This window comes from Streptomyces sp. TAA486, assembly GCF_000426165.1.
In genome coordinates, this window is the sequence record NZ_AUEV01000015.1 from 115344 (window position 1) to 173014 (window position 57671).

43 protein-coding genes and 2 pseudogenes (2 of these 45 cut by a window edge) are annotated in these 57671 nt (G+C 71.0%); 20 read left to right on the plus strand and 25 right to left on the minus strand.

The window, feature by feature from the left end; translation table 11 throughout:
• The 5 genes from I004_RS0120655 to I004_RS35105 form a co-directional block, all read right to left on the minus strand.
• Nucleotides 1-96, minus strand: the 5' portion of a protein-coding gene (locus I004_RS0120655) for an HNH endonuclease family protein (RefSeq protein WP_028437065.1). The gene continues 735 nt to the left of window position 1, outside the view; 96 of the gene's 831 nt are visible here — the first part of the coding sequence; it begins with the start codon at nucleotides 94-96; its stop codon lies off the left edge, out of view.
• 192 nt (nucleotides 97-288) lie between these two features.
• Entirely contained in the window at nucleotides 289-3870 is a 3582-nt protein-coding gene (gene mfd, locus I004_RS0120660; RefSeq protein WP_028437066.1) for a transcription-repair coupling factor, read from the minus strand.
• A gap of 277 nt (nucleotides 3871-4147) precedes the next feature.
• Nucleotides 4148-4516 (minus strand): hypothetical protein, encoded by a 369-nt coding sequence (locus I004_RS0120665; RefSeq protein ID WP_028437067.1) that lies wholly within the window; start codon nucleotides 4514-4516, stop codon nucleotides 4148-4150.
• Nucleotides 4517-4736: 220 nt separating this feature from the next.
• Complete coding sequence (locus I004_RS0120670) at nucleotides 4737-7316, minus strand: ABC transporter permease (protein ID WP_028437068.1); 2580 nt, start codon at nucleotides 7314-7316, stop codon at nucleotides 4737-4739.
• Nucleotides 7313-8266 (minus strand): ABC transporter ATP-binding protein, encoded by a 954-nt coding sequence (locus I004_RS35105; protein ID WP_078511523.1) that lies wholly within the window; start codon nucleotides 8264-8266, stop codon nucleotides 7313-7315. Before I004_RS35105 ends, I004_RS0120670 begins: the two co-directional genes overlap by 4 nt.
• Nucleotides 8267-8753: 487 nt before the next feature.
• Here I004_RS35105 and I004_RS0120680 point away from each other — a divergent pair, with 487 nt between their 5' ends.
• Both I004_RS0120680 and I004_RS0120685 read left to right on the plus strand, forming a co-directional pair.
• Nucleotides 8754-9203, plus strand: coding sequence for a DUF485 domain-containing protein (locus I004_RS0120680; protein WP_028437069.1), 450 nt, complete (start codon nucleotides 8754-8756; stop codon nucleotides 9201-9203).
• Nucleotides 9200-10813, plus strand: coding sequence for a sodium/solute symporter (locus tag I004_RS0120685; RefSeq protein WP_028437070.1), 1614 nt, complete (start codon nucleotides 9200-9202; stop codon nucleotides 10811-10813). Before I004_RS0120680 ends, I004_RS0120685 begins: the two co-directional genes overlap by 4 nt.
• Nucleotides 10814-10952: 139 nt before the next feature.
• On the opposite strand, the gene I004_RS0120690 is transcribed toward I004_RS0120685, so the two are convergent.
• The 4 genes from I004_RS0120690 to I004_RS0120705 all read right to left on the minus strand — a co-directional run bounded on the left by I004_RS0120690 (nucleotide 10953) and on the right by I004_RS0120705 (nucleotide 16948).
• Nucleotides 10953-11966: a hypothetical protein gene (locus I004_RS0120690; protein WP_037977111.1), complete on the minus strand. Its 1014-nt coding sequence runs from the start codon at nucleotides 11964-11966 to the stop codon at nucleotides 10953-10955.
• A 370-nt stretch (nucleotides 11967-12336) separates the two neighbouring features.
• Complete coding sequence (locus I004_RS0120695) at nucleotides 12337-14943, minus strand: SUKH-4 family immunity protein (protein WP_028437072.1); 2607 nt, start codon at nucleotides 14941-14943, stop codon at nucleotides 12337-12339.
• A gap of 33 nt (nucleotides 14944-14976) precedes the next feature.
• On the minus strand, nucleotides 14977-15987 hold the full coding sequence (locus I004_RS0120700; RefSeq protein ID WP_028437073.1) for an SMI1/KNR4 family protein: 1011 nt from the start codon (nucleotides 15985-15987) through the stop codon (nucleotides 14977-14979).
• 181 nt (nucleotides 15988-16168) lie between these two features.
• A complete protein-coding gene (locus tag I004_RS0120705) occupies nucleotides 16169-16948 on the minus strand; it encodes a hypothetical protein (protein ID WP_028437074.1) in 780 nt (259 codons plus the stop codon).
• A 300-nt stretch (nucleotides 16949-17248) separates the two neighbouring features.
• Here I004_RS0120705 and I004_RS35110 point away from each other — a divergent pair, with 300 nt between their 5' ends.
• Both I004_RS35110 and I004_RS35115 read left to right on the plus strand, forming a co-directional pair.
• Nucleotides 17249-17884 carry a YwqJ-related putative deaminase gene (locus I004_RS35110; RefSeq protein WP_078511525.1) on the plus strand — a complete coding sequence of 212 codons (636 nt, stop codon included), beginning with the start codon at nucleotides 17249-17251 and terminating at the stop codon, nucleotides 17882-17884.
• Nucleotides 17809-18375 (plus strand): annotated as a pseudogene (locus I004_RS35115) (SUKH-3 domain-containing protein); the annotation flags it as partial. The gene I004_RS35110 and the pseudogene I004_RS35115, both read left to right, overlap by 76 nt.
• 304 nt (nucleotides 18376-18679) lie before the next feature.
• On the opposite strand, the gene I004_RS0120725 reads toward I004_RS35115, so the two are convergent.
• Nucleotides 18680-20167, minus strand: a complete 1488-nt coding sequence (locus I004_RS0120725; RefSeq protein WP_078511526.1) for a histidine kinase — start codon at nucleotides 20165-20167, stop codon at nucleotides 18680-18682.
• 628 nt (nucleotides 20168-20795) lie between these two features.
• On the opposite strand from I004_RS0120725, the gene glmU reads away from it, so the two are divergent.
• From glmU to I004_RS0120755, 6 genes are all read left to right on the plus strand, one after another.
• Nucleotides 20796-22298, plus strand: coding sequence for a bifunctional UDP-N-acetylglucosamine diphosphorylase/glucosamine-1-phosphate N-acetyltransferase GlmU (gene glmU / locus I004_RS35120; RefSeq protein ID WP_078511529.1), 1503 nt, complete (start codon nucleotides 20796-20798; stop codon nucleotides 22296-22298).
• A 96-nt stretch (nucleotides 22299-22394) separates the two neighbouring features.
• Nucleotides 22395-23372, plus strand: coding sequence for a ribose-phosphate diphosphokinase (locus I004_RS0120735; RefSeq protein WP_028437076.1), 978 nt, complete (start codon nucleotides 22395-22397; stop codon nucleotides 23370-23372).
• 297 nt (nucleotides 23373-23669) lie between these two features.
• A complete protein-coding gene (locus I004_RS0120740) occupies nucleotides 23670-24278 on the plus strand; it encodes a 50S ribosomal protein L25/general stress protein Ctc (RefSeq protein ID WP_028437077.1) in 609 nt (202 codons plus the stop codon).
• 140 nt (nucleotides 24279-24418) lie between these two features.
• Nucleotides 24419-25066, plus strand: a complete 648-nt coding sequence (pth, locus tag I004_RS0120745; protein WP_078511531.1) for an aminoacyl-tRNA hydrolase — start codon at nucleotides 24419-24421, stop codon at nucleotides 25064-25066.
• A gap of 65 nt (nucleotides 25067-25131) precedes the next feature.
• Nucleotides 25132-25632: a GNAT family N-acetyltransferase gene (locus I004_RS0120750; protein ID WP_486580148.1), complete on the plus strand. Its 501-nt coding sequence runs from the start codon at nucleotides 25132-25134 to the stop codon at nucleotides 25630-25632.
• 138 nt (nucleotides 25633-25770) lie between these two features.
• The gene (locus I004_RS0120755) at nucleotides 25771-26307 is read left to right on the plus strand and encodes a hypothetical protein (protein WP_037977115.1); all 537 of its coding nucleotides are present in this window, start codon (nucleotides 25771-25773) and stop codon (nucleotides 26305-26307) included.
• 194 nt (nucleotides 26308-26501) lie between these two features.
• On the opposite strand, the gene ppc is transcribed toward I004_RS0120755, so the two are convergent.
• Nucleotides 26502-29306 carry a phosphoenolpyruvate carboxylase gene (gene ppc, locus I004_RS0120760; RefSeq protein WP_028437081.1) on the minus strand — a complete coding sequence of 935 codons (2805 nt, stop codon included), beginning with the start codon at nucleotides 29304-29306 and terminating at the stop codon, nucleotides 26502-26504.
• Between the two features lie 264 nt (nucleotides 29307-29570).
• On the opposite strand from ppc, the gene I004_RS0120765 reads away from it, so the two are divergent.
• Together I004_RS0120765 and I004_RS0120770 are read left to right on the plus strand one after the other, a co-directional pair.
• Complete coding sequence (locus tag I004_RS0120765; RefSeq protein ID WP_028437082.1) at nucleotides 29571-30578, plus strand: fatty acid desaturase; 1008 nt, start codon at nucleotides 29571-29573, stop codon at nucleotides 30576-30578.
• Nucleotides 30575-31270, plus strand: coding sequence for a TetR/AcrR family transcriptional regulator (locus tag I004_RS0120770; protein WP_106965400.1), 696 nt, complete (start codon nucleotides 30575-30577; stop codon nucleotides 31268-31270). The genes I004_RS0120765 and I004_RS0120770 overlap by 4 nt, the downstream gene beginning before the upstream one ends.
• Before the next feature lie 162 nt (nucleotides 31271-31432).
• Here I004_RS0120770 and pip read toward each other — a convergent pair.
• From pip to I004_RS40405, 3 genes and pseudogenes are all read right to left on the minus strand, one after another.
• Nucleotides 31433-32404: pseudogene (pip, locus tag I004_RS35125) on the minus strand (prolyl aminopeptidase).
• A gap of 104 nt (nucleotides 32405-32508) precedes the next feature.
• Complete coding sequence (locus I004_RS0120780; RefSeq protein ID WP_028437084.1) at nucleotides 32509-32877, minus strand: VOC family protein; 369 nt, start codon at nucleotides 32875-32877, stop codon at nucleotides 32509-32511.
• 71 nt (nucleotides 32878-32948) lie between these two features.
• Nucleotides 32949-33968 (minus strand): methyltransferase domain-containing protein, encoded by a 1020-nt coding sequence (locus I004_RS40405; protein WP_486580149.1) that lies wholly within the window; start codon nucleotides 33966-33968, stop codon nucleotides 32949-32951.
• A 71-nt stretch (nucleotides 33969-34039) separates the two neighbouring features.
• On the opposite strand from I004_RS40405, the gene I004_RS0120790 reads away from it, so the two are divergent.
• Together I004_RS0120790 and I004_RS0120795 are read left to right on the plus strand one after the other, a co-directional pair.
• On the plus strand, nucleotides 34040-34537 hold the full coding sequence (locus tag I004_RS0120790) for a MarR family transcriptional regulator (RefSeq protein WP_028437086.1): 498 nt from the start codon (nucleotides 34040-34042) through the stop codon (nucleotides 34535-34537).
• A gap of 331 nt (nucleotides 34538-34868) precedes the next feature.
• Nucleotides 34869-35636: an SDR family oxidoreductase gene (locus tag I004_RS0120795; RefSeq protein ID WP_028437087.1), complete on the plus strand. Its 768-nt coding sequence runs from the start codon at nucleotides 34869-34871 to the stop codon at nucleotides 35634-35636.
• A gap of 53 nt (nucleotides 35637-35689) precedes the next feature.
• On the opposite strand, the gene I004_RS0120800 is transcribed toward I004_RS0120795, so the two are convergent.
• Nucleotides 35690-36604 carry a response regulator transcription factor gene (locus I004_RS0120800; RefSeq protein WP_028437088.1) on the minus strand — a complete coding sequence of 305 codons (915 nt, stop codon included), beginning with the start codon at nucleotides 36602-36604 and terminating at the stop codon, nucleotides 35690-35692.
• Between the two features lie 295 nt (nucleotides 36605-36899).
• On the opposite strand from I004_RS0120800, the gene I004_RS0120805 reads away from it, so the two are divergent.
• Nucleotides 36900-37337: a GNAT family N-acetyltransferase gene (locus I004_RS0120805; protein WP_028437089.1), complete on the plus strand. Its 438-nt coding sequence runs from the start codon at nucleotides 36900-36902 to the stop codon at nucleotides 37335-37337.
• On the opposite strand, the gene galK is transcribed toward I004_RS0120805, so the two are convergent.
• The 9 genes from galK to I004_RS0120850 form a co-directional block, all read right to left on the minus strand.
• Nucleotides 37324-38481 (minus strand): galactokinase, encoded by a 1158-nt coding sequence (gene galK / locus I004_RS0120810; RefSeq protein ID WP_028437090.1) that lies wholly within the window; start codon nucleotides 38479-38481, stop codon nucleotides 37324-37326. The two genes, I004_RS0120805 and galK, sit on opposite strands and share 14 nt — an antisense overlap.
• The gene (gene galE, locus I004_RS0120815) at nucleotides 38478-39530 is read right to left on the minus strand and encodes a UDP-glucose 4-epimerase GalE (RefSeq protein ID WP_051345262.1); all 1053 of its coding nucleotides are present in this window, start codon (nucleotides 39528-39530) and stop codon (nucleotides 38478-38480) included. The genes galK and galE overlap by 4 nt, the downstream gene beginning before the upstream one ends.
• Nucleotides 39484-40674 (minus strand): galactose-1-phosphate uridylyltransferase, encoded by a 1191-nt coding sequence (galT, locus tag I004_RS35130; protein ID WP_051345263.1) that lies wholly within the window; start codon nucleotides 40672-40674, stop codon nucleotides 39484-39486. The genes galE and galT overlap by 47 nt, the downstream gene beginning before the upstream one ends.
• Before the next feature lie 219 nt (nucleotides 40675-40893).
• Nucleotides 40894-41580 carry a LuxR C-terminal-related transcriptional regulator gene (locus I004_RS0120825; protein WP_028437092.1) on the minus strand — a complete coding sequence of 229 codons (687 nt, stop codon included), beginning with the start codon at nucleotides 41578-41580 and terminating at the stop codon, nucleotides 40894-40896.
• Between the two features lie 230 nt (nucleotides 41581-41810).
• Nucleotides 41811-43631 (minus strand): outer membrane protein assembly factor BamB family protein, encoded by a 1821-nt coding sequence (locus tag I004_RS0120830; protein ID WP_028437093.1) that lies wholly within the window; start codon nucleotides 43629-43631, stop codon nucleotides 41811-41813.
• Nucleotides 43632-43934: 303 nt separating this feature from the next.
• Nucleotides 43935-45806, minus strand: a complete 1872-nt coding sequence (locus I004_RS0120835; protein WP_028437094.1) for an ABC-F family ATP-binding cassette domain-containing protein — start codon at nucleotides 45804-45806, stop codon at nucleotides 43935-43937.
• Between the two features lie 219 nt (nucleotides 45807-46025).
• On the minus strand, nucleotides 46026-46928 hold the full coding sequence (locus tag I004_RS0120840) for a DMT family transporter (RefSeq protein ID WP_028437095.1): 903 nt from the start codon (nucleotides 46926-46928) through the stop codon (nucleotides 46026-46028).
• Complete coding sequence (locus I004_RS0120845; RefSeq protein WP_028437096.1) at nucleotides 46925-47422, minus strand: YbaK/EbsC family protein; 498 nt, start codon at nucleotides 47420-47422, stop codon at nucleotides 46925-46927. Before I004_RS0120845 ends, I004_RS0120840 begins: the two co-directional genes overlap by 4 nt.
• A 260-nt stretch (nucleotides 47423-47682) precedes the next feature.
• Nucleotides 47683-49329 carry a penicillin-binding transpeptidase domain-containing protein gene (locus I004_RS0120850; RefSeq protein ID WP_028437097.1) on the minus strand — a complete coding sequence of 549 codons (1647 nt, stop codon included), beginning with the start codon at nucleotides 49327-49329 and terminating at the stop codon, nucleotides 47683-47685.
• Between the two features lie 571 nt (nucleotides 49330-49900).
• Between I004_RS0120850 and I004_RS40410 the strand changes: the two genes are divergently transcribed.
• Nucleotides 49901-51253, plus strand: coding sequence for a hypothetical protein (locus I004_RS40410; RefSeq protein WP_486580150.1), 1353 nt, complete (start codon nucleotides 49901-49903; stop codon nucleotides 51251-51253).
• A gap of 113 nt (nucleotides 51254-51366) precedes the next feature.
• Here the strand turns inward: I004_RS40410 and I004_RS0120860 are convergent, their stop codons facing one another.
• Nucleotides 51367-53166, minus strand: a complete 1800-nt coding sequence (locus tag I004_RS0120860) for a phospholipid carrier-dependent glycosyltransferase (RefSeq protein WP_028437099.1) — start codon at nucleotides 53164-53166, stop codon at nucleotides 51367-51369.
• A gap of 195 nt (nucleotides 53167-53361) precedes the next feature.
• Here I004_RS0120860 and rsmI point away from each other — a divergent pair, with 195 nt between their 5' ends.
• From rsmI to rsmA, 4 genes are all read left to right on the plus strand, one after another.
• Nucleotides 53362-54213 carry a 16S rRNA (cytidine(1402)-2'-O)-methyltransferase gene (rsmI, locus tag I004_RS0120865; RefSeq protein WP_028437100.1) on the plus strand — a complete coding sequence of 284 codons (852 nt, stop codon included), beginning with the start codon at nucleotides 53362-53364 and terminating at the stop codon, nucleotides 54211-54213.
• A gap of 185 nt (nucleotides 54214-54398) precedes the next feature.
• Entirely contained in the window at nucleotides 54399-55238 is an 840-nt protein-coding gene (locus I004_RS0120870; protein WP_028437101.1) for a TatD family hydrolase, read from the plus strand.
• A gap of 245 nt (nucleotides 55239-55483) precedes the next feature.
• Entirely contained in the window at nucleotides 55484-56929 is a 1446-nt protein-coding gene (locus I004_RS35135) for a resuscitation-promoting factor (RefSeq protein WP_486580160.1), read from the plus strand.
• Between the two features lie 83 nt (nucleotides 56930-57012).
• Nucleotides 57013-57671, plus strand: partial view of a 16S rRNA (adenine(1518)-N(6)/adenine(1519)-N(6))-dimethyltransferase RsmA gene (rsmA, locus tag I004_RS0120880; protein ID WP_028437102.1) — the 5' portion only. Its footprint extends 193 nt past the window's final position; the window shows 659 of its 852 coding nt (coding positions 1-659); it begins with the start codon at nucleotides 57013-57015; the stop codon falls past the right edge of the window.

Sequence of the window (57671 nt, forward strand, 5' to 3'; positions counted from 1 at the left end):
GCCCTGCCCCGGGACCTGGCACCCGGCGGCCAACAGGCCGACGGCAAGCGGAAGTGCGGTCAGCAGGGCGGTGCGCGTGGTCGGAACACGTGGCACGGCGAGACTCCCGTCGGGGCCGGTCGGCTGCGGCTGCCGGCGGGAGGGCCGGCCGCGATGCGTTCGAGCTTACGTTCCCCGATCGGGAGCCGATGCGGCGCGGTACGCGCGTCGTTGCCGCTCCGCCCGCGCTGTCCGGAGTCCCCCGTCACACGGACGGGCCGGACGGCACGCCCGGCGAACGGCGCGGCGTCACGACCCCGGAATTGTCGTGAGGAACTCGCCCACCCACGCCAGCAGTTCACGTCCCACGACCGGCTTGCCGCCGATGCCGCCCGGTTTGGGCCGCGGCACCAGCACCTGACGCGTCGCCTTCTTGATGACCGACCCCGGGTAGACGCGCTTGAGGCGCAGCTCCTGCGACTCGCGCAACTCGACGGGAGTGAAGCGCACGTTGTTGCCCTGGAGCGTGATGTCCGTGACGCCGCAGGAGCGTGCCAGCATGCGAAGGCCCGCCACCAGCAGCAGGTTCTCCACGGGCTCCGGCAACGGCCCGTAGCGGTCGGCCAGTTCCTCCCGTACGGCGGTGATGTCCTCCTCGGAGTTGGCGGAGGCGATGGCCCGGTATGCCTGCAGGCGCAGCCGCTCGCCCGGTGCGTAGTCGTGCGGCACGTGGGCGTCGACGGGCAGCTCGATCTTGACCTCGAGCGGGGCCTCCTCCACCTCGCCGCCCTGCTCCAGCGCGTTGCGGTAGTCGGCGACGGCCTCGCCGACCATGCGCACGTACAGATCGAAGCCGACGCCGGCGATGTGGCCGGACTGCTCGCCGCCGAGGAGGTTGCCCGCTCCGCGGATCTCCAGGTCCTTCATCGCCACGTACATGCCCGCGCCCATCTCCGTGTGCTGGGCGATCGTGGCGAGTCGCTCGTGCGCCGTCTCCGTCAGCGGCTTCTCGGGCGGGTACAGGAAGTAGGCGTAGCCGCGCTCACGTCCCCGGCCGACGCGGCCGCGCAGCTGGTGCAGCTGCGAGAGGCCGAAGTTGTCGCCGCGCTCGACGACGAGGGTGTTGGCGTTGGAGATGTCGATGCCGTTCTCGACGATGGTCGTGGCCACCAGCACGTCGGACTTCTTCTCCCAGAAGTCCACGACGACCTGCTCCAGACTCTGCTCCGACATCTGCCCGTGTGCCGTGGCGATCCGCGCCTCCGGCACGATCTGCCGGAGCCGTGCCGCGGCCCGTTCGATGGACTCCACACGGTTGTGGATGTAGAAGACCTGGCCCTCGCGCAGCAGTTCACGGCGGATGGCGGCGCCGATCTGCTTCTCCTCGTACGGCCCGACGAACGTCAGCACCGGATGCCGTTCCTCGGGCGGCGTCGTGATCGTCGACATCTCGCGGATGCCGGTCACGGCCATCTCCAGCGTGCGAGGGATCGGGGTGGCGGACATGCTCAGCACGTCGACGTTCGCCCGCAGCTTCTTCAGCTGCTCCTTGTGCTCGACGCCGAAGCGCTGCTCCTCGTCGACGATGAGCAGGCCCAGGTCCTTGAACTTGGTGTCGGAGGAGAAGAGCCGGTGCGTGCCGATGACGACGTCGACCGTGCCCTCCCGCAGACCCTCGACGACACCACGCGCCTCGGACTCGGACTGGAAGCGCGACAGCGCCCGCACGTTGACGGGGAACTGCCCGTAGCGCTCGCTGAAGGTGGAGAAGTGCTGCTGGACGAGGAGCGTCGTGGGCACGAGCACGGCGACCTGCTTGCCGTCCTGCACCGCCTTGAACGCCGCCCGCACCGCGATCTCCGTCTTGCCGTAGCCGACGTCGCCGCAGATGAGCCGGTCCATCGGGACCGACTTCTCCATGTCCTCCTTGACCTCGCCGATGGTGGTCAGCTGGTCCGGCGTCTCCGCGTACGGGAAGGCGTCCTCCAGCTCACGCTGCCAGGGCGAGTCCGGGCCGAAGGTGTGGCCGGGGGCCGCCATGCGCGCCGAGTACAGCCTGATCAGGTCGGCGGCGATCTCCTTGACGGCCTTCTTCGCCCGCGCCTTCGTCTTCGTCCAGTCGGCGCCCCCGAGACGGTGCAGCGAAGGCTGCTCACCGCCGACGTACTTGGTGACCTGCTCCAGCTGGTCCGTGGGCACGAAGAGGCGGTCGCCGGGCTGGCCCCGCTTGGCCGGCGCGTACTCCACCAGCAGGTATTCGCGGGTGGCGCCCTGCACGGTGCGCTGGACCATCTCGACGTAGCGGCCCACGCCGTGCTGCTCGTGGACGATGTAGTCGCCGGGGACCAGCGTGAGCGGGTCGATCTGCTTGCGGCGCCGCACCGGCATCCTGGCGGCCTCGCGGCCCGCGGCCCGCTGCCCCGACAGGTCGGTCTCGGTGAGCACCGCCAGCTTCAGCTCCGGTGCGACGAAGCCGTTGTCGAGGCTGCCGCGTGCCACGTGCACCACGGACGGGGCGATCTCTCCCAGGTCGCCCTCCTGGCGGGCGGCGATGCCCTCGCCGCTGAGGACCTCGACCGTACGGACGGCGGGGCCGTGCGCCTCGGTGACGTACACGCAGCGCCAGCCCGCCGACAGCCACTCCTTGGTGTCCGCGAGGGCGCGTGCGGTGTCGCCGCGGTAGCTCTCGGGGGCGCGCATGCCCAGCCGCAAGGCGTCGGTGCCGTCGTCCTCCTCCGGCGCGTCATCGGGGACGTCGTCGCCGGAGGCCGCCCCCGGGCTGAAGGGGCTGACCGACCACCACATCATGCCCAGTTCGCGGGCGCGTTCGCGCAGGTCGGCGATGCCCCACAGCGACGCCGCGCCCAGATCGACGGGTGCCTCCCCGCTGTCGGACATCGCGGTGGCGCTCCAAGACGCCTGGAGGAACTCCTGCGAGGTGGCCACCAGGTCCGCCGCCCGCGTGCGCACCCGCTCCGGATCGCACACCAGCGCCATCGTCCCCTTGGGCACGACATCGAGCAGCAGCTCCATGTCGTCGACGAGGACGGGCGCGAGGGACTCCATGCCCTCCACTGCGATGCCCTCGGTGATCTTCCCGAGGAGCTCGCCGAGTTCGGGGTGCTTCTCCGCGAGGGCGGCGGCCCGCTGCCGTACGTCGTCCGTCAGGAGCAGCTCGCGGCAGGGCGGCGCCCACAGGCCGTGCTCGGCGGCCTCCAGCGAACGCTGGTCGGCGACGCGGAAGTAGCGGATCTCCTCGACCTCGTCGCCCCAGAACTCCACGCGCAGCGGGTGCTCCTCGGTGGGCGGGAAGACGTCGAGGATGCCGCCGCGCACGGCGAACTCGCCGCGCTTCTCGACCAGTTCGACCCGCGAGTAGGCAGCCGCGGCCAGCGCGTCCACCACCTCGTCCATGTCGCAGCTGTGACCCTGCCGCAGCGCGACGGGCTCCAGGTCCCCGAGGCCCTTGACCTGCGGCTGGAGCACGGCCCGTACGGGCGCGACGACGACGCTGACCGGGCCCGTGCCCGCGTCGCCCGCCTCGTCGGGGTGCGCCAGCCGCCGCAGCACGGCAAGGCGGCGGCCGACGGTGTCGGAGCGGGGCGAGAGCCGCTCGTGCGGCAGCGTCTCCCACGACGGGTACTCCACGACGCTCTCGGGCGGCAGCAGCGAGCGCAGGGACGCCGTCAGGTCCTCCGCCTCGCGGCCCGTGGCCGTCACGGCCAGCACCGGACGGCCGGCCGACCGCGCGAGCGCCGCCACCGCGAAGGGCCGGGCGGCGGTCGGACCGACGAGGTCGACATGGTGACGGTTGCCGTCGGCGGCGGCCTCGACAGCCTCCTGCATCGCGGGGTCACGCGAGAGAGCGTCGAGCAGTCCGGTGAGACTCATCTGGGGTGGCTTCCCGTCGGGGGGTGGGCAACGCGAACGCCCCGCAACGACGCGGTGCGGACGTTCCGGGGGATTCCAAGCCTACGGCGGCCCGCCGACGGACGTGGCCGCGATCTCCCGCAGGGCTGCCCAGGGCCCGGGCGGGGGCGGCATGCGGTGCTCCCAGCAGCCGGCACCGGCGGCCCGGCGACCTCGTGGGTCCGGCCGGGCGGCCGGTGCCGGCAGGAACGCCCTGTCACGGCGCGGGCACCCGCCGCTCAGCCGTGGCCAGTGGCGGTCAGCGTGGGTACGCGCAGATGGCGAAGACGCTGATCCCGACCCTCGGCCCGTTCGTCTGCCGTCCGAGACCGATCCAGCCCCGGTTGTTGTCGGTGGGGAAGCTGCCGACCAGGATCGCTTCGTTGCCTCGGGCCTCGGCACCGCCGCCGAGCACCTTCTTGCCCTTGGGGCACCACACGGTGCGACGCTGGAAGTTGGGCACATCCTTGTTCGCCAGCCGCACGACCTCGTAGCCGTGGATCTTGCTGTGGCCGCCCTTGGACTTCTGCACAGGCGCCGTCGCCGAGTCGGCCTGCGCCGAGCAGCCCGTCCCGGCCACCAGGGCCAGTGCCAGCGCGCCCGCGCTGAGAAGCCGGTTCATTCTCATGTGTGCCTCTCCTTCTGAGTCGAGCCCGGCAGCTGCCGGGCTCGACTCAGTATCAAGCGGCCAAATGGAATGAAAGATGTGAAACACGGACAAGCTTCTCAGCGTCGCGCCATCGCCGTAGCCCCTGCCGAACCCCCTGTGGAGGAGCAGGCCCGGGTCGGAGAGGGGAACAGGCGGGGCGGGTCCGTACTCTTCGGGCCCGCCCCGGCCCGTCCGCCCGTCACTCCGTGGCGATCGCGTTCAGCACGTTCATCCGTCCCGCCCGGAAGGCCGGGACCAGCGCCGCCACCAGACCCACCAGGGCCGAGCCGACGAAGACCGCGCCGATCGTCGGCCAGGGGATCTCCAGCACGTTCAGCCCCTCCAGCGCCAGCAGCTTCTGCGCGGCCGCGCCCCAGCACATTCCGAGACCGAGACCGAGCATGGCGCCGAAGAGCGCGATGACGACCGACTCCAGCCGGATCATGCGACGCAGCTGCCGCCGTGCGAGACCGATGGCCCTCATCAGGCCGATCTCACGGGTGCGTTCGACGACGGAGAGCGCGAGGGTGTTCACCACTCCCAGCACCGCGACGATGATCGCCAACGCCAGCAGCCCGTAGACCATGTTGAGCATCTGCCCCACCTGGTCCTGCAGGGTCTCCTTGAAGTCGGCCTGGTCGCGCACCTGGTACTGCGGGTAGGGCTTCAGTTCCTTCTTCAGAGCCGTGTACGCGGCGTCCTCCTCGCCGTCCTGCGCCGACCCGAACATCATGACGCTGGGTGGCAGTTGGGCCTCGGGTAGATGGCGACGCGCGGTGGCGATGTCGGTGTACATCGCTCCCCGGTCGACGCTGGTCTCCTCCTTGGTGACCGCGGCGACGGTGAGCTCCGCCGTACGGCCGCCCGCGAACGCGACCCTCAGCTTGTCGCCCGTCCTGACGCCGTGCTCCTTGGCGTAGGCCGAGCCCACCGACATGGCGTCACGGTCGTACGCCGCTGCCAGGTCCCCGGACTTCACCTCGCGGCGCAGGTCCTTCATGTACGAGGGGTCGGTCGCGGCGAGCTGCTCCTTGCCCGACGTGCCGTCCGGTGTGGTGACGCGGGCGGCGACCATCTTGTAGGAGGTCACCGTCTCCAGGGACTTCGACGCCTTGAGCTTCTTCTCCACGGCGGGAGTGATCGGCTGGCCGTTGCCGGACTGGATGATGAAGTCCGCTCCCACGGAACGGTCCAGCTCCTGCGTCGCCGAGGCGACCATCGAGGAGCCGACGACCGACAGCGACGCGACGAGCGCCAGCCCGATCATCAGCGCCGCGGCCGTGGCGCCCGTACGGCGGGGATTGCGCAGCGCGTTCCGCTCGGCCAGGCGCCCCACCCGGCCGCCGAACGGCCGCAGCGTCACCACCGACAGCACCCGCACCAGCGCCCCCGCGAGTACCGGTCCGACGACGATGAAGCCGACCAGCGTGAGAACGACGCCGGCCCCGAGATACATCGACCCCTCGGCCGCCTTCTCCGCCTGCGTGGCGGCGTAGAGACCGGCACCGCCGCCGCCCGTCAGCAGAATCCCGAGGACGGCGCGCACCACCCCGGACGTGCTGTCCGCGGGGGTGCCTGCGTCCCGCAGCGCCGCCATCGGGGAGACCCGGCCGGCGCGGCGGGCAGGGAGATACGCCGCGAGCAGCGTGACCAGGACGCCCAGGACGAGTCCGGTGACGGGCGTCGTCCACTTGATGGTCAGCTCGGACGTGCTCAGGTTCATGCCCAGTTGGCCCATGAGCTCCATCAGCCCGACGGCCAGGCCCACTCCGGCGCCCACGCCCAGCACGGATCCCACGACGCCCAGCAGCAACGCCTCGATCAGCACGGACCTGTTGACCTGCCGGCGGCTCGACCCGATGGCCCTCATCAGGCCGATCTCACGGGTGCGCTGCGCGACCAGCATCGAGAAGGTGTTGACGATGAGGAAGATGCCCACCAGCAGGGCGATGCCCGCGAATCCGAGCAGCGCGTACTTCATCACGTCGAGGAAGGAGCCGATCTGCTCCCGGTTGGAGTCCGCGGCCTGCTTCTGCGTCTGGTACTTGTACTCGCCCGCGCCCAGCGCCGCGGTCACGTTCTTCTTCAGCAGGGCGTGGGTGACGCCCTGTTCGGCGGTGACCGCGATGTTCGTGTACGAGCCGGTGCCGCCGAGCAGTTCCCGCTGAGCGGTCCTGGTGTCGAAGTAGACGATCGCCGCACCGGGGTTGGTGACCTGGAACGTGGCGATGCCGGAGATGCGTGCGGAGAAGTCGCCGGTGGCGGCGATGGTCCGCAGTTCGTTGCCGACCTTCAGTCCGCGCTTCTCCGCGGTGTCCGCGTCCACCATGACCTCGGACGCGCCGCGCGGGGCGTGCCCCGAGGTGACCTTCATCGTCCTGCGGTCGTCCGACGTCCAGTTGGCGGCGATGGTGGGTGCCCCGGTGGTGGAGCCGATGTTCTTGTCGTCGCCGTCGACGACGGTGACCTGCTCGCTGGCGACCACGCCTTCCGCGGACTTGGCGCCCTCGGCGTCCCGTGCCTTCGCCAGGGCGGATGCGGGCAGGGTGCGCGGCCTGGCCGTGCGCTGGTCCTCGGCGGCCTCGTCCGTCTTCTTCGGGCTGACGGTGACGTCGGCCGCGGTGGAGGCGAAGAGCCGGTCGAAGGTGGTGTTCATGGTGTCGGTGAAGACGAGCGTGCCGCACACGAACGCCACGGACAGCACGACGGCGACGGCGCTGAGCGCCATCCTCCCCTTGTGCGCGAAGAAGTTGCGCAGCGACGCCTTGAACACGGTCACGGCCGGCTCCCGTTGGTGCCGAAGGCGTCGAAGTCGATGTCGCGTCCGCTGCCGTCCCGGCGGTCCTCGAGATCGTCGTCGAAGGTGCCGAACGCCTCCAGCCCGTCCGGGGTCCGGCGCCCGGCCGAACCGGCGGCGGGGGCCGCTTTCGACTGCGCGACCGCCCCGGGGTCGGTGCTCTCCGCGAGGCGCAGCATCTTGTCCAGCACGGCCTCGGCGGTCGGCCGGTACATCTCGTCGACGATGCGCCCGTCCGCGAGATACAGGACGCGGTCCGCGTACGCGGCCGCCACCGGATCGTGCGTGACCATCACGATGGTCTGCCCCAGTTCGTCGACCGAACGCCGCAGGAAGCCCAGCATCTCCGCGCCCGCACGGGAGTCGAGGTTGCCCGTCGGCTCGTCGCCGAAGATGATCTCGGGACGTGCCGCCAGAGCACGCGCGACGGCGACCCTCTGCTGCTGTCCGCCGGAGAGCTGAGTCGGCCTGTGCCGGAGACGGTCCTCGAGCCCGACGGTGGCGATGACCGTCTCCAGCCACTGCTTGTCGGGCTTACGGCCCGCGATGTCCATGGGGAGGGTGATGTTCTCCAGGGCGTTGAGCGTCGGAAGCAGGTTGTAGGCCTGGAAGATGAAGCCGATGCGGTCGCGCCGCAGCTTCGTCAGCTTCTTGTCCCTCAGACCGGTGATCTCCTGCTCGCCGATCCGGATGCGCCCCTCGGTGACCGAGTCCAGACCGGCCAGGCAGTGCATCAGGGTCGACTTGCCGGAGCCCGAAGGTCCCATGATCGCGGTGAACGCGCCGCGTGCGATGTCCACATCGACGTGGTCGAGCGCGACGACCCGCGTCTCGCCCGACCCGTACGCCTTGACCAGCTGACGGGCGGAGGCGGCAACGGCCCGATGCGCCCCGCTGCCCCCGCTCCTGGGGTCCGCTGCAGCCGTCGTCATGGTGTGTGTTCCTCTCCCCGTCCGGTGCTCCCGGCAGTTTCCGGCGTCGTGCGCCCGCGCGTCCGGCCCTGTGCCGCCGCGCCCGTGAGTGAGTTCTCCTGGAGTGTCCCGGTGCGCGGGTGCGCGCCGCGATGGTGCCCGTACCTCTTCCGGGGCGGGGGCTGACCCCACCCTCCGAGCGGCCGGTGCCGCCGTGGCCGGCCCTCCGGCCGGAGCGGAACCGCCCGTGCTGACCTTGCCGGCTCCGTGAACAGGAGCCTATGCACCGGAAGCTGCGCTCTCGTCCTGCTCCAGGACGATTCCACGGGGCGCCCACCGGCGGAGCAGCCCCTAGGGGTGTGCCGGGAACACCACACGCAGCCATGACCTTCAGTGACGATGTTGGAAATGTGACAGTTTTCCGTACGACTCTTCCAACGAGCCGACACTCGCCAGTAACGTGCCCTCAACCTCGGGCGTTCGGCCCCGTACGGGAGGGGAGGCGCGCATGGCGTTCAACACCGGTGAACAACATGGGTTCTTCGACGACTACGGACCGTATCCGGATTCACCCTCGCATCCACCCCGACCGCCGCACCCCCCACGCCCTTCGTACGGCCCGCCCCCCACGCACGCCCCGAGCGTCCCGGCCCACGCGGACACCGAACTACTGCGGCTGCGCAGCGCGTACAGGTGGCTGCGCCGCAGCATGACCGTGGCCGTCCTCGGCTACTTCACCGTCTATCTCGGCATGGCCGCATACCTGCCGGACCTCATGGCACGGTCCGTGTTCGGCGCCGTCAATCTCGGCGTCTTCCTCGGACTTCTCCTGATCCCCATCACCCTGCTGGCGATCCTCACCTACGAATTCTTCGCCCGCGTCACCGTCGACCCCATATCGCACAGAGTGCGCATCGCCGACGAGGAACGGCGCGAGAGCGAGGAGGACGGCAGGTGAACCCGGGTTCCGTCGACGCCAGTTCGCAGTCCCTCTCGTTCGCGATCTTCGCCGCACTGGTCAGCGTGACGCTGCTGCTGTGCATCATGACCAGCGCCGAACGTGACGACCTCGACGAGTTCTACACGGGTTTCCGCACCCTGGCCCCGCTGCGCAACGGCCTCGCCATCGCCGGCGACTACATCTCCGCCGCCACCGTCCTGTCCACGATCGGCATCATCGCGCTCGCCGGTTTCGACGGGCTGCTCCTCGCGCTGAGCACCGCGCTGTCCCTGCTGCTGCTGATGGTTCTGCTGGCCGAACCGCTGCGCAACGCGGGCCGGTTCACCATGGGTGACGCCCTCACCCACCGCGGCTCCAGCCGGCTGGTACGCCTCGCCGCGACCGCCGTCACCCTGGCGTCGCTGCTTCCCCTGATGGTCTTCCAGCTCTCCGGCGCCGGCCATCTCGTCACGCTCGTCCTGGGCTTCGAGGGCTCCTCCGTCCGTACGGCGACCATCATCGCCCTTGGCGGACTCATGATCGGCTACGCCGCGATCGGCGGGATGAAGGGCACCGCGCTCATCCACATCATCAAGCTGGTGGTGCTCTTCGGCGCCTCGCTGATGCTCGCGCTGCTCGTCATGGACAAGGTCGGCTGGGACCCCTCACGGCTCGTCACCCTGGCCGACGCCGGCAGCGGAGGCGGATCCGTGTACGCACGCTCCGGGCTGCTGATCGAACCCACGGCCATCGGAAAGGCGGACCTGATCGCCAGCTCGCTGACAGTCGTCTTCGGCGCCGCCTGCCTCCCGCACGTCACGATGCGCATGTACACCGCCAGGAACGCGCCCGAGATCCGGCGTGCCATGTCGTACGCCGTCATGATCATGGCTGTCTTCGCGGCCCTCATCGCGGTCATCGGCGCCGGTGCGACGGCGCTCCTCGGCCGCGAAGTCCTCGCGGCGGGCGGCCCGCAGGGCAGCACGGCGATCCTCCAGCTGGCCCGCGCGATCGTCGCCGACTCGGCCGCGCTCTCGACGTTCGTCTTCACCACCGTCTCGACGGCGGTCTTCCTCACGCTGCTCTCGTCCGTCGCCGGAATGATCCTCGCCTGCGGCAACTCGCTCGCCCACGACCTCTACGCGCATGTACTGAGCCGCGGCGAGCCGCCGCAGCGTCGCGAACTGCTCATCGCACGGCTCGCCGCCTTCGCCGTCGGCGCACCCGCGATCGCACTGGCCGTGCTCGTGCAGAACCACGGGCTGCGGGCGCTGATCATCCTGTCCTTCAGCATCGCCGGGTCCGCCATCGCACCCGCACTCGTCTACAGCCTCTTCTGGCGGCGCTTCACCCGCACCGGGCTGGTGGCGACGCTCATCGGCGGCACGGCCACGGCGATCGTGGTGACGGCCCTCTCCACGACGGTCTCGGGCACGTCGCAATCCCTCTTCCCCGAGGAGAACTTCGACGTCTTCCCCCTCACCACCAGCGGCATGATCAGCATCCCCGTGGGCTTCTTCCTCGGCTGGGCGTTCACGTTCCTCAGCGGGCGCCGAGCACGGGAGCGCGGACGCACGGAGTACCTGGCGGCCGAGGCACGGCTGCTCGCGGGGGCGAGGCGCCGCTGAACTCGCTGCGTCGCGCCGCGAGTTCGGATCCCCGGCGGGAGCTTGCGAGACGAACCCAACGGGGCGGGGGCCCACGAAGGCCGGTGCGGCCCCCAAAGGTCCCCGACGCCGCGGCAACCGCCCGCTGCACAGCGGACGTTCAGCGACCGCGACCCCGGACCTGTCCGGGGACGGTGACCGCTTCGCGGGAGGCGGCGGACAGTTCGCCGGCCGTGCCCGGCGCGGCGGGTTCCGGGGGCGCGGCCTGCCGGCCCGGAGGCTCCTGCTGCTCGGCGCCGGGCGGGAAGGTGCGTCCCGTCAGCGACGCCAGGGTGCTGCGCACGCGCGCCATGTGCCGCTTCATCTCCGCCGTCCGCTCGGCGTGCTCGCACAGCACCCGCTCGGTCTCACGCTCGACGGCCTCCTCACGCGCCCGGGCTCCCGCGTGGAGCTTCGCGCCGCGGGCCTGCGCCTCCTCCTGCCAGCGCCGCGCGTCCTCCTCGGCCGCGGCACGTTCGCGCCGTACCGCTTCCATCAACTGCTCGCCCCGGTCGGCAAGTTCACCGACGTACGCCTCGACTGCCCGCTTCCGCTCGGCGAGCTCGCGTTCCGCCTCCTCCGACCCGGCCGTGTGGTCCCGCTCCTGTGCGGCCAGGGTCGCGGCGCAGTGCGCCTCGGTCTCCCGCAGTGCCTCGTCCGCCGCTGTGCGCGTCTGTGCCGCCGCCTCCCGCGCGGCCACCGCCACGGCCTCCGCCTCGCTCCGCGCCGCCGCGAGGCTGCGGGCGGCCGCGGCGGACGCCTCCCTCCGCAGCAGCTCCGCCTCCTCCTCCGCGGCCTCACGGACCGCGCGCGTGTGAGCCTCGGTCTCCTGCGCGGTGTGTGCGGCTTCCGCCTCCGCCGCCGCCCTCACGTCGGCCGCCTCCGCCTCGGCCATCGTCAGGAGCCGACGGGACCGGCCGCCCAGCGACTCGTACGTCTGCGGCGGCAGCGACTCGGCGAGGGACCTCAACCGCTCTGCCTCCGCGGCGAGTTCCTCCTCCCGCGCGACGAGCCCGGTGATGTGCCTGCGGTCCTCCTCCTTCTGCCCGATCAGCCCGGCGACCGCCTTGTCGACCTGCTCGGGCCGGTAGCCACGGCCCCGTACCACGGTGAACGCATGCGGCGACGCACCCATCTCGAGCCCCTTACCTCAGCAACACACTCAACGGCGGACGCACATCCTTCTTGATCCGAGCGAAGCGGTCATAACGCGACACTCCATACGAGTGCGCCACGAACGAGGTGTGATGTCACTCGGAGTGGGCACAGGGCACGCCCCTGCAGTGCGGAATCGTGCGCGGCACCAGCGGCGATGCCCGCACAGCACGAATCCCGCCGCCCGTCACCTCACGGACGGTGCGGACCATCCGTGCGAGTGACGGGCGACGGGACCTGATGCCGCCGCGAAGAGTGAACGGAGCGGGTGTGCGGGTGTGTTGAGCCCGGCTGCCGTGCGTTGCGCGTGTACGTGCCAGGGCGGGCCGGGACGAGCGGGCGGAACGCGCCTAGAAGAGCCCGTCCCACATCTGCTCCAGCAGCACCGCCCACCAGTTCTCCGGGGTGGAGAAGGCGGCCGGGTCCAGCGCGGCGAGCTGCGCCTGGAAGTCGACGGTCCACCGCCCCGCCTGCTCCTGTGTGAGCCCGTACCGCAGCGGCCACATCCGGCCGAGCAGCGCGAGCGCCCGCACGAACTCGGGAAGCCCGGTGTTGACGAACTGCGGCTGCGCGGGCTGCCCTTCGGGGCCGCCCTCCAGCGGCACCGCCACGATGTTCGCGGTGCCGTACTGCACGCACATCTGCTTGCCGAAGTCGTTGCCCATGACCAGGTACGAACCGGCGTCGGAACCGGGCTGCACGCCCCGCTCCTGCGCCAGCTCGGCCAGCGTCGGCACCGGGCGGCCCGGCTGGGTCTGGCCCCAGAAGAACGGACCGACGTCCACCGGCAGACCGGCCCACACGAGCGTCTGCCCCACGATGTCCGGCACGCCCTGCCGCGAGACGGCGTGCTGATCGAAGCGGAAGACGGCCTGCGGCCCGAACGCCTGCAGCAGCTCCTGCCCTATCGCGTCCGGCGGCAGAGGCGGCACGGGCGGGATCTGGTGCTGCGGCGGCAGCGGCACACGGAACGGCGCGGGGCGCGCCGGCCCGTCCGCGACCTGGTGCAACTCGCCCTGGTGCTCCAGGAGATGACGCATCCCCTGCTGACGTGACGCGTGGTCACGTCCGTACGGCGCCGTGTGCGTCACACGGACCTGCGGCCACGTCTCGCGGATCATGCGGGCGCAGTAGCCGCCCGGCAGCTCACAGGACTCCAACTCGGTGTGCAGCTCCACCACTTGCTGGGGCGGCACGTTCATGTTGTGCAGCTCGTGCAGGATCTGCCACTCCGGATGCGGGGTGCCGGGCGCGGAGCGCCTGATCAGCTGCTGCTCGGAGCCGTCCGGTGCGCGGTAGCGGAGCACGGCCATGTAGCCGGGGCCGACCGTGGGGAGGCCGGTGGGCTGCTGCTGTTGCGGATAGCCGTACGCGGGCGGCGGGGCGGCACCGGGCATGCCTGGCGCCGCGGGCTGCCCGGGAACGCCCGGCGGAGGCCCGGCGGGCGGCCCCTGCTGCGGGAACCCGTAGCCCTGCGGTGGAGCTCCCGGAGCCGCGGGCACGGGCGGAGGCGCTGAAGGCGGCGGGGACGGCGGTCCGGGAGGCGGAGGCGTGCCGGGACCGCCCTGCGAGGGGCCCGCAAGCATCGTCGCCGCATGGTGCACGTCACCTCCGCCGGTGCCCTCGCCGGTCCCGCCCGTACCCGCGGGCTGTCCGGGAGCGGCGGGCGGAGGCGGAGGAGTACCGGGAGCGCCGGGAGGCGGAGGAGTACCGGGGCCGCCCTGCGAGGGGCCCGCGAGCACCGTCGCCGCATGGTGCACGCCGCCCCCGGGCCCCGTCCCGTCGCCGGGGCCCGAACCGGGAGCGCTGCCGCCGCTGTCCCGCAGCTGCGCCACCTCGTCGGCGGAGACCATCTGCGTCGGTACGTAGCCCGCGCCTGAGGATCCCGGTGCGTCGCCGCCCGCGCCGGGCGGCCTCGCTCCTGGTGTGCCGGGCGCTCCGGGTGGCGGCGGCACGGACGGGCCGCTCCCTCGCGAAGGTCTTGACGGCTCCGATCCGCGCGCCGCCTTGCCCGTTTCCGCGTCGGCGCTGCCCGAGGCACCGATCGCACCGGGAGGACCGGGCGGCGGCGGAGGGGCACCTATTCCACCGGAGCCGCCGTGCGACGGGCCCGCGAGCATTGTCGCCGCATGGTGCACGTCACCTCCGCCGCCGGAGCCCGCGTCGCCGCCGGGACCCGAACCGGGCGGCGGTGGCGGTGCGTTGGGCGGAAGGGGCGGCGGCGGAGGCACCGTCGGCCCATGGGCCTGACCGGGAACCTGGCCCTGCGCCTGCCCCTGTACGTGCCCCTGCTGGTCCGTGCCGTCCACCGCCGGTGAGACAGCCGTCCTCGGAAGAGGGGTGCCCTCGGGCATCATCTCCGTCTTGGCGTCCGCGGAGGCCCCGCCGTCGGCGAGGGGCGGAGCGAAGACGGTGGCGGGCGGCAGCTGTGCCTCCCCGCCGCCAGAACTGCTCGTGTCCGCCGCGTCCCACGGGCTGACGCCCGCAGCGGACGCACTCGCGTCAGCACCGGCGCTGCTCGCGCCCGCGCCGGATCCCGTTCCGGCGCCCGCGCCCGTGCCGACGCCCCGCCGGTCCGGGATGCCCATCTCGTCGGCGGCCTGCTGAAGCCAGTCCGGCGGCGTCAGCAGAAAGGACGTCGCCTCCAGATCCAGACGCTGCGGAGGGGACGCGCCGCCCGGAGGGGTGGCCGCCACGGCGGGCGATCCGTACTCCTCCTCGTAGCGGCGGATGACCTCACCCACCGGCAGCCCCGGCCACAGCGTCGTCTCCCCGCTGTCCCGCGCTATCACCAGCCGCGCACGGGTCACGTCGTCCCCGGACCCGGCGGTGGGCTCCGCCCACGCCACGAAGCCCAGGTCGAACTCCCGCACCCGCACCTCGCGGTGCCGGTCGTCGGGCACATCGCCGTTGACCCAGCGCTCCGCGCGCTCCTGAGCCTGTGCGAAGGTCACCATCGCGCGCTCACTCCCCAACTCTCAACGAGGCCCTCACACCTGGACCGCACGTGCGAAGCCGCCGTCCACCATCAGGTTCGCGACGGTCTCCAACTCCGGCGGACTGCCCGCGAGCCGCAGCAGGAACTCGTCGAAGTCGGCGCCGCACGGCCGCAGAAGCCGCTCCGTACGCGCCTGCACATCGAGTCCGTCCTGGTCACGCGCATCGTCGAAGGCGCAGAACCACACCGAACCGACGGCCTCACCCTTGACCTTCACGGCGATCAGACCGCCCTGCACGAAACCCACCCCGAGGAAGTCCTTGGTGAAGTGGTCGCGCAGACACTTGTTGATGTACACGAGGTCGTTGACCGCCGCGTCCTCCCGCACCGTGAAGAACGGCTGGTCGACCAGCAGTCCCAACTCGGCGTCCAACCCGACCCCGCGCGGCGCGCAGCCGCCCGCCGCCTTCAGGAACGCGCGGTACGCGCCGGGAAGTTGGTACCCCAGCCGCTCCTCCGCCTCCAGCACCTGCGACTCGGTCACCGCGACCGAATGCGGCACCTCGAAGTGCACCGGCCGGGTGTCCCGCAACGGTCGCGTCCCGCTCTTTGCGTGGTCCACGTTGGCGGTCGCCAGCCCCCCGTGATGCCGCAGCAGCACCTTCACCTCGACGGGGACCAGCTCCATGCGACGGCCGTACGCGACGTGATGCCACGTCCAGCCGTGCGGAGTCGCCACCGGCGACAGATCCGCCCACAGTTCGTGACCCGAGGCGTGCAGCGCGGCGTTGGCCGACACGTAGTCCGTGAGCCGCAGCTCGTCACCGCCGAAGCCCTCCGGAGGCTCCGCGATCTCGGCGGCGGCACGCGCGTACGCGGAGAAGACCGGCAGACCGTTCTCGTCGACCTGGACCCCTGCCGGATGCCGGGCGGCCCGCACCGGATCGGGAAAGTTCACGACCTGGCCGGCGTAGGCCCGGTTCGGCGCTGCGGCGCTCCCCCCGGGGGAGCCAGGGGGATGAACCTGGGGGCGTGCACCCGCCCCGAGCCGACCTGTCGTCATCGCGGAAGCCCCCTGCTGCACATCTGGCTGACGTGGGACAGCCTATGCGGTACGCCAACTGCGGGGCACCGCCCGCCTTCGCGGACGATCACAACGTCCCCGCGCGCCGAGCGGCGCGGGCCCATCGGCCCACGGAGCGTGCGGTGCCGGCGCGCCGGTCCGCCCGTCCCGCCCCGGTCGCCTACTTCTCGCCCGCCTTCGTCAACTTCTCGTGCTGCTTCTCCACGAGCGATTCGGCGACGGCCTGCGGCTCACCCGACAGCGAGACCGACATGAACGACGCCGTGTTGCCGCCCGCACGGACGATGGTGAAAACCGTCGGAGAGTCCTTCCCCTTCGCGTCCTCCATCGTGAACCGGACCGAATCGTCACCGACGCCCACCGCCTCGCCACGCTTGATCCGCAGCTGCGTCTTCTCGCCCGTGCCGATCTTCCCCGCGAACGAATCGCACCTGCCCAGGGCCTTCTTCAGGTCCCCGAGCCACTTCACGGCCCCGCCGTCGCCGTACGAGGAGAGCAGCACCTGCTGAACCGCGCCGCCCGTACTGAGTGAACCTTTCATCAGCACACCGCTGGCGTACGCCTTGCGCTCACGCTCCGGCTCGGAATCCACCACATCGGTGATCGGGGAGCACCTCGGGTCGTCCGACTCGATCGTGCCCTGACCGGCCAGCGCGTCCTCCTTGTTGCGCTGCGCCCGATAGCCCTTCACATCACCGGACTTGAGCAGCGCATCGTTCAACTGCTTCTTGTCCAGCGGCGGCACACCGCCCCCGGAGTCACCGCTGCCCTCGCCCTCGTCCTTGGCTCCCTCGCCGTCCGAGCCACCGGACTTCTGGCCCTGGCCATCGGCCTTCTTCCCGGCGCCCCCACCGTCGTCACCGTCGCCGCTGCAGGCCGCAGCCGTCACAACAAGCACCGGGACAACCACCGCCACCCCCAGCGCACGGCGGACACGCACACCGAGGTGACTACCCCTGCGACCACACGTGCGACTGTGTCGGTCACCATCACTGCGACAACGAAGGGAGGTGCGGCCCATCGCGGAACTCCTGCCTCGAAAAGACGATGTACGCCAGATGCTGGCCCCCACTGTCCCGCCCCACCACCCCTTTACTCAGCCCACTTCGGAAACCGGCGCATTCCCCTGACATGCCCACTGGCATGATCGGCTCACCCCCCACACTGCATACTTGGCCCGGCACACAGCACACACCACGACACAAACGGCAGAAGGGTCCGTGCGGGGAGGAACCACCACATGAACACCGCGTCGCTGAATTCCCCGGCGTCCACACCAGCCACACCGGCCGCACCGGCAACGGCCGCCACCGGAGCGGCCACGCCCGCCAGGCCCACCGCACCGGCCACGAACCGAACCGCCGACGACCCCCGCGTGGGCTGGAACGCCACACCCGACGACACCACACCCCCGCTCCACGAACGCCGCGACGGCATCCTCCCCGCCGTCGCCGCCGCCCTCTCCGTACGCGGCCGCACTCTCACCTCCACAGGCAACAAGGGCGACCAGCCCCCCGCACCACACCCCCTCGTGCAGGACTTCCTCGACACCCTCGCCACCGAGAACCGCGCACGTCACACCGGCCGCTGCCCCGAAACCGTCCTGCTCTCCCGTTACCTCACGGCCACCGAGCACGCCCGCGCGGTCAAACGCGGCAACCGCCGCACAGGCAGCGCCAAGCTCCGGCCCCTCACCCACAGCGAGGCCAAGCGGGCCCTGAAGAACGCCAAACTCACCGCCCGCCACATCCGCGAACACGGCGACCCCCTGCACGGCCACTACGCACCTCCCTGCCGGGCATGCGGCGCACTCCTCACCCACTTCGGGGTACGCCCCGTCGACCCCGGAACCGCCGGCGAAAAGGCACCCCGGTGAACCGGCCCCCGCACCAGCGCACATCCACAACGCGCTTCCCCGTCGCCGTCGACGACGCACTGCGCAACGCGGGCTGGCAACCCGGACGATGGGACATGCGCCAGGCCGAGGAATGGGCCGACGCCCTCCGCGGCCACATCTCACCCGGCGGACACCGTCACGCCGTCTTCCCCGCCGCCGTCGAAGTCTGGGCCGAATTCGGCAACCTGCCCATCGACCCCACAGGCCCCGGCCGCAACATCGCCCCCGCGAGCCTGCACATCGACCCCATGCACGCCGTCCACGCCGCACGCACCCTCGCCGACCTCGGCCGCGCCCTGCACACCCAGATCTGCCCGCTGGGCACCGACGGAGCCGACGCCGCACTCCTCGCCATCGACACCGAAGCGCGCGTCTACAGCCTCGACCACACCGGCGACTGGTACCTCGGCCGCGACTTCGACACCGCACTCGCCGCGCTGCTCACCGGCACGCGACCCGAACGCCTCACCAGACCGCTCGACGCCGCGGCCCGTACGGGCACGACGACAGGCGCCGGCAGCGGCTCCCGTTCCGTGCCCGTCTCGTATTCCGACCCGGGCACGGAACCGGATTCGGACACGGACCGGGACCCGGACTGGGAGACGGAATCGGACTCGGTGTGGGGCCCGGCCCCCGGGTCGGACTCGGCGCGGATCTCCGGCACCGTCCACACCGCCCGTCCACCCGGACCCCGCCGTCCCCCCGACTCCGCACACCCCGCCGGAGCCGGCTGACGGGAACCCGGCACACCGCCGCCGCCCGCACAGCGGACCCCTACCGAGGACCCGCCCCGCCCGGCCCCGCGACCTGCGACCTCCCGGCCGGGATCACCGCCGACACCCGGAAACCCCCCACATCCGTCGGCCCCGACACGAACCCCCCGCCGAGCGCCGTCACCCGCTCCTTCATCCCCACAAGCCCGTTGCCGCCGCTCGGCAGCTCCGCACCGGCCGCGCCGTCCCCGTCCGCCGGCCGCTCGTTCTCCACCTGAACCGCGACCTCACCCTCGCGATGCGCCAGCCGCACCCTCGTGCGGGCACCCGGCGCATGCTTGTGCACGTTCGTCAGCGCCTCCTGGACCACGCGGAACGCCGTCTGCTCCACGCCCGCCCCATAGCCACGCGAGGAACCGTCCACCGAGAAATCGACAGCCATGCCTGTCTCCCGCGACTGCCCCACCAGGGCGTCCAGCTCCGACAGATACGGGCCCTCACACCAGCCCTGCTCCTCCGCCGCGGCATCCCCCGATCCGGAACGAGACCGCGCGCCCGCGGGGGCGCCCGCACCACCGGGGCCGTCGCCCGACGCCTGCCGCGGCACACCCTCACGCCGACGGCCGGACGCGCCGTCCTTCGCCGAACCCGCGGCCGCCGCCGCGAACTCCGCCAGCCGCACCGACGCACCCCCGGAACCGGCGACCTGCGCACCCGCCTCCTGCGAACGCTCCGTCGACCGCAGCACGCCCAGCATCGTCCGCAACTCCGTCAGCGCCTGCCGGCCCATGTCGCCCACCAGCGCGGCGTTCTTCGACGCCTTCTCCGGATCCTTCAGCGCCACCGCCTGCAAAGCCGCCGCATGCACCACCATCAGGCTCACCCTGTGCGCCACCACGTCGTGCATCTCCCGGGCGATCCGCGTGCGCTCCTCGCTGCGCGCCCACTCCGCGCGCTCCTCCGCCCGGTCCGCCAGCAGTGCCAACTCCCGCTCCAGACCGTCCGCACGCTCCCGCAGCGACTCCACCAGACGACGGCGCGCGCCCACGTACAGGCCCATCAGCACCGGCGGCGCCGTCAGCCCGATCGCCACCACGACGGACATCAGGGGAATGAACCACGCCGGAGGATCGAACCCGGCGTCCCGGCCGATGCTCTGGTGCATCCGCACGACCGTGATGATCACGGCGGCGGCCGCCTGCATCCCCGTGAGCAGCACCGTGATCCGGCGCGGCACGTCCGCGGCGACCGCGAGGCTGTAGAGCCCGACGAAGCCGAGCAGATAGCCCATCTCCGCCGGCGTCAGCGCGACGGCCACCAGCACCACAGCGATCGGCCAGCGCCTCCGGAGCACCAGCGTCGAGCCCGTCACCAGTCCCAGCACCACGCCGGAGGCCGCGGGCAACCCGGCCTCACCTGCGAAATCGACGCCCTGGACCGCGCACTCCACGGCGGACACCAGGCCGAGAGTGATGTCCAGCACGGCGCTCCGCCGGCGCCTCCACCACCATGGCCCGCCGACGGTCCGCCTCTCCCCCGTCTCGGTCATACCGACCAGCGTACGACCGGGTGCCAACGAGTTTTCCGGCTCGTGAAGGAACCGACGATTCCGTAGCCGGACCCGAATGTTCCGGTTAACAGCAACCACCGCCCCGACCCGCAACGGAAACGAGCGTTCCCTACTCGAACTGGTGAATAGTCCATCATTCCGGCGCACTCCGCCACGGTCCCGGCGGAAGCTTCCGTCATGGTGCAGGCGAAGACCGAACTGAAGGCCCGCGCACGGGAACTGCGCCGCGCGGGCAGGACGTACGACGAGATCGTGGCGGAGCTGGGGGTGTCGAAGAGCTCGGTGTCGCTGTGGGTGCGGGATCCGCCCAGACCCCGAACCTCGCCGGAGCGGATGCATGCGATGCACGGCGCTGAGCGAACCGTCCTGACTTCCAGGTGTCGGGTAAGGTCTGACGCGGCGATCCCCTGTGGTGTAACCAGGCAGCACCCCAAATTTTGGTTTTGGTAGTCAAGGTTCGAATCCTTGCAGGGGAGCTCAAAGTTCGAATGCCGGGCCCGGTCTCTCCGAGGTCAGGGCCCGCTCTCGTGTCCGGATCCGGAACCCCTCGCAACCCACCGGTATCCTGCGGGTGTTCCCCCTGACCCCGTAGCCGAAGGGCACACCCGTGAGCGCCAACCGCCCGGCAGCCGTCGTCGTACTCGCAGCAGGTGAGGGCACCCGAATGAAGTCGGCGACGCCCAAGGTCCTGCACGAGATCTGCGGCCGTTCCCTTCTCGGCCATGTCGTCGCCGCTTCCCGCAGCCTCTCTCCCGAGTACCTCGTCGTGGTCGTCGGCCATGCCCGTGAGCAGGTCACCGAGCATCTCGCCGAGATCGACGCCGAGGTGCGCACCGCGGTGCAGCACGAGCAGAACGGCACCGGCCACGCGGTGCGCATGGCCCTCGAGGAGCTTTCGGGCAGCGGCGTGGTCCTGGACGGCACGGTTGTCGTGACCTGCGGGGACACCCCGCTGCTGACCGGGGAGACGCTGCAGTCCCTGGCCGACACACATTCCGCGGACGGCAACGCGGTCACCGTCCTGACGGCCGAGGTGCCGGACTCGACGGGTTACGGACGCATCGTGCGCGATCCGGACAGCGGCGCGGTGACGGCGATCGTCGAGCACAAGGACGCGACGCCGGAGCAGCTGGCGATCACGGAGATCAACTCGGGTGTGTTCGCCTTCGACGCGCAGCTGCTGACGGACGCGCTGGGGAAGGTGCGTACGGACAACAGCCAGGGCGAGGAGTACCTGACGGATGTGCTCGGCATTCTGCGCAGCGCGGGGCACCGTGTGGGCGCGTCGGTGGCGGGCGAGCACCGGGAGATCCTCGGGATCAACAACCGTGTGCAGCTTTCCGAGGCGCGTCGGCTGCTGAACGGCCGTCTGCTGGAGCGGGCGATGCTCGCGGGTGTGACGGTGGTGGATCCGGTGTCGACATGGATCGATGTGTCGGTGTCGTACGAGCAGGACGTGACAGTGCTGCCCGGCACGCAGTTGACGGGTTCCACGCACTTGGCGGCGGGCTGCGAGGTGGGCCCGAATTCCCAGTTGGCGGACACGGCCGTGGGGGCGGGTGCGTCGGTGAACAACACGGTGGCGTCGGGTGCGGAGATCGGGGACGGCGCGAAAGTCGGTCCGTTCACGTATTTGCGGCCGGGTACGAAGCTTGGAGTGAAGGCGAAGGCCGGCGGTTTCGTGGAGCTCAAGAACGCGAAGATCGGCGAGGGTTCGAAGGTTCCGCATCTTTCGTATGTGGGTGACGCCTCGGTGGGCGATCACACCAACATCGGTGCGGCGACGGTGTTCGTGAATTACGACGGCGAGAACAAGCACCGCACGTCGATCGGTTCACACTGCAAGACGGGTGCGGACAACATGTTTGTGGCGCCTGTCACTGTCGGGGACGGTGCTTATACGGCGGCGGGTTCGGTGATCACGAAGGATGTGCCTCCGGGTTCGCTCGCTGTGGCGCGTGGCCAACAGCGCAATATTGAGGGCTGGGTGGCGCGTAAGAGGCCCGGAAGTGCGGCGGCCCAGGCGGCCGAGAGCGCCGCGCAGGGTGGTGCCGGGGCTGTGGGCGGCGCGGCGGATCCGCAGGGCGCGCAGGGCCCGCAGGGTGGCTGACGAGCGGGTACGGCTCCTGCCGGGTACGCGGGGCCGTGGGCCGGGGCGTACGGTTAGGAGGCACGCACGCCCCGCGGAACTCAAGGAGACGGTGCAGTGACCGGGATCAAGACGACCGGCGAGAAGAAGTTGATGCTCTTCTCCGGCCGCGCCCACCCCGAGCTTGCGGAGGAGGTCGCGGATCAGCTGGGTATCGGTGTGGTCCCGACCAAGACTTTCGACTTCGCGAACGGCGAGATCTACGTCCGCTTCCGGGAGTCCGCGCGTGGCGCCGACTGCTTTCTGATGCAGAGCCACACGGCCCCGATCAACAAGTCGATCATGGAACAGCTGATCATGATCGATGCTTTGAAGCGTGCTTCGGCCCGCAGCATCACGGTGATCGTGCCGTTCTACGGCTATGCGCGTCAGGACAAGAAGCACCGTGGGCGGGAGCCCATTTCGGCACGTCTGATGGCGGATCTGCTGCAGACCGCGGGTGCGGACCGGATTCTCACGGTGGATCTGCACACGGATCAGATTCAGGGTTTCTTCGACGGTCCGGTGGATCACCTTTTCGCGTTGCCGATTCTCGCCGACTACGTGGGCGAGCAGGTGGACCGGAACAAGCTGACGGTCGTCTCCCCGGACGCGGGGCGTGTGCGGGTGGCGGACCGGTGGGCGGACCGGCTGGGTGCGCCGCTGGCGATCGTGCACAAGCGCCGTGACCCGGAGGTCGCGAATCAGGTGACGGTGCACGAGGTGGTCGGTGACGTCGAGGGCCGTGTGTGTGTCCTGGTGGACGACATGATCGACACGGGTGGCACGATCTGCGCCGCGGCGGACGCGCTGTTCGCGAACGGTGCGGAGGATGTCATCGTCACGGCGACGCACGGTGTGCTGTCGGGGCCCGCGGCCGACCGGCTGAAGAATTCGAAGGTGAGTCAGTTCATCTTCACGAACACGCTGCCGACGCCGGGTGAGCAGGATCTGGACAAGATCACGGTGCTGTCGATGGCGCCGACGATCGCTCGCGCGGTGCGTGAGGTCTTCGAGGACGGCTCGGTGACGAGCCTCTTCGACGAACAGGCGTGAGAGGGCGGCCCGGGCGCTTCTGCCCGGGCCGCTGCTTCCGTCTTGGACGGGGTCGGGATCGTGATCGATTTCCGCACGGCCTTCTTCGCCGCGTAGACTCCTGATGTCGCTCGGCGAGGGAGGCCGTGTTCGTGCGCTGGTCGTACGGCCCGGCTCATCCGTTATCGACGCGCGCTCTTCGCCAGGGTCCCCACGGCGGTCTCCGCCGGGGCCGGCTCTGCGGCGTGGCCGGTCTGTCGTGGACGGACCGAGTGACACCCCAGATGCGGGATCCGTTTCGAATGCGAGGAGCGCAGCATGGCTGACGTCAATCTTTCCGCGAGTATCCGTTCCGAGTTCGGCAAGGGCGCTGCTCGTCGTCTGCGCCGCGAGGAGAGGATTCCCGCGGTGATCTACGGTCACGGCGAGGACCCGGTCCACGTGACGCTGCCCAGCTACGACATGATGATGGCGCTGAAGACGCCGAACGTCCTGATCCACCTGGACGTCGAGGGCAAGAAGCAGCTGGTGATCCCGAAGGCCGTGCAGCGTGAGGCGATCCGCGGCTTCCTGGTCCACGCCGACCTTCTGATCGTCCGCAAGGGCGAGAAGGTCAACGTGGACGTCCCGATCCACGTCGAGGGTGAGCTGGCTCCCGGGCAGAACCTGCTGGAGCACGTGCTGATGGCGCTGCCGGTCGAGGCGGAGGCCACGCACATTCCGGAGTCGGTCACGGTGTCCGTCGAGGGTCTGGACGCGGGTGACTCGGTCACCGCCGGGCAGATCAAGCTGCCGAAGGGCACCTCGCTGGCCGTCGAAGAGGACGACGTCGTGATCCAGGTGCTGGCGGCTCAGGCCGAGGAGCCGGAGCCCGAGGAGGAGACCGAGGCCGTGGAGGAGGCCCCGAGCGAGGTCGCTCCTGAGTGATCCGGTCCTCCGGGTCTTGATCTCCGGCTGCCGCCGCGTTCCCTGGCCGCTCGGGCCGGGTGGAGCGCGGCGGCGGTCGTTCCGCTGCCGGTGGCCGCCGGCGCAGTTCGCCGTTCGCCGATCTTTGAAGGACCGTTCTGATGAGGACTGTTGCCGGTACGGGTGATGCCAGTGGTGCTGGTGGGGCCAGTGGTTCGGGCGGCCCGTCGGGGCCGTGGCTGGTCGTGGGCCTGGGCAATCCGGGTCCGGGTTACGCGGGCAACCGGCACAACATCGGGTTCGCCGTGACGGATCTGCTGGCGTCCCGTATCGGGGGGAAGTTCAAGGCGCACAAGTCGCGTTCGCGGGTGCTGGAGGGCCGGTTCGGGGCGCCGGGTTCGGCCTCGGGCTGCCGTGTGGTGGTCGCTCAGCCGATGTCGTACATGAATCTCTCGGGTGGTCCGGTCACGGCGCTGCGGGACTTCTACAAGGTGCCGGTGGAGCGGATGGTGGTGGTCCACGACGAGTTGGACATCGACTTCGGGGTGCTGCGGCTGAAGAAGGGCGGCGGCGACAACGGTCACAACGGGCTGAAGTCTCTGACGAAGTCGATGGGGCCGGGGTATTTCCGTGTTCGGTTCGGTGTGGGCCGGCCGCCGGGGCGGATGCCGGTCGCGGACTATGTGCTGAAGGACTTCTCCGCGCCGGAGCGCAAGGATCTGGACTACTTCACCGACCGGGCCGCGGATGCGGTGGAGTCGCTGGTGCTGGACGGCTTGGAGCGGGCGCAGAGCACGTACAACTCGTAGCGCGCCGGCGGGCGGGGAGTTCGCGGCCACGGCCCGGTGTCGGACCCTGCCGTTACGGTCGTCGCATGAATGATCCGATGGTGGACCCGTCCTCGCCCTCGGTGGTCGACAACGGTGAACTGGTTGATCCCCTCGGGGTGCCACGTCCGGAGATCTTCATCACCGATGCTCCGGACGCGGGTGACGTCTCGCTGATCTCGGATTCGCTGGACGCTTTCAACGTGCGGGAGACGGAGATCGACGACCGCCGCCCGCTCGCCGTCCTCGTCCGCGAACCGGGAACGGGCCGTGTGGTGGGAGGTCTGACGGGCCGCACCTCGTTGGGCCTGCTGTTCGTGGATCTGTTTCATCTGCCGCCCGAGCTCCGTGGGTTCGGGACGGGCAGCGAGGTCCTGCGCCTCGCCGAGGCCGAGGGCCGCAGACGTGGTTGCCGCAGCGCCGTGCTCTACACGATCAGCTTTCAGGCGCCCGGCTTCTACGAGAGGCATGGCTGGCGTGTGTTCGGTGACATCCCCTGTGATCCCCCTGGCACGAGCAGAGTGTTCATGACCAAGGATCTGAAGTGACCTGAGCCGCGGCCTCTGTTGCCCACGCCGTCACCGGCATGCCGGGGCGAGCCGGGGTGGAGGGCGCAATCGTCCGAATACTGCCCAAGCGGGATGCGGAGGTTGACCCTCCGGGCGGTTTGCCCAAGGATCTCGGCCATGTCCTCCTCCTCGACGACTTCCTCGACGGGCACCGTCCGGGTCAAACGCAGCCGCACTCGCCGCGCCGGGGAGAGCATGTTCGGGATGCTGCTGCTGACGCGCAACATCGTGCTGATCCTGGGTTCGCTGCTGCTGCTCGTCGCTGGAGGGTGGACGTCGTGGCAGACGGCGGGGCCCGCGCTGACGAGCGACGTCCGGGGCACGGTGCGGATTGCGAAGTGCACCGAGGAGGAATGCGCCGGAACGTTCTTCTCCACCGGCAGGGACGGTTCGCAGACGCAGAAGGTGACGATCGCCGAGTCCGCGTCGGGCAAGGTCGGTGAGCGGCTCCAGGTGGCGTTGCGCCCGGGCACGAAGGAGGTCGTGCGCACGGGCCCCTCGGGTGCCCTCTACGGTGCGGTGCCGTTCGGGGGTTCGTTCGTGCTGGCCGGGCTGGTCTTCGCGATGGGCATGCGGATGAAGCGGACGGGGCTGGTGCTGGGGCTGCTCGGCGTCGGGGTGATGGGGGCGTCCTGGGCGGTGCTGACGTTCTGAGGCGCGTTCCGGGCGGGGACCGGGCATGACCCATGTGACCGTCCCCGGTCTTCGAGCACATCACTGCGCCTCCGCCCGCGCCCTGCCCCGCCCCATGACTCAGGTTGAGACTGCGCGGCGCCGCCGCGGCGGGTGAATCTCCCGCTGCGGCGGCGCCGTTCGCGTCGCGTCCGTGAGTCCGTGCGTCCGTGCCGTCAGCCGGTGTTGCGCAGCCCCGCGGCGACTCCGTTGACGGTCAGCAGCAGCGCCCGCCCGAGCATCTGGTCGGGCTCCTCATCGCGCGCGGCGGCTGCGCGCTGCCGGTGCAGCAGCGTCACCTGAAGGTAGGAGAGCGGGTCGAGGTAGGCGTCGCGGATGGCGAACGTCTGCTTCAGCACGGGGCTCGCGTCGAGCAGTTCGCGTTCCCCGGTGATGCTCAGCACTTCCCGCACCGTGAGGTCGTGTTCGGCCCGGATGGTCTCGAAGACGTGCTTGAGCTCCTCGGGCACGAGGGTGTCGACGTAGTGCTGTGCGATGCGCAGGTCGGTCTTGGCGAGCGTCATCTCGACGTTGGCGAGGAAGTTCTGGAAGAAGTGCCAGTGCTCCTGGGCCTCTTGGAGCACGCCGTCGAGTCCTGCCTCGCGTGCCGCCTTCAGTCCCGTGCCGACGCCGAACCAGCCGGGCACGATCTGCCGCGACTGGGTCCAGCCGAACACCCAGGGGATGGCGCGCAGTCCGTCGAGGCCGGCGCCGCTGTCGGGACGCCGTGAGGGCCGCGAGCCGAGGTGCAGTTCGGCGAGCTGGTCGACGGGTGTGGAGGCGAAGAAGTAGGCGGGCAGGTCCGGGTCCTCCACCAGCTTCCGGTAGGCGCCGTGCGCTGCGTCGGAGACGGTGTCCATGGCGGCGTCCCAGCGGGCGAGCGCCTCGTCGGACTGGCGGGGCGCGGTGTGCAGCGCGGACGCCTGCAGGGTGGCGGCGACGGTCAGTTCGAGGTTCTCCCTCGCGAGCGACGGCACCAGGTACTTGTCGGAGATGACCTCGCCCTGCTCGGTGACCTTGATCTCACCCTCGAGGGTGCCCCAGGGCTGGGCGAGGATCGCGTCGTGCGTGGGGCCGCCGCCGCGGCCGACGGTTCCGCCGCGGCCGTGGAAGAGCCGCAGCCGCACGCCGTGCCGGTGCGCGACGTCGCGGAGACGCCGCTGTGCGCGGTGGATCTCCCACTGCGAGGTGGTGATGCCGCCGAACTTGGAGGAGTCGGAGTAGCCGAGCATGACCTCCTGCAGGTCGCCTCGGAGGGAGACGAGCTTGCGGTAGGAGGGGTCGGAGAGCATCGCGTCGAGGAGCTCGTCGGCGATTTTCAGCTCGTCGGTGGTCTCCAGCAGCGGGACGATGCCGATGCGGGCCCAGCCGGCGTGCAGGTCGATCAGCCCGGCCTCGCGGGCGAGCACGGCGGCGGCGAAGACGTCGTCGGCTCCCTGGCACATGGAGATGATGTAGGACTCGATGACTTCGGGCCCGAAGGTCTCCAGTGCCTTGCGGACGGTCGTGAAGACGCCCAGGGTCTTCGCCCCGGCAGCGTCCAGCGGTGCCGGCGAGGGCGAGAGGGGGCGGCGGGAGCGCAGCTCCTTGGCCAGGAGGCGCTGCCGGTAGTCGCGGGGCATGTCGATGTAGCGCCAGGACTCCTCGCCGAGCCGGTCGAAGAGCTGGCCGAGAGCGTGGTGGTGGGCGTCGGCGTGCTCCCGTACGTCCATGGTGGCCAGCTGCAGCCCGAACGCGGCGATGGTGCGCAGCACCCGCTCCAGGCGACCGTCGGCGACGAGTTCGCCGCGGTGTGCGCGCAGCGACCTCTGCAGCAGCATCAGGTCGTCGACGAGTTCGGTGGTGCCGAGGTAGTCGCGCCCGGCGACGTGGGGTGCGCCGGCGGCGAGCCGGTCGCGGGTGTTGAGGAGCTTCTGCCTGATGCAAGTGGCCTTGAGGCGGTACGGCTCCTCGGCGTTGAGCCGCTTGTAGCGGGGGCTGATCTCGGGCAGCCGGTCCAGGTCGCGGCTGAGGGAGTCGAGGAGTTCCTCGGTGGCGCCGCTGTTGCGGATGGAGTTCGACAGGGCGCCGCGGAGGTCGTCGATCTGTTCGAGGGCGTCGGTGATGCCGTGTTCGTGCTGAAGCAGCAGCACTTCCCAGGTCACGTCGGGGGTGACGTTGGGGTTGCCGTCGCGGTCGCCGCCGATCCAGGTACCGAAGGTCAGGGGGCGGGTGCCGGTGGGCAGGGGTGCTCCGGCCCGCTCGAGTTCGGCGGCGAGGTCCTCCAGCACGTCGCCGACGGCGCCGTGGTGCAGTTCGTCCAGGTAGTAGACGGCGTTGCGGGCCTCGTCGGCGGGTTCGGGGCGTGCGACGCGCAGCTCGTCCGTCTGCCAGACGAGGTCGACGTTCTCGGCGAGGCGCAGGTCGGTGCGGCTGCTGTCGTCGTGGTCGGGGTGTTCCAGCAGTTCGGCGATCTTGCGGAGCTTGGTGAGGACGGAGCGGCGCGCGGCCTCGGTGGGGTGCGCGGTGAAGACGGGCCGGACGCCGAGGTTGCGCACGGTCTGCGCGAGGTGGGCGGGGTCGGCGTCCTTGAGCATGTCGGCGGTGCGGGAGAGATTGCCGCCTTCGGTGGCGCGACGGGCGCGCAGTTCCCGGCCGCGGTGGACCTGCTCGGTGACGTTGGCCAGGTGGAAGTACGTGGAGAAGGCCCGTACGAGCTTGGTGGCGGTCTCCAGGTCGGTCCTGCCGAGGAGGGCGGCGGCGGCCTCGCCGTCGCTGCGTGTCAGCGCCCGTACGCGTTCGACCAGATCGAGCAGTTCCGCGCCCTCCTGGCGCACGAGGGTCTCGCCCAGAAGGTCTCCGAGGCGGCGGATGTCGGCGCGCAGCGCGCTGTTGGCCTCGGTCTCGGCGGCTGTATCGGAGACGGGGCCGTTGCCCGCCGCGGACCCGGCTCCGCCCTGCTGGTGGCGGGTCTCGGCACGGCTCACTTCGGCACTGCTCACAGGTGGGGCTCCTTGCAGCATTTGCTTCGGGCAGGTCACGGACCGCGCTGTCCGACGCTCCCCAGGATATGCGGGGCGTCCTTACGCCCCTGGTGCCGTCCGATGGGTGAGCACGGTCTCGTCTCCCCATGCCCCCGCTTGCTACGCCTGTGAGGGCTGCCATACTTACGAAGCCGTAGGTTACGGTTCCGTAGGACTTGCGTGGGCACAAGACGCAACAGTGCACGACGCAGAAGCCCCTTACCGCTCTGACAAGGGACATCTATGACCACCAGCCCCCCGGACGTACTCGACAGCTCCCCCGACGCCCAGAACGAAACCGCCTCCGAAGTCCAGGAATCCCCCGTCGCATTCGCGACGCTCGGCAGTGAGAAGCGCGGCTCGGTGGAGCAGATCGCGCTGCTGGCCTTCATCGTCGTTCCCTTCATCGCCCTGCTCGCAGCCGTGCCGCTGATGTGGGGCTGGGGTGTGAGCTGGCTGGACCTCGGCCTGCTCACGGCGATGTACTTCATCGGCTGCCACGGCATCACGATCGGCTTCCACCGCTACTTCACGCACGGCTCCTTCAAGGCGAAGCGTCCGCTTCGCATCGCGCTCGCGGTCCTCGGCTCCCTGGCCGTGGAAGGGCCCGTGGTGCGCTGGGTCGCCGACCACCGCAAGCACCACAAGTTCTCCGACGCCGAGGGCGACCCGCATTCGCCATGGCGCTACGGCGAGACCGTCCCCGCCCTGATGAAGGGCCTGTGGTGGGCGCACGTCGGCTGGATGTTCGACGAGGAGCAGACCTCGCAGCAGAAGTACGCACCCGATCTGATCAAGGACCCGGCGATCCGGGCCGTCTCGCGGCAGTTCGTGCTGTGGACGACGACCTCGCTGCTGCTTCCGGCCGTCATCGGCGGCCTGGTGACGATGTCCTGGCAGGGTGCGCTGACGGCGTTCTTCTGGGGCTCGCTGGTGCGTGTGGCGCTGCTGCACCACGTCACCTGGTCCATCAACTCCATCTGCCACGCGGTGGGCAAGCGGCCCTTCAAGTCCCGCGACAAGTCCGGCAACGTGTGGTGGCTGGCGATCCTGTCCTGCGGTGAGTCGTGGCACAACCTGCACCACGCGGACCCGACGAGCGCCCGTCACGGTGTGGAGAAGGGTCAGCTCGACTCGAGTGCGCGCATCATCCGCTGGCTGGAGCTGGCGGGCTGGGCGTACGACGTGCGCTGGCCGGTCCGCTCCCGTATCGACTCCCGCCGCAAGGAGCCGTCCCGCCAAGCGGCATGATGGAGCCTGTGCCGACCGATGACAGCTCCGCCGATGCGCCGCGAGCGACCAGGGCCGCCAAGAAGGAGAAGCGCGCCGCGCGTCGCAGGATGAGCGGCAAGGAGCGCCGCGAACAACTCCTCGACATCGGACGTGCCCTCTTCGCCGAACGTGGCTTCGAGGGCACGTCCGTGGAGGAGATCGCGGCCAAGGCGGGCGTCTCCAAGCCCGTGGTGTACGAGCATTTCGGCGGCAAGGAAGGTCTCTACGCCGTCGTCATCGACCGCGAGATGCGGCAGCTCCTGGACATGGTCACGGGTGCCCTCACAGGGGGGCACCCGAGGGAGCTGCTGGAGCAGGCGGCGTTCGCGCTGCTGGACTACATCGACGTCTACACGGACGGCTTCCGCATCCTCGTCCGCGATTCGCCCGTCGCTCAGTCGACGGGCAATTTCGCGTCGCTGATCAGCGACATCGCCACACAGGTCGAGGACATCCTGGGCCGCGAGTTCAAGTCCCGCGGCTTCGACCCGAAGCTCTCGCCGCTGTACGCGCAGGCCCTGGTCGGGATGGTCGCGCTGACGGGGCAGTGGTGGCTGAACGTCCGCAAGCCGAAGAAGGCCGAGGTCGCCGCGCACCTGGTGAACCTGGCCTGGCACGGCTTGGACGGACTCGAGGCGAAGCCGCGTCTCATAGGTCACAGACGCAGCTGACCGAGGACTTCCCGCTCGGGATGGTCGACGCCTCCGTCATCGCTTGCGCTGAACGCCTCGGAGCCGTCGAAGTCGCCACGGTCGACCGCAAGACTTCGCCGCCGTCCGGCGGCGGCATGTCCCGAGCTTCACGCTGCGTCCTTGACGCTCACGGCGACGGGATCAGGTCGCGGCGAACTCGTCGAGGGCGGTGCGGATCTCGCCGCTCATCGCGTCGCTGCCCATATGTCCGGCGTCCTCCACGACGACGAGGCGGGAGCCGGGCCAGGCGCGCGCCAGTTCCCACGCGGTGCCGAGGGGCCCGGCCAGGTCGAAGCGCCCGTGGATGAGCACGCCGGGTATCCCGGCAAGACGCCCCCGCGTCGCGTATCAGCTGCCCTTCCTCCAGCCAGGCGCCGTGCGAGAAGTAGTGAGCGGCGATGCGGACGAGGGCGTGCCGGGCTGCGGCCGGACGATCCCCGTACGTCTTCGAGGGCGCGCTCGGGGACGACTCCATCGACAGGACCGTGTCCTCCCAGTCGCACCACTCGTCGGCGGCCGCGGCGCGGATCGCGGGGTCCGGGTGCTCCATGCGCCGCGCGTACGCCGCGAGGACGCCGGGAAGGGCGGCATCGGGGTCGGCCTCCGGCACCGCCTCGCGGAAGCGGTGCCACTCCTCCGGGAAGAACCGGCCGGCACCGCGGTAGAGCCAGTCGATCTCGGAACGCCGGGTGGTGGTGACGGCGGGAATGACGATCTCGGAGACCCGGTCCGGGTGCTGCTGGGCGTAAGCCAGGATCAGGGTGGAACCCCAGGAACCTCCGAGGAGCAACCACCGCTGGATCCGCAGATGTTGACGCAGCACTTCCATGTCGGCGATGAGATGGCCGGTGGTGTTGCTGCTCAGGTCCGCCGACGGATCGGCGGCGTGCGGGGTGCTGCGCCCGCATCCGCGCTGGTCGAAGAGGACGACCTTGTAGCGGCCGGGGTCGAAGCGGCGCCGCACGAGCGTGCCGCATCCCGACCCGGGGCCTCCGTGCACGACGAGTGCGGGCTTGCCGGGTTTCCGCACACCTCCCAGTGGATGCGGTGGCCGTCGCCGACGTCGAGCATGCCCTCGTCGTAGGGCTCGACGGGTGGGTGGAGTGCGGACATCGCAGGTCGCCCTTTCCGGTCGCGGAAGGATCGCACGATGCCGGACCGGCGAGGCCGCGGCAACTTCATTACGGGCAGGCGCTGTTGAGCTCGGCCTTCCGGAGTCACGCCCTGAGCGTCGGCTCCAGGAACTCCAGCCGGTTGCCCGCCGGGTCGTGGGAGTAGAAGCGGCGGTGGCCGGGGAGGTCGTCGTCCCAGATGACGGGCGCGCCGGCGTCGCTGAGGTGTGCCGCCAGGGCCGTGAGGCCGCGCACGCGGATGCCGGGATGGGCCTTCAGCGCGGGACGGAAATCCTCCTCGATCCCCAGGTGCAGCACCACGGAGCCCGCCGAGAACCAGCAGCCGCCGCGTGCGGCGAGCACCGGGGGCTTGGGGATCTCCGTCATCCCGAGCACGCCCGCGTAGTACGCGCGCAGTGCGTCCTCCGAGCCCGGTGGGGCGGCGAGCTGCACATGGTCCAGGGAGTCGATCACCGCGGGCGTCGGCGCGGCTCCGGGCGCGGCGTCCGCAGCGGGGTCCGAAGAGGGGTCCGCTGCCGGGTCCGTCATCGCTTCACCGCGACGACGAAGATGCGCCGGAACGGGAAGACGGTCCCGCGTGAAGGGTTCCCGCCCAGCGGCGGATAGGCCTCGCGCAGCAGCTGCCCGTACTCGGCGAGGAAGGCCTGCTGCGCCTCGGGGTCGTCGGCGAGCAGCGTCAGGACCGGACGCAGTGCCGTGCCCTTGACCCAGTCCAGGACGGGGTTCTCTGCCTGCTGGTCCCTCCCACACCGAAGGTCGTGGGGGAGCAGCAGCTGCGCGTACGTCGTCTCCCAAGCGTCGACGTCGCAGCCCAGCGGCTCCAGTTCGGCCAGGTATTCCGCGGGTTCGCGGGCCGACCCGCCGCGGGTCTCGGAGCCCAGACGTCCGCGCCAGCGGGGCGAGTTGCGCAGCTCCAGCAGCAGCCTGTGGCTGGGGGCGTCGAAGTTGCCGGGGACCTGGAAGGCGAACACGCCGCCGGGCGGCAGGGCGCTGATCCAGGTCGGGAAGAAGTCGCTGCCGTCGAGGGCGGCGGGGTGACCGTCCCCGGCTCCGTTGGGGTGCGCGTCCGCCCCGTCCGGGTGGGATGCGTCTGCCCCGTCCGGGTGCGAGCCTTCCCCGTCCGGGGTGGGGAGAACCCGTCCCTTACCTGCGGCAGGGAGAACCCGTCCCTTACCTGCGGCAGGGAGAACCCATTGCAGAGCCGCGTTGGAGAAGATCAGGTCGAAGCGTTCTCCGCGGGCGGGGCGCCAGGTGGAGAGGTCGGCGTGGGTGAATTCGAGGCTCCCGCCTGCGGACGTCTTCCCTGCGTAGGCGCGGGCCTCGTGCAGCATGGCCGGGGAGTTGTCGTAGCCGGTGATGTGCGCGCCGGGCCAGCGATCGGCGAGCATCACGGACGGGCCACCCGGACCGCAGCCCAGGTCGGCGATGCGCGGGGCCTCGTCGTCCGGCAGTGCGGGCACGCGTGCAAGCAGGTCCGTGATCGGGCGGTTGCGGTGCCCGGAGTGCCGTGCGTACTGATGCGGGTCCCAGACAGGTGACGTCATGGGGGCAGCCTCCATCGAAAGTATCTCGATGTCAAGAGACTTCACATCGACACAACTACTACACTGATCACATGGAGGACGAGGTCGACCGACTGGTGGCAGCCTGGCGCCGAGAGCGCCCGGACCTCGACGTGGAACCGTTGGAGGTGCTCAGCCGCGTCAGCAGACTCGCGCGGCACCTCGACCGCGCGCGCAGGATCGCCTTCTCCGAACACAACCTGGAGCCCTGGGAGTTCGACGTCCTCACGGCACTGCGCCGGGCGGGCACGCCGTATCAGCTCTCGCCGGGGCAGCTCCTCACCCAGACGCTCGTGACCTCGGGGACGATGACGAACCGCATCGACCGGCTCGCCAAGAAGGGCCTCGTCGAGCGCCTCCCCGACCCCAGTGACCGGCGGGGCGTCCTGGTGCGCCTGACGGTTGACGGCCGCAACCGGGCCGACAGCGCCCTGGCCGGTCTCCTCTACCAGGAGCGCGCCATCCTCGCCGAGCTCTCCTCCGCACAGCGGGCCGAACTGGGCTCCCTGCTGCGCAGGTTGACCGCCCCCTTCGACAACATCCCCGGCTGACGGCCCCAGCCGTACGGCGCGAACGACTCGGGCTTTCCACCGGCGTCACCGACGCCCGGATCGCCGCCATTGTCACGTCCACCGGGCCACACCGGCGACACACAACACCAAGGACGTCACCGACACGGGTATCGAGTTGGTGGACCCCTGGCAACGTCCCTGAACCCGGTTGCCCGCAGACGTCGTTCGCGGAGCGGCCCGGCTCGGTTCGGCTCGGCTCGGCTCCACTCGGTGGAACGAACTCACCGCCAGGGAGGAACTGTTGCCTCGGCGCATCCCGTGCCGTGGTGCCCCGCTGCGTCGGACACGTCGCAGCCCGTAGCATCCGTGCATGGGCGGACGTCATTCGGAGCGATTCGCGGGACGTACCGTCCTGATCACCGGCGGTGGCGCGGGTATCGGAGCCGCGACGGCTCACAGGCTGGCCGACGAGGGCGCCGCGGTCGTCATCCTCGACAGTGACGAGGAGGGCGGCCACCGCACGGCGCGCGAGATCACCGCATCCGGCGCACGCGCCGCGTTCGTACTCGGAGACGTCACCGACGAACCCGCCTGGGCCAGGGCCCTGCGCACGGCGCACGAGGGGTTCGGCCCCGTCGACGGGCTGGTCAGCAACGCCGGGCTGATGGTGCCGGGACCGGCCGGCGAGCTCTCCCTCTCCGACTGGCAGTGGCAGTTGGGCGTCAACCTCACCGGTGCCTTCCTCGGCTTACGTGCCTGCCTGGAGGATCTGCGCTCACGCCGGGGAGCCGTCGTACTGACCTCGTCCGTGCAGGCGCTCGTCGGTCTGCGGGAGCGGCCGGCGTACGCGGCGGCGAAGGCGGGGCTGACGGGGCTCGGCCGCCAACTGGCCGTCGACTACGGTCCGGAGATCCGCGTCAACAGCGTGCTGCCCGGTCCGATCGTGACCGGCGCCTGGGACGGCACGAGCGAGGAGGACGCCCGGCGGACGGCAGAGCAGACCGTCGCGGGCCGCTACGGGCACCCCGAAGAGGTGGCCGCGGCCATCGCCTTTCTGCTCTCCGACGACGCGTCATACGTGACGGGCACGAACCTGGTCGTGGACGGCGGTTGGAGCGTGTGCAAGACCTCGCTCTGACACGGCGCGCACGAGCCGCCCCGATCCGGCCGGCCGCCGACTCCGTCCTGGGCTCAGCGCGCGGCGCTGCTCGGCTCCAGGTCGACGGGGCCGACCCCCGCCCTGCGCGCCAGCGCGACCGCGGCGAGCGTCGAGTGGACACCGAGCTTGCCCAGCACGTTCTGCATGTGCGTGCGGACCGTGTGCGGAGAGAGATAGAGCCGCTCGGCGACGGCCTTGCGGCCGAGCCCGGCGACCATGCAGCGCAGCACCTCGCGCTCCCTCGGCGTCAGCGACTCCACGAGGCGCTCGCTCTCGGTACGGTGCTTGCGAGAGGCCGTCAGTTCCTTCAGCACGCCCGTCAGAAGCGCGGGCGGCAGATGCGTTTCGTCTTTGAGCACTCCGCGGATGACCTGCAGCAGCCGGGAGAGCGAACAGTCCTTGGCGACCCAGCCGCCGGCGCCGGCCTGCAGTGCCGACGCGGCCTGCCGCGGGTCGTCCCGCTCGGCGAGCACCACGCTGCGCACGTCGGGATGGTCGCTGCGCACGCGGCCGACGAGCGGAATGCCGCCGGGACTTGACTCCGAAGACGCCGCCTTGCCGCCGGATGGACGAGCACCGCCACCGCTGCCCGAACTGTTCGTCGCGGCCAACCCGTTGAGGATGCCGTCACGCGGAACCACGGCCGACACCCGGTCGGCCCCGTTCGCGGCGACGGCTGCAGGGCCCTGGGCAGCCACACCAGCCGCACCACCCGCCCCGGCGCCCGAAGCCGCGGCAACGCCGCCGGCGGGCGCCGACAGGTCCGCGTCGACGAGCATCACATCGAAGCGCCGCCCGTCGGCGGCGCCCCGTTCAAGACAGCGCAGCGCCGCCTGGACGCTGCCGGCGGCGGCGACCTCCACGTCCTGCTCGGCCGCAAGCGCAGCGGCCAGGGACTCTGCGAAGATCCGGTGGTCGTCGACCACCAGCACACGGATACGTTGCATGTCGCCCCCTGGCAGTGCCGGTACCGTCACCCCCGCGGCGAAGGGAAGAGATGCATGTGCTGGGGGAATCTCCTCGCCCCGCTGGGCCCCCTCCGACACCTAGGTCGTGGAGAGGACACCGCCACGCCCGTGCCTGCCAACCCGGCATACCTGCCCGGCGTGGCCTGCCCGGCCGCCCGCCCCCTGACTGGCACCGGCCCCCACCGGTGCAATGCATACGACTCAGGGTAAGCCCGGGGGATGACAACGGAAACCGATTGGCGAAACTGCTTGGCCATGGCGTGAACTGAGAGACATGTTCCGTATCGAGACACACGCCGACGAGCGAAGACGCCACCAGGTTCATCAAGGCCTCCGCGAAACCAACTCCCGCAGATCATCCGTGATGCGCGATCTGCGCGGAACACCTGCGGATTCCGAAGTGCCCGTCGAGGTCTATGCGTTCGAGGGCGAGGAGCTCGCCGGCGGACTCGTCGGCAACGCCTGGGCGCACTGGCTGCACATCGAACTGCTGTGGGTGGACGAGCAGTTGCGCGGTTCGGGCCTGGGCTCCCGGCTCATCGCCGCCGCGGAGGGGAAGGCCCACAAGGAACACGGATGCACGGCCTCACGCGTGGAGACCTTCGGATTCCAGGCCCCCGGCTTCTACACGAAGATGGGCTACACCCTCGTCGGAACCGTCGAGGGCTACCCGCCGGGGTCTGCCGACCATCTCTTCGTCAAACGCTTGTGACCCGCCGCGCGCCGGGACCGGGCACCGCCTCGAACACTCGTGGCTCGCGGTGTCCGGCCTCCGCGAAGGCCTCGCCGACCGCCTTGGACACGGAATCCGCACTCCCGGCCCGTACGAGCACGATCGCCGAACCGCCGAATCCGCCGCCGGTCATGCGGGCGCCCAGCGCGCCGCTCGCGTTCGACGCCTCGACGACCAGGTCGAGTTCGGCGCAGGAGACACCGAAATCGTCGCGCAACGAGGCGTGTCCGTCGGTCAGTACGGGCCCGATGGCGTGCGTCTCGCCCGCGTCGAGGAGGCGGATGGTGCGCTCGACGCGCTCGTTCTCGGTGACGACGTGCCGCACCAGCGGACGCAACGCCTCGTCCTCGATGCGCTCCAGCGCGGCCGGAAGCTCCCCGTACGGGATCTCACGCAGACTGCCGACGCCCAGTGCCGCGGCGCCCGCTTCACACCCGGCTCGTCGTTCGGCGTAGGCGCCGTCGCCCAGCGCGTGCTTGACGCGGGTGTCGACGACCAGCAGCCGCAGCCCCTGCGCGGCGAGGTCGAAGGGGACCTGCCTGCTGCTCAGATCACGGGTGTCCAGGTACAGCGCGTGCCCGGAGGTGCAGCAGGCCGAGGCCATCTGGTCCATCACGCCGCACGGGACGCCGACGAAGTCGTTCTCCGCGCGCCGGCACAGCTCGGCGAGGCGTGCTGCGGGGACGTCCAGCCCGTACAGGTCGCTCAGGGCCAGAGCCGTGGCGACCTCCAGGGCCGCGGACGAGGACAGCCCGGCCCCGGTCGGCACGCTGCTCTCGAAGTGCAGGGCGGCGCCGCCGACCCGGTGCCCGGCGGCGCGCAGCGCCCACGCCACGCCCGCCGGGTAGGCGGCCCAGCCGCCGCGGTCACCGCCCGTGGCGCCCTGCGGGGCGAGATCGTCCACGGACAGCTCGGTGACGCCGCCGGGTGCGTCGGCGGAGTGCAGCCTCAGTACGCCGTCGTCGCGGCGGGCGGCCTCCACGCGGCAGGCGTGCGGGAGAGCGAGCGGCATGACCAGGCCGTCGTTGTAGTCGGTGTGCTCACCGATCAGGTTGACCCGGCCCGGCGCCGCCCACACACCCTCGGGTACCGCCCCGTACACCGCGCGGAAGCCGTCCGTCATGAAGTACCGGCCTGCCCCGTGTACCGCTGGGTGAAGTCCCAGGCGTCCTCGACGATTTCGGCGAGGTCCGTGCGCGAGGGGCGCCATCCCAGGCTGTTGATCGCGCGCTCCGCGGACGCCACGAGCACCGCCGGGTCGCCCTCGCGGCGGGGCGCCGGCGTCTCGGGCACGGGGTGGCCGGTCACCTTGCGCACGGTCTCGATGACCTCGCGTACGGAGAATCCGTTGCCGTTGCCGAGGTTGCAGATCAGATGCGTGCCGGACGGGACCTCTCCGCGCCCGGACTCCCCTGCGTCTCCACCGGTCATGGCGGTCATGGCGAGCAGGTGGGCCTCGGCGAGGTCCGCGACGTGGATGTAGTCGCGTACGCAGGTGCCGTCAGGCGTCGGATAGTCGTCGCCGAACACGGAGACGGCTTCGCGGCGGCCCTGGACGACCTGGAGCACGATCGGGATCAGGTGCGACTCGGGGTCATGCCGCTCGCCGTAACGCCCGTACGCGCCCGCGACGTTGAAGTAGCGCAGCGACACGGCGGCCAGGCCGTGCGCACGGCATTCGCCGCTGATCATGTGGTCGACGGCGAGCTTCGAGGCGCCGTAGGGATTCGTTGGTGCCTCGAACGCATCCTCGTGGATCGGCGTCCTCAGTGGTTCGCCGTAGGTGGCCGCCGTCGAGGAGAAGACGAGCCGGCGCACGCCCGCCTCGCGCATGGCACCCAGCAGCTCGATGCTGCCGCCGACGTTGTTCCGCCAGTACTTGGCCGGGTCCTGCACGGACTCGCCGACCTGCGAGTGGGCCGCGAAATGCAGCACACCGTCGTAGGAGGCGTCGAGCACGCGGCCGGCGTCCTGCACGCGTCGCCCGACGAACTCGGCGCCCTCGGGGACGGCCTCGCGGAAGCCGGTGGAGAGGTCGTCGAGGACGGTGACGGAGTGCCCCGCCTCCAGCAGGTGCGCGGCGACCACGCTTCCGACGTATCCCGCACCCCCCGTGACCAGGTACTTACCGGTGTGTGGTGCGGGGGTCGCTCCCCGTTGGCTGGCGGTCACTGGCTACCTCTCGCATTCGCTCGGCCGCGCGCTCCGGCGGCACATCGTTGATGAACACGTTCATCCCGGATTCGGAACCCGCGAGAAACTTCAGTTTGCCGGAAGTCCGTCGGATGGTGAAAAGCTCAAGGTGGAGCGCGAAGTCCTCGCGGGTCACGGACACCGCGTCACCGTCCGCCCGTGCACCGTGCTGCCGCCCACCCGCGGGCAGAATGAACGGCGCCTGGTGCCAGGCGGCTATGTAGGGGGTGGGCGGCTCGTCCGGGCCGAAGAGGCGGTCGAAGCGGCGCAGGACCTCCAGATACACGGCGGGGAAGTCGGCCCTCGCCTCCTCGCTCAGGGCGACCAGGTCCGGCACCCGTTCCCTGGGGTAGAGGTGCACCTCGTACGGCCAGTGCGCGGCGTGCGGCACGAAGGCGACCCAGTGGGCGCTCTCGCACACCACGCGCCGGGCGTCGGCCAGCTCGGCGGCGACCACGTCGTCGAAGAGGTTGCGTCCGCCGGTGCTGGCGGCGTGCCGGGCGAGGGAGCCGAGCATGCGCTCGGTGCGGGGTGTGGTGAAGGGGTAGGCGTAGATCTGGCCGTGCGGGTGCTGGAGGGTCACGCCGATCTCCTCGCCGCGGTTCTCGAAGCAGAAGACCTGCTCGACACCGGGACGTTGAGAGAGTTCGGCGGTGCGGTCCGTCCACACATCGAGCACCAGCCGTGCCTGTTTGTCCGTGAGGGACGCGAACGAGGCGTGGTGGTCGGGGGTGAAGCAGACGACTTCGCAGCGCCCGGCGCCGGGCCGCTGCGCCATCAGACCGTGCGGCCCGGCCGCGGCCTCGGGGCCCGGGCCCCCGGTGAAGGAGGGGAACCGGTTCTCGAACACGGCGACGTCGTAGCCGGGTTCGGGGATCTCGCTGAGCCGGCCGTCGCGGGTGGGGCACAGCGGGCAGGCGTCCGCGGGCGGGTGGTACGTGCGCTCCTGCCGGTGTGCGGTGACGGCGGTCCACTCCGAGAGCAGCGGGTCGTAGCGGATCTCGGAGGCCGTCGACGTAGCGCCGAGTGGGCGCTCGTCCACGGCGTCGCGCACCGTGTCGTCACACAGGTCGTAATAGATGATCTCGCGGCCGTCGGCGAGCCGGTTCGAGGTCTTCTTCAAGGGGGCCACTCCTCACCGTCCGGCCGGACCTCATCGCCAACATAATCGCACACAAGAAATCAGAGACCAACAGAAGACCAACAGACCTGGATGGCGACGGCCGTTCACAGGCAGGCGCATACGGTACACATGCGACATTCGGCGATTCAGAACATGCCGCTGGGACACCGGTGGGATCCCCCGGTGTGTGGACGGCAGTTCGCCCCGGTGGGGGCGGGCCTATTGCTCCTCGTCGGAGACCGGCTCGTACGCCCGCTCCAGCAGCCCCGTGCGGGCCGCCAGCGCCGCCGCCTCCAGCCGGGAGCCCACGCCCAGCTTCATCAGGACGCGCTGCACGTGCGTACGGGCCGTGCTGGGCGCTATCCGCATGCCCGTGGCGATCAGCCGAGTGTCCTCCCCCTCGGCCACCCGCATCAGCACCTCCACCTCGCGGCGCGTGAGGAGCTGGAGAAGGCGCGCACCCTCATCGTCGGGTTCGGGTTCCGGGTTGAGCAGTTCCGCGAAGGACTCCTGGAGCAGCTGCGGCGAGACCGCCGCGTCCCCCGCACGCGCCTTCATCATGGCGCGCTCGACGCCTTCGATGCGCTCGTCGTGCCGTACGTAGCCGGACGCGCCGGCGGCGAAGGCCGAGGCCACTCCGCGCGGACTGGGCACGGGCCCCAGCACCACCACCGCTATCTGCGGCTTCTCGCGCTTGATCCGCACCACCGGGTCGAACGCGCCCGGCTCGGCGGGAGCGGCCGTCCCCAGCAGACACACTTCGGGCGCCCTGCTCAGCACCAGATCCGCCGCACCCGCGCTGGGAGCGGCGGCAGCCAGCACCCGGTGGCCACGCAGTTTCAGCGCCGAGGCGAGCGCCTCGGCGAGCAGTCTGTGATCGTCAACCACCATGAGCCGGACGCTCATGCGCAACAACCCCCCACGCCGCACCCTGCGGCCGCCCCCTCAGGACCCCTGGGGCCCGGGCGGCCCGGGGGTGCAAGGGAACAGCCCCTCCTGTGCTCCCGGAAGCTACACGTTCGCCCGCCGTTCCGGGCCGCTTCGGGGGGAGAAGTGGGAGGAACGGCGGACGAACGGTGATCAGTCCCCCTCGGACTCCACCCCGGCTGAAGACGCGAGAGGCAGTGCCCGACAGGTCATTCGGCTCCGAAGCCCATGCCGAGGTACTTGCCGTAACTGGTGCTGCTGCGCTTCGAGATCAGCGTCTGATGGAGGAAGAGACGCCCGTTCTGGTAGATCGGCGGTTCCCTCAGGCTGATGTTGCCGAGGTTGTTCTCGTCCTCCGCGCTGTCGTCCGGGTGGCGCATGTACAGCTCCTGCTTCCCCTGCGCGTCGGGGTCGACGGCCACGACCTGCCCGCCCGCGTCGTAGGTCGGCTTCTTGTACGCGATGAGCTTCCCGTCCAGCATGCGCACGGGGACGATGGTGCGCTTCTCACCGGCGTCGGACTTCCACTTGGGGCTGCCGCTGTTGATGTCGAAGGCGATGATCTCGTTCGTGGAGGCGGAGTCGCCCTGGTGCCTCGCCGAAGGGAGATAGACGTAGTCGTCGTCCACGACGACGGACGTGCACGACTCGACGCCTGTGCTGCATCCCGGCTCGTACTTGTTGTCGCCGAGCGAGATCTTGGCCTTGAGCTTCTCGTCGTCGCCGATCGTCATGACGTCGGTGGCGGTGCTGGAGCCCGCGCCGACCGCGATGACGACGGGGTCCGCGGAGACGATCCGGGCGGTCTGCACGCCCTTGGGAACGTCGAACTCCCAATTCGCCTCGCCCGTCTTCGGGTTGAGCTTCTGCACCTTCAGCTTCGGGTCGCCGTAGCTGCCGCACTGCACGACCGCCATCAGCTCGTCACCGCCCGCGAAGCCCTCGTCCTCGCAGCCGCCGCCGCTCTGGGACTTCCACAGCGGGGTGCCGCCGGACATCTTGTACGCCACCGAGCCGCCGATCCACTTGGCCGCGACGACGTTCTTGCCGATGGCCATATTCATGCCCAGCGTGACGGCGCTCTCGCTGTTGGGCATCGTCTCCTGCCAGAGCTTCTTGCCCTTGTTCAGGTCGATGACGGCCATCTGATTGCACTTGGCGCGGGAGGACTTGGTCTCGGCCGTGACGACCGCGGCCTTCCCGTCGTCGGTGGACTGCCGGGCGGCGGCGCAGACCTGACCGTCGAGGGAGACCTTCCAGGCCTGCTTCCCGCTGGCCGCGTCCATGCCGATGATGCCGTTGAGGGTGCTCTTGGCGAAGATCTTGTCCGTGGCCCAGGCGCCGGTGACGCTCGCGGTCTCCTCGCCGGAGAGCTTCGGCGAGGGGATCTTGAACAGTTCCCTGGCCTCGGTGGAAGCCGGCTTGTCGCCACCGGAGTCGTTCGTGCCGGTCTTGCCGTCCTGCCGGGCCTCCGTGCCCTCGTCCTTGTTCACCAGGAAGATGCCGATGGTGACGACCGCGACGACGATCGCGACCGCTGCCGCGACGATGGCGATGACCTTGCCGTTGCCGCCACCCCCCGGGGTGCCGGGACCACCGGGCCCGTAGGGCGCCGTCGGGTACATGCCCGGGCCCTGGCCGTAGGGCTGGCCGGGCTGCTGCGGGTAGCCGTAGCCGTATCCGGCGCCCTGCGGCGGCTGCTGGGGGAATCCGTAGCCGCCTCCGCCCCCGGGCGGCTGCTGCGGGTAGCCGTAACCACCGCCGGCCGGAGGCTGCGGCGGCGGAGCTCCGAAACCGCCTGACGGCGGCTGCTGGGGATAGCCGTAGCCTCCGGCGGGCGGCTGCGGCGGCGCACCGAAGCCGCCGGAGGGCGGCTGTGCGGGCTGCTGCTGGGGCGTCTCACCCTGGGACGGGGACGCCTGCTGAGCTCCCGAGTCCTTCTTCTCCAGGTCGGGAGTCTCTTCGGGCTTGTCCGGGTCGGGTGAGTTCCCTCTGGAGGGCTGACCGGGGGGCGGAGGCGGCTGCGACATGAGCGATTCCCTCGTTGACGATCAGACCGGACGTCCACCCCTCAAACCCCCGTAGGGCGGAGCGAATCGGACATCAGGTCCGCCTTCGGCTGGCTTGTGCGCGGATGTCTTTCTATCACCGGACACTGCGAACCGGCGGTCCGGTTCCAGGCGCGAATCAGCGGAAGAGACAACCCGAAACGCTTACGTTGCTCGGCCGTTAGCGAACCGCGAGTACTTCCCGGTACACGGAACGGAACGGCCGTACGGCAGTTCGCGGACCGGCCGTGTGCCCGTACCTCCGTGCCGGGACGGCATTCCGTTTCAGCCGTCCTCGGCGAGCTCCAGCCAGCGCGACTCCAAGTTCTCGCGCTGCGAGTCCAGTTCGCGCAGCTCGGAGTCGAGTCCCGCGACGCGCTCGAAATCCGTGGCGTGCTCGGCGAGTGCCTCGTGCAGCTCGGACTGCTTCACCTCGATGCGCTCCAGTTGACGCTCGATGCGCTGCATCTCCTTCTGACCCGCTCGCGCGGCCGCCGCCGGCTTGCGGGGTGCCGGTGCGCCCGCGGGCGAGGAGGACGATGCCGAAGTCGCCGAGGACTTGGCCGGAGAACCGGAGCGGGCAGGCGCGTTCGCGTTCGGCTGCGCCGACTCGCGCTGCCGTGCGCGGCGTTCGAGGTACTCGTCGATGCCTCGCGGCAGCATCCGCAGGGAGCCGTCGCCCAGCAGCGCGTACACCTGGCCCGTCGTGCGCTCGACGAAGAACCTGTCGTGGGAGATGACCACCAGCGAGCCCGGCCAGCCGTCCAGCAGGTCCTCCAGCTGCGAGAGCGTCTCGATGTCCAGGTCGTTGGTCGGCTCGTCCAGGAAGAGCACGTTGGGCTCGTTCATGAGCAGGCGCAGGATCTGCAGCCGGCGGCGTTCACCACCGGAGAGGTCACCGACCGGTGTCCACTGCTTCTCCTTCACGAAGCCGAAGCGCTCGCACAGCTGCGACGCCGTCATCTCCCGCCCCTTGCCGAGATCGACGCGCGAGCGGATCTGCTCGACGGCCTCCAGCACGCGGAGCTTGTTGTCCAACTCCGCGACCTCCTGGGAGAGATACGCAAGCTTCACCGTCCTGCCGACCTTGACGCGTCCACCCGTGACCAGTTCGGACTGCCGCTCGCCGCCGCTGCGCGCGGCCTCCGCGAGCGCCTTCAGCAGGGACGTCTTGCCGGAGCCGTTGACCCCGACGAGGCCGATCCGGTCGCCCGGCCCCAACTGCCAGGTCTGGTGCTTGAGCAGCACCTTGGGCCCGGCCTGCACGGTGACGTCCTCGAGGTCGAAGACGGTCTTGCCCAGACGGGAGTTGGCGAACTGCATGAGCTCGGCGTCGTTCCGCGGCGGCGGTTCGTCGGCGATGAGCGCGTTGGCGGCCTCGATGCGGAACCGGGGCTTGCTGGTGCGGGCGGGCGCTCCGCGGCGCAGCCAGGCCAGCTCCTTGCGCATCAGGTTCTTGCGCTTGGACTCCTCCTGCGCGGCGATGCGTTCCCGCTCGGCACGGGCGAAGACGTAGTCGGAGTAGCCCCCTTCGTACTCGTGCACCGAGCCGCCCTGCACGTCCCACATCCGTGTGCAGACCTGGTCCAGGAACCAGCGGTCGTGCGTCACGCACACCAGAGCCGAGCGGCGGGCGCGCAGATGCCCGGCGAGCCAGGCGATGCCCTCGACGTCCAGGTGGTTGGTCGGCTCGTCGAGGGCGATCAAGTCCTGTTCGGCGATGAGCAGTTGGGCCAGGGCGATGCGACGCCGCTCGCCTCCGGAGAGCGGTCCGATGACGGTGTCGAGGCCCTGCGGGAAGCCGGGCAGGCCGAGACCGCCGAACAGTCCGGTCAGCACGTCGCGGATCCGGGGGACGCCGGCCCACTCGTGGTCGGCCATGTCGCCGACCACCTCGTGCCGTACGGTCGCGGCCGGGTCGAGGGAGTCGTGCTGCGTCAGCACGCCCAGGCGCAGGCCGCCCGAGTGCGTCACGCGGCCGTCGTCGGCGGGCTCCAGCTTCGACAGCATGCGGATCAGCGTCGTCTTGCCGTCCCCGTTCCTCCCCACGACGCCGATGCGGTCGCCCTCGCTCACGCCGAGCGAGACGCCGTCGAGCAGCGCCCGGGTGCCGTAGACCTTGCCCACGGCTTCCAGATTGACGAGATTGACGGCCATCTCACTCCTGTCGCGCGTCCCCTGGCCTTCGGCATGGGGAACCCCACCTGGCCTTCGGCATGGGAAACCCCACCCCTGGCTGCCGGGACGATCCGCCCCGGCCTCAGCCCTCCAGGGTACTGAGGTGCCTGGGGCCACCTGCGCCCCGCGGGGTGGAGTCCGCCCCGGCGCCCGGCCCGGTGCGGCGGGACGCCCGTCCGGAGGGGCACGTTCCCGCGCTCAACCTCCGTGCAGCATCAGGGCTATGCCGCCCACCATCAGCGCGGACGCGGCCACACGCGGGGCGCCGAAGCGCTCCTTGAAGAAGAGCGCGCCTATGGCGGCACCCGCGATGATCGAGGATTCGCGCAGGGCGGCGACCGGGGCGAGAGGCGCGCGGGTCTGCGCCCAGAGCACCAGGCCGTAGGCCGAGAGGGACAGCACGCCTGCCGTGATGCCGCGCAGAGCGAGGGGACGCAGCTGGGCGATCAGGACACCCCGCCTGCTGACGGCGGCGTACGCGGGGATGACCACGCTCTGCAGCATCATCAGCCAGGCCACGTATCCGAGCGCCGAGCCCGAGGCGCGCACCCCGGCACCGTCGACGACGGTGTACGAGGCGATCGCGAGACCCGTGGCGACGGCGGCCGTCAGCGCCGGCAGCCGCGAGGACGCGGAGGGCTCCTGCGGGGGCGATGCCTCACGACCGCCGGCCCCCGCCCGGTCGCTCTTCGTCCGTATCCCCCACAGGGCGACGCCGAGCAGCCCCGCCGAGGCGACCGCCACACCCGTCAACTGCCAGCCGTCCGGCAGCTCCTCGAGGAAGACCGCCGCGAGGACGGTGACGACGAGCGGCGCCGTACCCCTCGCGATCGGATACATCTGGCCGAAGTCGCCGAGCCCGAACGAGCGCATCAGCAGCAGCTGGTAGACGACGTGCAGCGCCGCGGAAACCGCCAGCGCGGGCCACGCCTCCTTCGCCGGCACCGGCACGAAGAACGCGAGCACCAGCCCGCACAGCGCGCCGCCGAAGCCGACGAGGGTGAAGGCGAGCAGCTGGTCCTTGATGTTGTGCGCGAGCGCGTTCCAGGAGGCGTGCGTGACCGCGGCGACCAGCACCGCCGCGACGACCAGCGGCGTCACGGAACACCGGCGGTCTGCTCGCGCACGTCCACGACCGAGCCGCGGGCGTGTGCGATCAACTCCCCGGGTGCGAGGGCGAACACGGTGTGCGGGGTGCCCGCGGCGGCCCACACGGTCCCGTGCGCGAGCAGACCGCGGTCGGCGAGCACCCGCATCCGGCTGACGTGACCGAAGGGCGGCACGCCGCCGATCGCGTATCCGGTCGCCCGCCGCACGAGATCCGCTCCGGCACGGCTCACCGTCCGCGCGCCCAACTCGGCCCGTACGAGGCCGACATCAACGCGTGACGCCCCGTCCATCAGGACCAGTACGGGCTCGCCGTCGGCCTCGAAGACGAGCGACTTGACGATCTGGCTCAGTGCGCATCCGATCGCCTCGGCAGCCTGCGCCGCGGTGCGGGTGGCGTCGGGGAAGGCTCGGATCTCGACGTCGTCGAGGGCCAGGTCGGACAGGGCCTCGGAGAAACGGGGGTGGGCTGTTGGCGCCTTGCTCATGGGGCGGACGCTACCCGCCGGGAGACGGCCCGCGCGACGCGGTTTCCTGCGCGTTCCTGCGCGTTCCTGCGCGCCCGGTTCGGGCCCGCAGGCGTTCCCGGCACGGATGCGCGCACGGATTCCCGCAAGCGGCCCTTGCCTTGCGCCTCCGCGGGCAGGCGGCTCGCACACACACAGCGAGCGGCGCCCCCCTTGGAAACAAGGAGAGCGCCGCTCGCCGTTCTGTGTGCCTGTGAGCCGTTCGCGCCGCCGGCTCGGGCTCAGCCCGCCGCGGCGTCCAGGATCTTGCGCACGACCGGGCCGGCGTTCTCGTTGCCGTGTCCGGACTCGGGAACCACCGCGGCCGCGGCGATGTCGCCGTTGTACGCGGTGAACCAGGCGTTCGGCTTCTTCTGACCGTCGACCTCCGCCGAACCGGTCTTGGCGCCGACGTCACCGCCCAGCCCCGCCATCGGCTCAGCGGCGGTGCCGCTGTTGGCCGTCAGCTTCATCAGGCCCTTCAGATCGCTGTGGACCTGCGGCTTCATGCTGCGCCCGGCCTTCGCGATCGTACGGTCGTCCAGGCTCGGCGAGACGATCACCGGCTGCTTGAACGTGCCGTTCTGCACCGTCGCCGCCACCGACGCCATGTTGAGCGCGTTCATCCGCACGCTGCCCTGGCCGATGAGGGACGCGGCCATCTGGGCGTCCGACTGGACGGGAACACTGCCGTCGAAAGTGCCCGTGCCCACCTGCCAGTTCTGGCCGATGCCGAAGACGTCACGCGCCTCGCTGCCCAGGTCGCCGTCCTTGAGCTCCTTGGCCTGGCTGATGAAGGCGGTGTTGCACGAACGGGCGAAGCTCTGCGCGAACGTCCCGTCCTTGATCTCGAACTTGTCGTCGTTCTGGAACTTCCAGCCGCCGTACTCCACGTACTTGGGACACGGGTGCTGCTTGTCCGGCGAGGCAAGGCCCTTGTCGAGCAGCATCGCGGAGCTGATCACCTTCATGGTGGAGCCCGGTGCGAGGGAGCCGCGGAACGCGTTGTTGTAGCCGTCCGCAGGGGAGTTGGCCACGGCGCGCACCTCACCGGTGCTCGGCTGGACCGCGACGGCGGACGCCTTCGGCTTGCCCTTCACGGACTGCTCGGCGGCCACCTGCATGTCCTTGTCGAGGGTGGTCTTGAGCGTGCCGGGGGTGCCCTTGGAGAGCGTGCGCAGGGTGGTGCCGGTGTCGTTGCCCTTGGCGTCGACGATGCGGGTCTCGATGCCGGGCTTGCCGTCCGTCTTGTCACCGTACCGCTTGCGCAGGTCGTCGAGGATGCTCCCGAGCATCGGGTGCTCCTGCTTGGACAGGGTGGCGCCATTGCGGTCGACGGCCTTGATCGGCGGCGTGCCGGCCTTGCCGGTCCTTATGGACTGGCCTTCCTTCAGCTTCGGGTTCAGCACCGACGGCTTCCACGCGACCTCCGGCTTGCCGGACTTCTTGTCCCGCACGACCTCCAGCGAAGAGGCGTAGGACCACGTGGAGTTCTGCTGCATGTAGGAGACCTGGGCCGTCACGTCGAACGGCACCTTCGCGCCGGAAGCGGAACCCGGCGACATCCTGACCTTGGCGATGTGGGCGTCCTCCTGGAAGCCCTTCAGGCTCTGGGCAGCCTGAGCCTTGTCATCGGTGAGCTTGGCGGCCGTCTTCGCGTCGCCGGAGGTCCAGGCGGTGAGGAAACGCTTGGCGGTCGTGCGGACCTCGGCCGCGCTCGGCGGACCCTGCTCGACCTTGTCCTCGTTGCTGCCGTCGGACGAGGCGATGCTCCCGTTGCCGCCTCCCTTGCCGTCACCTCCGACGAGTGCGTAGACGCCGAAGCCGGTCGCACCGACGACGACTGCCGCGGCGCCACCGATCAGCGCCATCTTCTGAGTGTCACGCATCTGAGAATCTGCCCCTCCACCCCGCCTCGGCCATGCGGCCGAGGACCTGTGCGAGGCACCCTAGAGCACGCGTGCAACATCACGTGCCCCCGGTAGCCCTGTTCGGGAGCATATGGACGGGATGCGGTTTCGAATAATCACCGGATCGGGGGGCGGTACCCGTACCGGAACCTTACGGGAGCCGCCGTCGTGTCCAATCGGGCTCAACTGACCTTCACTTGGCTTCACTCAGGATTCACCCGGGTTTCCTTCCGGGGTCACCCTCCGGCCGGGCCGCGGGCCGATCCGGCCCACGCCGAGGACGGGCCGTTGGGTCCAGGTCCCGAACCACATCCGGTCACGGGCTCGCCCTCTGCGAGGCGCCTGGGGGTGTGGCCGGACGGCAAGCCGTTTTCCGGTTCGGGGCGGGCAACTGCTGTCCGGTGGACAGCGATGCCTATGACGGTGTGCCTATAGGGGGCTGCGCAGGAGGGTGTGGGTTGATCACCGGGCGGCCCCGCACGGGGGCCGGAACGACCGATGTCCGTGGCCCGCCCTGGTGCCACGCCCTCTGACCGAGGAGGCCCCGATCGTGAGACCCACCCTGCACCGTGCACTATTCCCCCCACGTAGTCACAAGGCCGCCGATCTACAGGTGCGGCGCCCGGCCGCCCGGCGAGCTGCCACCCTGCTCGCCACGGCAGCCCTCCCGGCGGCGCTGCTGGTACTGCCCACAGCCACGGCCGCCACGGCCGCCACAGCGGCGGCTGCGGCCGCGCCGACGACCGTCACCTTCGGCGCCGGTGCCAACCAGCCCTTCACCGTCCCGGCCGGCGTCACCCAACTCACCATCACCGCCACCGGTGCCACAGGGCAGAACGGGCCCTTCGGCGGGCAGGGCGGGACCGGCGGCACCGTCACCAGCACCGTCCCGACGACGGCCGGCACGACCCTCTTCGTCAACGTCGCCCAGGGTGCCGGTCCCGCCGGCGGCAGCACATTCCCGGGCGGTACCGGCGGCGGCGCCAGCGACGTCCGCACCTGCAGTTCGGCCACCGTCGGCTGTGTCCTGACCGGCGTCCCCGCCACCGACCCCCGTCTCATCGTCGCGGGCGGCGGCGGAGGAGGCGGCGGCGGCCTCAACGCCAGCTTCACCAACCCCCAGGCCACCGGCGGAGACGCCGGAAACACCGGGGAGACCGGCGGCTCCAGAACGCTCAGCGGTCAGGGCGGTGGCGGCGGAACCCAGACAACCGGCGGTACGGCCGGAGCCGCCTGCTCGACCGGCGGTACAGCGGGAACCGCGGGCACCGCCGGTACCGGCGGCGGGGGCGGGGACCTGATCGGGGGCGGCGGCGGTGGCGGCGGCTGGTTCGGCGGCGGAGGAGGGGGCGGCTGCGACGGGATCGGCCCCAGCACCCAGGGGTCGGGTGGTGGCGGTGGTGGCTCGAACCGCGTGCCGTCGGGCGGTACCTCCGCACCTGCTTCGGGGCCGGCCGAGGTGACCATCACCTACGAGGCCACCCCCGGGACGACCTGCGCGACCGCCACGCCCACCATCACTGGCACCAACGGCAACAACATCCTCACGGGCACCGCGGGCAACGACGTGATCTTCGCCCTCGCCGGTAACGACATCGTCGACGGTCGCGGTGGCAACGACCTGATCTGCGGCGCCGACGGCATCGACGCCCTCAACGGCGGCGACGGCAACGACCGAATCGAGGGCGGAAACGGCAACGACACCCTGACCGGCGGCAACGGCAACGACACCCTGATCGGTGAGAACGGCAACGACGTTCTCACCGGCGGCAACGGCAACGACGCCCTGTCCGGTGGGAGCGGCAACGACGCTCTCAACGGCAACGCCGGCACCAACACCAACGACGGCGGCACCGGCATCAACTCCTGCTCCAACCCCGGCACAGGACCCGGCTGCCCCTGATCCATCAGCCTGCCCCCAGCCGGTGAGCGATCACCGGAAACGGGCCCCGCACCTCGGCGTCGTCCGAGGTGCGGGGCCCGTACCGACTCTCCGCTACGCGACTCGCGCGCCCCTCAGATCCAGGTCTCGAACCACATCCGGTCGCGCCACTCGTCCATGGGGATCGTCTGGCCCGTGTAGATCGGCCAGAAGTAGACGAAGTTCCACACGATGAGCAGCACCAGGACGCCGGAGGCGACGATGCCGGCGGTGCGTCTGCGTTCGCCCACGCCCGGCGGGCCCGCCAGCGCGCCGATCATCATGGACAGCGCGAGGCAGAGGAACGGGACGAAGACGACCGCGTAGAAGAGGAAGATCGTCCGCTCCTGGTACATGAACCACGGCAGGTAGCCCGCCGCGATGCCGCACAGCACGGCGCCCGCGCGCCAGTCGCGCCGCAGCAGCCAGCGGTAGAGCGCGTACAGCACCGCGAAGCAGGCCGCCCACCAGAGCAACGGCGTGCCCAGCGCGAGCACTTCGCGGGCGCAGCCCTCCGCCTGGGCCGTGCAGCCGTCGTGGCCCGCCTTCGGAGACTCGTAGAAGTACGAGACGGGGCGGCCGAGGATCAGCCAGCTCCACGGATTCGACTCGTACGTGTGACCGGAGGTCAGTCCGACATGGAAGTCGTAGACCTCGGCCTCGTAGTGCCACAGGCTGCGCAGCGGCCCGGGCAGCCATCCCCACGGGCCGCCGGCGCCGTCCTTCTCCGCCCAGTCGCGGAAGTAGCCGCCGGAGGTGGCGAACCAGCCCGTCCAGGACACGACGTAGGTGGTGAAGGCGACGGCGACCGTGGAGGCGAACGCCGGGAGCGCGTCACGGCGGAGCACCGAGAGGAAGGGCCGCGGGGCTCCTGCCGTACGGCGGGCCCCCATGTCCCACAGGACGGTCAGCAGGCCGAAGGCCGCCAGGATGTAGAGGCCGTTCCACTTGGTGGCGAAGCCGAGGCCGAGGCAGAGCCCGGCGGCCAGCCGCCAGGGGCGCAGGCCGAAGCGCAGGCGCCCGCCGGTCTCCGGATCGGGACGCACGTCCGCACCGTCACCGGGCGGCGGGGCCGCCGCGGCCGGGCCCGCGTAGCCGTTTCCGTGCGGCGCACCCACGGGCACGTCGGCGGACGCCGCCGACGGTAGGGCATCCGCGAGCTTGGCCCGGGTTCTGTCCCGGTCCAGCAGCAGACAGCCGAAGGCCGCCAGCACCCAGAACATCAGCACCAGGTCGAGCAGCGCGGTCCGGCTCATCACGAAGTGCAGCCCGTCGACGGCCATCAGCGAACCGGCGAGGCAGCCCAGGACGGTGGAGCGGAAGAGGCGCCTGCCGATGCGGCAGAGCATCAGCACCGACAGCGTGCCGAGCAGCGCCGTCATGAAACGCCACCCGAAGGGGTTCAGCTGGAACATCGCCTCGCCGAGCCCGATGATCCACTTCCCGGCGGGCGGGTGCACGACGTAGGCGCCCTCGGGCGAGAGCGGGATCTTCTGATCCGGGGCGAGGATCCTGTCGTTCGCCTTGTCCGGCCAGCTGCCCTCGTAGCCGTACTGGAAGAGCGACCAGGCGTCCTTCGCGTAGTACGTCTCGTCGAATATCACGGCGTGCGGCGTGCCCAGCTGCCAGAAGCGGATCATGCCGGCGACGAGCGCGACCAGGAGCGGTGCGCCCCAGGCGGACCAGCGCGCCAGGCGGGCGGCGGCGAGCGGCGAGAGCCCGAAGGCGGCGCCGAAGCGCAGGTCCGGCTTCGGGAACGGCTGCACCAGGCGCTCGCGTGTGCCGACCCGGGGACGTCCGAGGTAGCCGAAGCGGCGCAGTCGGGCCTGCCACGTGGGCCGGTCGTCCTGGGTCTGCGCGGGCGGGCTCTCCGCGGCGGTCTCGCTGGTGGTCACCGGGCCATCGTAGGGAACCGTCGGGGGCGCGAGTGCCGCCACGCGAACTCCGCGCAAGTGCTCGCTGGCGCGTGGCGCCGGTGTGTACCGCTGTGCACCACTGTGCCGGGAGCGTTCCGCGGAGCCCGGCGGGAGCCGGGGGCGGAGATCTCACGGCGATCTCACGGCCGGCGCCCGCCCTGCGAGGATGGGGCCGTGACAGGGACGCTCGTACTCGCCGGAACACCCATCGGGGACGTCGCGGACGCTCCGCCGCGCCTCGCGCGCGAACTCGAGGCGGCCGACATCGTCGCCGCCGAGGACACGCGGCGGCTGCGGCGCCTCACGCAGGCGCTGGACGTGCAGCCGCGCGGACGGATCGTGTCGTACTTCGAGGGCAACGAGGCCGCCCGCACGGCCGAGTTGGCCGAGGCTCTGGAGGGCGGTTCGCGGGTGCTGCTGGTGACGGACGCAGGCATGCCGTCGGTGTCCGACCCGGGGTACCGGCTGGTGTCCGCGGCGGTGGAGCGAGGTGTGGGCGTCACGGTGGTGCCGGGGCCGTCCGCCGTGCTGACGGCGCTGGCGGTGTCGGGCCTTCCCGTCGACAGGTTCTGCTTCGAGGGCTTCCTGCCGCGCAAGGGCGGCGAGAGACATACGCGGCTGCGCGAGGCGGCGGACGAGCGCCGCACCCTCGTCTACTTCGAGTCGCCGCGTCGGCTGGAGGAGACGCTGCGGGCCATGGCGGAGGTCTTCGGCGGCGAGCGGCCCGCCGCTGTGTGCCGTGAGCTGACCAAGACGTACGAGGAGGTCCGGCGGGGGCCGCTGGACGAGCTGGCCGACTGGGCCGCCGAGGGCGTTCGCGGCGAGATCACCGTCGTGGTGGGCGGCGCCCCCGAGGGTGGCGGCGAGGAGCTGGACGCCGCAGAGCTGGCCCGCAGGGTCGCGGTGCGCGAGGAGGCCGGGGAGCGCCGCAAGGAGGCGATCGCGGCGGTGGCGCAGCAGGTGAGCGTGCCCAAGCGGGAGGTCTTCGACGCGGTGGTGGCGGCGAAGAACGCGGCTCGCGGGTAGCCCCGCAGCGGCACCTCCGCCCGGCTCCGGCACGCCCACGTTGCGGCAACTCCCGGGCGGGCGGCCCGGGTCGACGTGGCCCGGGCGGGTCCGCGACCCACCGGGCGCAGCGGAGCCCGAGCCGCGAGCCCCGAGCGGGGCGCCCGGGCGTCCGCCCCCGCCCCGGCGGCGCCTAGGATCGCGGCATGCCGACGTCCACGCAGCAGCAGAAGCCGCAGCCCGCGCCGCCGCTGCCCGAACCGCTCCGCGTGCCGGTCGCCGATTCGCACACGCACCTCGACATGCAGGAGCCGTCGGTGGAGGAGGCGCTGGCCGCCGCGGCGTCGGCCGGGGTCACCACGCTCGTACAGGTCGGGTGCGACCTCGAGCGCTCCCGGTGGGCGGCGGAGACCGCGGCCGCTCACCCCGCGGTGCACGCGGCCGTCGCCCTGCACCCCAACGAGGCGCCCCGTGCGGCCCAGCGGGGCGAACTGGACTCGTCCCTCACGGAGATCGAGAAGCTCGCCGCGCTGCCGCAGGTGCTCGCCGTCGGGGAGACGGGCCTCGACTACTTCCGCACGGGTGAGGACGGGATCGCCTCGCAGCAGTACTCGTTCCGCGCGCACATCGCCATCGCCAAGCGGCAGGAGTGCGCGCTCGTCATCCACGACCGGGAGGCGCACGCGGACGTGCTGCGCATCCTCGACGAGGAGGGCGCTCCCGAGCGCACCGTCTTCCACTGCTTCTCGGGAGACGCGGACATGGCCCGGCACTGCGCTTCCAGGGGCTGGTTCATGTCCTTCGCGGGGAACGTCACCTTCAAGAACGCGCAGCCGTTGCGCGACGCGCTCGCCGCCGCACCGCCCGAGCTGGTCCTCGTGGAGACGGACGCGCCCTTCCTGACACCGGCGCCGTACCGCGGACGGCCTAACGCGCCGTACCTCGTTCCGGTCACGCTGCGCGCGATGGCCGAGACGAAGGACATGCCGGAAGACTCGCTGGCAGAGCACGTGGCCGCCAACACCGCGCGCGCCTTCGGGTATTGAGCAGACCCCTTGGCGAGGGCTCGACAAGTCCGTGAGAACAACTCTTTGTGGTCAACCGACTTTGGAGAGTGACCGGTGCTCCGGTTACAGTCCGCGCGACATCCCGCCGGACCTTGGAGCGCGTGTTGAGCCAGACGCAGGGAAGTCATCGCGCGGTGCGCCGTGGGGGTCGCGACGCGCTCGGGGGGCAGGTGAAGCCGTCGCCGCGTGTGCCCGAGCAGAGGTACGAGGAGTACCGGGGCCTCATGGTCCGCCCAGGACTTCCCCCCATGTACGTGCCGCCGGTATACACCCCCGCCCCCGCCAACGGCAGGCGCCGGGCGTACGGGCAGCCGGCGCACGGCCCGTATCCGCAGTACCCTCCGCGCGCCCCGTATCCGGCGCCCCGGCAGCCGGTTGGCCAGACCGGGTCCGTGACCGTCCCGGCGCCTGCTCCGGCGCCGACAGCCCCGCCGGCCCCGCCCGCTCCCCCGTCGCGCCACGGACGGAATCCCGACGACACCTACCGGCCGTCCTACGAACAGGCGGAAGCCAAGCGGCCCGAGGGCGGGCGCGCCGCCCTGCGGCGCGCCGCCCGCGAGCGCAAGGCCGCCCAACGCCCGGAACTCCTCCGCCGGTTGGTGCCCCAGGCGCTCGTCGTGGCCTTCCTGGCGGGCGGCACCTCGGCCTTCGTCGCGCACGACAAGGAGGTCCGGCTCAGCGTCGACGGCTCGCCCCGCACGCTGCACACCTTCGCCGGTGACGTGGGTGAACTCCTCTCCCACGAAGGCGTGGAGCTGGGCGAGCACGACAGCGTGGGCCCGTCACCGGACCGGCCGCTCGCCGACGGCGACGAGGTCGCCTTCAGCCACGGCCGCCCCCTCGACCTCACTCTCGACGGCACGCGCCACCGCGTGTGGACCACCGCCCGCACCGTTCACGACGCGCTGAAGCGCATGGGCGTACGGACCCAGGGTGCGGCTCTGTCGCTCACCCCGAGCGCCGACATCCCCCGAAGCGGCCTGCGGCTGGAGGTGAGCACGGAGCGCACCGTCATCTTCCTCGCCGACGGGGAGGAGAAAAGCCTGCGCACCAACGCCGGCACGGTGCTCGAAGCGCTCACGGAGGCCGGGATCGAACTGGACGGTCTCGACGCCACCTCCGCACCGATGGACAGCTTCCCGCGCGACGGCCAGACGATCACGGTGATGAGGATCACCGGCAGCGAGAAGGTCAAGGAGGAGCGGATCCCGTTCAAGACCGTGCGGCACGCGGATCCCCAACTCCCGCAGGGCACAGAGGTCGTGGCCCGCGAGGGCAGGACGGGTCTGCGCCGCGTCACCTACCGGCTGCGTACCGTCAACGGCGTGCGGGAGAAGCCGCGCCGCATCGCCGTCGAGGTGCTGCGGCATCCGCGCAAGCAGATCATCCGCGTGGGCACGCTCCCGCTGCCGCAGTCCGTTCCGGGCGCCGACCACCTCAACTGGGCGGCGCTGGCGCAGTGCGAGTCGGGCAGCCGTCCCGGCGCCGTGGACGCCTCGGGACACCACGGCGGGCTCTACCAGTTCGACACCCCCACCTGGCACGCCCTGGGCGGCAGCGGCCATCCGCAGCATGCCCCCGCGCATGAGCAGACCTACCGCGCGAAGAAGCTGTACGTCTCACAGGGGGCGAGTCCGTGGCCGTACTGCGGCCGTAAACTGTCGCAGTGACCGCAGCCCACGACCCTGATCACGAGTCCGGTCAGGAGCTCGACCACCAGCACGCCGCGCCCGAGCACGGCACGGGCCCCCTCATGGGCGCCGCGGACATCCGTGAGCTGGCCGGTGCGATGGGCGTGCGGCCCACGAAGCAGCGCGGGCAGAACTTCGTCATCGACGCGAACACGGTGCGCAGGATCGTCCGGACGGCGGACATCCACACCGACGACGTCGTGCTGGAGGTCGGGCCCGGCCTGGGCTCGCTGACCCTGGCGCTCCTCCAGAGCGCCGACCGCGTCGTCGCCGTCGAGGTCGACGACGCGCTCGCAGCCGGCCTTCCGGCCACCGTCGAGACCCGACTGCCGCGCCGCGCCGAGCACTTCACGCTCGTGCACGCGGACGCGATGGACGTGACGCGGCTACCGGGGCCGCAGCCGACCGCTCTGGTCGCCAACCTCCCCTACAACGTGGCCGTTCCGGTGCTGCTGAACATGCTGGCGTCGTTCCCGACGCTGCGCCGCGGCCTGGTCATGGTCCAGGCGGAGGTCGCCGACAGGCTCGCGGCGGCACCCGGTTCGCGGGTCTACGGCGTGCCGTCGGTGAAGGCCGCCTGGTACTGCGAGGTGAAGCGGGCGGGCGCGATCGGCCGGAACGTCTTCTGGCCCGCGCCGAACGTGGACTCCGGCCTGGTCTCGCTCGTACGGCGTGATCCGCCGCGCACGCGTGCCTCGCGCGAGGAGGTGTTCGCCGTCGT

Excerpts from the sequence above, each read along its gene's own strand:
- I004_RS35110 (WP_078511525.1), top strand. The coding sequence starts at position 17,249 with ATGAACACCGCGTCGCTGAATTCCCCGGCGTCCACACCAGCCACACCG.
- I004_RS0120850 (WP_028437097.1), bottom strand. The coding sequence starts at position 49,329 with ATGCGTGACACTCAGAAGATGGCGCTGATCGGTGGCGCCGCGGCAGTC.
- I004_RS40405 (WP_486580149.1), bottom strand. The coding sequence starts at position 33,968 with ATGACGTCACCTGTCTGGGACCCGCATCAGTACGCACGGCACTCCGGG.
- I004_RS0120680 (WP_028437069.1), top strand. The coding sequence starts at position 8,754 with ATGGCGTTCAACACCGGTGAACAACATGGGTTCTTCGACGACTACGGA.
- I004_RS0120800 (WP_028437088.1), bottom strand. The coding sequence starts at position 36,604 with ATGCAACGTATCCGTGTGCTGGTGGTCGACGACCACCGGATCTTCGCA.
- I004_RS0120770 (WP_106965400.1), top strand. The coding sequence starts at position 30,575 with ATGATGGAGCCTGTGCCGACCGATGACAGCTCCGCCGATGCGCCGCGA.
- I004_RS0120740 (WP_028437077.1), top strand. The coding sequence starts at position 23,670 with ATGGCTGACGTCAATCTTTCCGCGAGTATCCGTTCCGAGTTCGGCAAG.
- I004_RS0120750 (WP_486580148.1), top strand. The coding sequence starts at position 25,132 with ATGAATGATCCGATGGTGGACCCGTCCTCGCCCTCGGTGGTCGACAAC.
- I004_RS0120755 (WP_037977115.1), top strand. The coding sequence starts at position 25,771 with ATGTCCTCCTCCTCGACGACTTCCTCGACGGGCACCGTCCGGGTCAAA.
- I004_RS0120805 (WP_028437089.1), top strand. The coding sequence starts at position 36,900 with ATGTTCCGTATCGAGACACACGCCGACGAGCGAAGACGCCACCAGGTT.
- I004_RS0120695 (WP_028437072.1), bottom strand. The coding sequence starts at position 14,943 with ATGGTGACCTTCGCACAGGCTCAGGAGCGCGCGGAGCGCTGGGTCAAC.
- I004_RS0120795 (WP_028437087.1), top strand. The coding sequence starts at position 34,869 with ATGGGCGGACGTCATTCGGAGCGATTCGCGGGACGTACCGTCCTGATC.
- I004_RS0120870 (WP_028437101.1), top strand. The coding sequence starts at position 54,399 with ATGCCGACGTCCACGCAGCAGCAGAAGCCGCAGCCCGCGCCGCCGCTG.
- I004_RS0120825 (WP_028437092.1), bottom strand. The coding sequence starts at position 41,580 with ATGAGCGTCCGGCTCATGGTGGTTGACGATCACAGACTGCTCGCCGAG.
- I004_RS0120665 (WP_028437067.1), bottom strand. The coding sequence starts at position 4,516 with ATGAGAATGAACCGGCTTCTCAGCGCGGGCGCGCTGGCACTGGCCCTG.
- I004_RS0120830 (WP_028437093.1), bottom strand. The coding sequence starts at position 43,631 with ATGTCGCAGCCGCCTCCGCCCCCCGGTCAGCCCTCCAGAGGGAACTCA.
- I004_RS0120700 (WP_028437073.1), bottom strand. The coding sequence starts at position 15,987 with ATGACGACAGGTCGGCTCGGGGCGGGTGCACGCCCCCAGGTTCATCCC.
- I004_RS0120835 (WP_028437094.1), bottom strand. The coding sequence starts at position 45,806 with ATGGCCGTCAATCTCGTCAATCTGGAAGCCGTGGGCAAGGTCTACGGC.
- I004_RS0120790 (WP_028437086.1), top strand. The coding sequence starts at position 34,040 with ATGGAGGACGAGGTCGACCGACTGGTGGCAGCCTGGCGCCGAGAGCGC.
- galK (WP_028437090.1), bottom strand. The coding sequence starts at position 38,481 with ATGACGGACGGCTTCCGCGCGGTGTACGGGGCGGTACCCGAGGGTGTG.
- mfd (WP_028437066.1), bottom strand. The coding sequence starts at position 3,870 with ATGAGTCTCACCGGACTGCTCGACGCTCTCTCGCGTGACCCCGCGATG.
- I004_RS0120690 (WP_037977111.1), bottom strand. The coding sequence starts at position 11,966 with ATGGGTGCGTCGCCGCATGCGTTCACCGTGGTACGGGGCCGTGGCTAC.
- I004_RS35135 (WP_486580160.1), top strand. The coding sequence starts at position 55,484 with ATGGTCCGCCCAGGACTTCCCCCCATGTACGTGCCGCCGGTATACACC.
- pth (WP_078511531.1), top strand. The coding sequence starts at position 24,419 with ATGAGGACTGTTGCCGGTACGGGTGATGCCAGTGGTGCTGGTGGGGCC.
- I004_RS35105 (WP_078511523.1), bottom strand. The coding sequence starts at position 8,266 with ATGACGACGGCTGCAGCGGACCCCAGGAGCGGGGGCAGCGGGGCGCAT.
- I004_RS0120845 (WP_028437096.1), bottom strand. The coding sequence starts at position 47,422 with ATGAGCAAGGCGCCAACAGCCCACCCCCGTTTCTCCGAGGCCCTGTCC.
- I004_RS0120765 (WP_028437082.1), top strand. The coding sequence starts at position 29,571 with ATGACCACCAGCCCCCCGGACGTACTCGACAGCTCCCCCGACGCCCAG.
- I004_RS0120725 (WP_078511526.1), bottom strand. The coding sequence starts at position 20,167 with ATGACCGAGACGGGGGAGAGGCGGACCGTCGGCGGGCCATGGTGGTGG.